The sequence below is a fragment of the Rhodanobacter sp. C01 genome (assembly GCF_002001045.1).
Lineage (GTDB): Bacteria > Pseudomonadota > Gammaproteobacteria > Xanthomonadales > Rhodanobacteraceae > Rhodanobacter.
This window is the reverse complement of the sequence record NZ_MUNR01000006.1, coordinates 1-57,671: the sequence shown is the minus strand read 5'-3', so window position 1 is coordinate 57,671 and position 57,671 is coordinate 1. Positions and strand designations below refer to the sequence as shown.

The window sequence follows — 57,671 nt, the reverse complement described above, 5'->3', positions numbered from 1 at the left end:
CCATATCGCTGGGTTGGGCGTGCCGCGAGCCTGCCACAGTCGCGGCTGGAAGCTCTGCGCATGTTGCTATGGCAGACCGCAGGACCGGAACGTGAGGCAACTGGCTTGCAGAACGCGCTGAAGGCATGTCTGGCTTGGGCCGATGAAGGTTGGCAGGCTCGCCTCGCACAACGGGTGCTTGAGGCAGCCCTATCGCGCACTCACAGTCTCGGGGCTCACTATCGCACCGATGCCGTCATGCCAGCTTGACTGCGCGATTGTGCCGCACGCCTAAAACAGACGCTGGCGTATGTTTGCACCCCCTTGACCAGCGTCATGGTGCCCGGGTGGAAAGCCTCGCAGACTGGTTAGGTCTTCCTCTGCAAACATGGCCATGAACCGACCTTCTTCGTTCGACTACGCTCAACTGCTTGCCTGTGCCCGCGGTGAATTTTTTGGTCCCGGCAACGCTCGTCTACCGTCGCCACCCATGCTGATGTTCGACCGCATCACCCGTATTGATGAACATGGTGGCGCTTCCGACAAGGGCGTCATCCTTGCAGAGCTGGATGTCCGGCCTGACCTGTGGTTTTTCGGCTGCCATTTCGACGGTGACCCTGTGATGCCAGGCTGTCTTGGCTTGGACGCGATGTGGCAACTCAGTGGGTTCTTCCTGCCATGGCTGGGTGAGCCCGGTCGCGGTCGGGCGCTTGGCGTGGGCCAAGTGAAGTTTTCCGGACAGGTATTGCCGAGTGCAAAGTTAATCCGCTATGAGATCGATATCCGCCGAGTGCTACGTGGAAAGCTGTCCATGGTGATTGCAGATGGCAAAACGTATGTCGATGACCGGCTTATATACGTAGCCACCGACATGCGAGTTGGCCTGTTCCAGTCGACGGAGGGCTTCTGATGCGCCGCGTAGTGGTAACCGGCATGGGCATCGTGTCTTGCCTTGGCAACGCCGCGGATGCTGTCTCTTGCGCACTGAGCGAAGCACGCAGCGGAATTCGCGCCGTTCCAGAATATGCCGTTCGCGGCTTACGCAGCCAAATCGCCGGCGTGCCGCAGATCGATCTCAATGCGGTGATAGACCGTAAGTTGAAACGCTTCATGGGTGATGCAGCGGCCAATGCGTACGTGGCGATGCGAGCGGCCATTGCCGATGCTGGTCTTGCCATCGAACAGATATGCCATCCGCGCAGCGGTGTGATCGCCGGCTCCGGCGGTGGCTCAGCACAGTGGCAGATTGAGACTGCTGACCTTCTGCGCGAGAAGGGTGTACGTAAGATCGGTCCATACATGGTACCCCGCACGATGTGTTCCACAGTGTCAGCAACACTCGCCACCGCTTTCGGCATTCTCGGCCTGAGCTACTCGATCGCCGCGGCATGTGCCACCTCGGGCCATTGCATTGGCGCGGCAGCAGACCTGATCCGTCATGGTGCGCAGGATGTAATGTTTGCTGGTGGCGGCGAAGAACTGAACTGGGGTATGACCGCGCAGTTCGATGCGATGGGCGCTTTGTCCAGTAACTATAACGACGAGCCGCAAACCGCATCGCGCCCCTACGATGCGGGTCGCGACGGCTTCGTCATCGCCAGCGGTGGCGGCATGCTGGTGCTGGAGGAATACGAGCATGCAAAGGCGCGGGGAGCATGCATCCATGCCGAACTGGTCGGCTATGGGGTGACCTCGGACGGAGCCGATATGGTGTCGCCATCAGGCGAAGGCGCAGTGCGTTGCATGAGGATGGCAATGCAGGGCGTGACGTTGCCAATCGACTACCTCAACACCCACGGCACCGCCACCCAGATGGGCGACATTGTGGAATTGAGGGCTGTCCGCGAGGTATTCGGAGAATCCGTACCGGCAATCTCCTCAACCAAGGCTTTGACGGGGCACTCGCTCGGCGCGGCGAGCGTGCATGAGGCAATTTACAGCCTATTGATGCTCAGGGATGGCTTTATGGCAGGGTCCGCCAACATCGTCGAGCTTGATCCGCGCGTCGAGGGATTTCCCATCCTGCGAGAGACGCGTCAGGCGACGTTGAACACCGTGATGTCCAACAGCTTCGGCTTCGGTGGCACCAACGCTAGCTTGGTATTTGCGCGGGTTTGACAGCTATCAGCTGCCTGGGCGGGGGCACCCACGTGTCACCCCTTGCAAGACTATCCCTACCATTTGCATTTGCTGAAATCTGGCGATCGCTACGGTGGCGGCAGCTCAGTCGAGCCGATGAGCTGCGCTCCAAACCCGGCTGATGACAGGGACTCTGATATCAGATCTGTCCCTTCCGTGCCGCACAAATAGATTCATTTTGAAATTCATAGCAAGGGCCAATATCACATGCCACGAACGTCAGTCAGCGCCATCACGCGGCACCAAACCCTCGGCGAGGAAATCGCCAACAGTCTCAGTCACGGATTTGGCTTGTTGCTGGCTATCGCCGCCCTACCCATCCTGGTCATTCATGCGCAGCACGTGGGTGGCATCTCGGCGATCGTGGGAGCGGCGATATTCGGCAGCAGCGCCGTCCTGCTCTATCTTGCTTCAACCCTCTACCACGCAATCTCACACCAACGGCTCAAGGCCATCTTCCGAGCGCTGGATCACGCAGCCATCTATTTGCTGATCGCTGGAACCTATACGCCAATCACCTTGGGCGTGCTTCACGGAGGCTGGGGTTGGACCATGCTCGGCGTAATCTGGAGCCTGGCTCTGGCGGGGCTGGTGTTCAAGGCCATGGTAGGTCCGCGATTTCCACGCGTGTCCACCCTTATGTACGTCGCCATGGGATGGGTGGTGATGATCGCCATCCGGCCGCTGTGGCTACACATGTCGGCAAATGGACTGCTTTGGCTCGGAGCTGGCGGTTTGGCTTATACCCTGGGCGTGGTGTTCTTCGTGCTAGACGGTAGGATTCGATACAGCCATTTCATCTGGCATCTGTTTGTCCTTGCCGGCACAACATGCCATTTCTTTGCAGTGCTGCTTTACGCGTTTTGATCGACGAGAAGATTGCGCCTGCCCACACCGCTGCCCTCAGACAGCGGTGTGGAGCATCTGCATTCCCGGCTCGCCGTGCCAGTAGCCGTTGCGTATACCGATCCGCGGCGGCGCCACTGGCGAGCGACGCGCAAGGTGAAAGTGCGCCACGACATCGGCCATGCCACTAACTTGCGGATATAAACGAAGCACGTCGACGCCAAGTTCGCGAAGTGCAGGCAACTGGGGACCGAGATCGGTGACTTCCTCGCCCTGGATCTGGATGCCGTTGATGCGTAGGAACGGTCTACCCTCGCGAGTGGCCAGCGGCATGCCATCGGGGTATTCAATACAACGAAAATCGCATTGATCTTTGCCAACATCTAGGGCACGCGCGGTGAAGCAGCGCGCTGAGTAAGCCAGTGGCAATCGACCAAACGCTATCACCTCAAGTTCCGGCATCGTGAGGTTCTCAGCGAGCATCGCCGCGCGAAGCTCACGCAACAGCACTTCGCCCTGCTCCACGCCAGGAACCCAGCGATGCAGACCATCTTCCATCAGTAATGCGAGTGCTCGATGGTTGTAGACATTGAGCGATGGACCGGCAACGAAGGGCACGCCACGCTCGCGGCACAACTGCACTGCGGAGAGATCGTTCGCCTCGATCCAGCAGTTACCGTCACTGACCAACCGTTTTAGTGCGCCGAGTTCAGATTCGGCTTCGATCAGTGCCAATGATGACAACACGACTTGCTTACCGCTCTCGCTAAGTTCCGCAGCCAGTGCGATCCAGCCCCCAGTGCTCATCTCTCGCCGTTTGCTACATACGGTCTCACCGAGATAGATGATATCAATGGGCCATTGCGCTGCCTCACGGTAAAAGGCCAAAGTGCGCTCGCGGGGCCAAAAATACTGTAATGGTCCCAAGCTTAGTTTCATCGTATTCATCGGTTCAGTGCCAATGACGGTGATAGGGGCCGAGCGTGGTCTGGTGACCCTCGGCATGTGCTGACAGCGAGCGTCGCCAGTCCGCTTGCAGCTGCCAGTCCTGCGGTGATCTGTGGTAACGATCCAGTGCATCACGCCAAGTGCGAGTGACCGAACTCACGTAGGCCACACCGCGTTGGCGGCCCTCGATCTTCAGAGCCGTCACCCCTGCCTGAGCGAGCCGAGGAAGCAACTCCAAGGTATTGAGACTGGTCGGCTCCTCAAGTGCGTGAAATACCTCACCGCCGACGTCAAAGCGTCCTTTGCACACTGTGGGGTAGCCCGCTGGCTCCGCGGGCTCAAATCGGTCAATCAGCACCTTGTTCAGGCGGACACTGCGTCGGCCGTCTTGCTCCTCCTCCCAGCGTACAAAGCTGGCCGGCGAACACACGCCGTGACGGTTCGGCGAAGCACCAGTGACATAGCTCGACAGCTGACAGCGCCCCTCAACCATGATGCATAGACTGCCGAATCCGAAGACTTCCAAAGGCACCGGCGAATTCATGCACAGTCGCTCCACCTGCTGGATAGAAAGTACCCGTGGCAATACGGCACGACTGATGCCAAAGCGCTCGTACATGTAGTGCAACGCGGGCGCAGTGGTAGCCGAACCCTGCACCGATAGATGTCGCGCCAGCCCTGGATGGGTACGTGTGGCGTAGTCGAGCACCGCCATCTCAGCCGCAATGATCGCATCGCAACCAAATTCCGCCGCCTTGTCCACAGCCGCCTGCCAGTGCGCCAGCCGTACGCTATCTGGATAGGTGTTGAGCGCCAGATAGACCTTGCGACTACGCGCATGCGCGTAGTCGATCCCTGCACTCAGCTCTTCGTCACTAAAATTGAGACCAGGGAAGGCACGCGCGTTGGTCTGATCGCGAAAGCCCGCGTAGACCGCATCCGCACCGGCATCAATTGCCGCCTGCAATGCCGGCAAATTGCCTGCGGGACAGACCAGTTGCATACGCACGCACCTTGGGAAATCGAACAGACCGCATCATGGCGCGTGCAGGTAGCAGTTGCCTTGATGTGCGTCAAATCGGGCATGGTCATCAGATAGGGTAGTTGGCTTGGTGAAACTCATGCTCGCCGACGTCGCTGCGGTTCGGCACAGTCGGTACTTTCACAGTGGGCATGGTTGGCACTCCGCCATGGCCAGTGGAAGCACCCTACCGCACAATGCAGGTCGAGCTCGCGGACCGCTACGCCCACTGCGAGCCCTTGAGCTGGAAGCCTGCGACGCCTAACCGGCCACGCGGGTGGCCTGCATTGCGGCCCACATCACGTCAATGCGCTGTGCAACGGCGGCATCCGGCACGATCGGCCTACTCCATGTACGCACCGTTTCGGACGGCCATTTGTTGGTCGCATCGAGACCGAGTTTCGAGCCGATGCCGGCGGAAGGGCTCGAAAAATCCAGATAGTCGATCGGAGTATTCTCGACCAGCATCGTGTCGCGTGCTGGATCGACACGGGTGGAAATTGCCCAGATCACGGCCGACCAGTCGCGTACGTCGATGTCGTCGTCAGTGATGATCACGAACTTGGTATACGTAAACTGGCGCAGATAGGACCACACGCCCATCATCACTCGCCGTGCGTGACCAGCGTACTGTTTGCGGATGCTGACCACCGCGATGCGATAGGAACATGCTTCCGGCGGCAGGAAGAAATCGACGATCTCCGGAAATACCTTCTGCAGAATCGGCACGAAGATATCGTTCAACGCCATCGATAGCACAGATGGCTCATCGTACGGCGCGCGTCCCATATAACTACCATGGTAGATCGCGTCCCGGCGCAAGCGCATGCGTTCGATCGTGAATACGGGAAAGTGATCTTGCGCGTTGTAGTAGCCCGTGTGGTCACCGAACGGCCCCTCCAACGCGGTGTCGCCCGGGTAGATGAAACCCTCCAACAGTATTTCGGCACCGGCCGGCGCATCAAGGCCGGTCAGCTCGCTGCGCCATACGCGGGTGCGCTGGCCACGTAGCAAACCGGCGAATTCGAATTCAGACAACGTGTCTGGCACCGGCGCCACCGCCGCCAGCATTGTCGCCGGATCAGCCCCGACCGCCACCAGCACAGGGAATGGGCGCTCCGGATGCGAGGCAACCCAGTCGGCATAGTCCAGCGCACCCCCACGATGCGGCAGCCAACGCATGATTACTCGATTCGTTCCGATCGCCTGCTGCCGGTAGATCGCCACATTCTGCCGTGCCTTGCGCGTGCCACGGGTGACCACTAGGCCGAACGTGATCAGCTTCCCTGCATCCCCGGGCCAGCAATGCTGGATTGGCAGGCGCGAGAGGTCGATGTCGCCGCCTTCTACACCTTCGTACTCGAAGGCAGCCTCATGCACGTACTGAGGTGCGACGTGGGCTAGTTGCGCCAGCTCCGGCCATGTCGCCAGGGCTTGGCGCAGACTGGATGGCCAGCGCGGCTCCTTGATCGAAGCCAGAAGCTGCCCCAATTCACGCAGGGATGCTAATGGCCTTCCGGCCAACGCTGTCTCGATCCTTGAGCGATGGCCAAACAGATTGCCAAGCAGCGCGTGCGAAGCACCCAGCGGCCGCTCCATCAACAATGCCGGGCCACCTTCGCGTAGTGCGCGCTCGCTAAGCGCGGTTGATTCCAGGTACGGATCAATCGCTTCATTCACACGGATTAGCTGTCGATCTCCCTCCAGTCGCGAGAGAAAGCTACGCAGGTTGTGAAAGCTCACGGCGATGCCTGCGGTGGCTGGGGAATGGCCAGACTCTCATCACTGGCATGATCTATGAGTTGCTGATGGATCAATTCCAGCTCGGCCAGCAAGCGCACGCGCTCCTCCTCGGCTGCGGAGGCCTCGGCAGGCCTAGCAGGCAGCGCCATACAGGAATCATAGGCACGCCCATCCTGCACATCGTAGATGAGCAGATCGCACAGGGTCCTGCCGAAGCGGCCAAAGCCTAAGTTGGCTAACGACATGTCGGCTTTCTCGAATCGGCGCGGCGGCATATGACGGCAGGCAGCATGTAGACGTATTGATTGCGTTTCATATCGCGCCATTGCCCGGGATGCGCCAGCGGCCATCTTGCAGGGTAGAGCGCAGTGCGGCGTCCCACGTCGAAATATCGATACCACGTGCGGCCAGCCACTTTCGATCGAACAGCGTCTGCGCGTAACGTTCACCACGGTCGCACAGCAGGCTGACAATGCTGCCATGTTCGCCGTGGGCCCTCATCGATGCGGCAAGCTTCAGGCAAGCAACCAAATTTGTACCGGACGAGCCTCCGTAGCGATGGCCAAACAGCTCCTCCAGAAGCCAAGCGGCGGCGATCGAGGCGGCATCGGGTACCTCGATCACCCGATCGACCAAATCAAACAAAAATCCTGGCTCTACCCGTGGCCGGCCAATGCCTTCGATCAACGTCGGCTGGCTTGCCCTGACGTTGGGATCCCGGCTGCGCCAGCCATGCACAAAGCCACTGCCCGTCGGCTCGGCTACGCACAGCTGCGTATAGAGCCGACGGTAGCGCAGGTAGCGCCCGATGGTGGCGGAGGTACCACCAGTTCCGGCACCACAGACGATCCACGCTGGCACCGGTCTGGGCTCCAAAACGAGCTGGCCGATGATCGATTCTGCGATATTGTTGTTGCCACGCCAGTCGGTAGCCCGCTCGGCCAGGCCGAACTGGTCAAGATGACAGGCGCCGCGCTTCGCGTGCGCAATCGCCCGCTCATGTACCTGCGACGGGTCATTGACGAGGTCGCACTCGCCTCCGAGCGCATGCACGTCGCGGATCTTGCCTGGCGCAGTACCCTCTGGCATCACTGCGATGAACGGTAGTCCAAGCAATCGCGCGAACCATGCTTCCGAAATTGCAGTGCTGCCAGAGGAGGCATCGACCACGGTTTGCCCTTCGCACAGTCGGCCATTGCACAGTGCGTACAGGAACAGCGAGCGTGCCAACCGGTGCTTGAGGCTACCGGAGGGGTGCGCGGCTTCGTCCTTAAAGTAGAAGTCGATTCCGTGAAAGCCGGGGAAGTTAAGCTTGAGTAGATGCGTGTCGGCCGAGCGGGCCGACTCCTGCGCCAGCTTCGCCAGCGCGTTGTGCACCCAGCATCGTTCGAACTCGCGTTGTGGATTGACCAATTTCAGGATCCTATCCAATGCCCGCCTTCCTGATCAACGTCGGGCGAGAGGCGTCAGTAACGGTCAGCGACTGCACGCGCCGGCCGAGGAATTCAAAGTAGCGATCGATATAACTGATGCCGTTCTCATGATCGATCAGGTACGGGTTCATCAGCGTATGACGCAGTATCAGCAGGCGTCTGTTTTCGCCGTCATGATTGAGAGTAGCCAGATCCAACCCCAAGGCATTGAGAATGCGTGCCGTCTCCACCAGCCCCAGCTCCTCCGGCCGCAGACTGGTTACCGAGCCGAAGAATTCCTTCAATTGCAGCGGCTGGCCTGGATCACAGCGCAAGGTGTCGTGCAGCGCACCGACGAATGCATTGGCACCAGCCAGCGATGTGTTGCCGCGCGGATTGAGCGCAAGACAGACCAAGTTACTGTCCGGCGCGAACGGCACCAGCGCGTGCACGCAGTCAGCCAGATCCAGTGCAAACCGCTGCGCACGTGCGTAGAACGCCTCGGCGGCACGTATGGTGGCGCGCGGCAAGCGGCCGAAATGGCGGTGATCCAGCGGCAGTACCTTGTGGGTCACATACGCCGCGGCCGCCGCCGCGCCAGCCTTGGAACCTTCTGGAATGAACTGGCCGAGGCTACGGTAACGAGCCAGGTAGTCGCTGGGCGTGCTGGTATGGAACACGTAGTCAGCGCGCTCGGCCAGCAACGCCATCGCGCGATGGTCACGGCAAATGAAGGCGCCCGTGCCGTAGGGTAAGTAACCAAGCTTGTGCGGATCTACTGTAGCCGAGTCAGTGTCGCCCAGTGCGGCAAATGCCGCATGCACCGCTGGCGTTGGGAACTGTACGTACTCAGTGGCTACCTCTTCTCGCCTGCGCAGGGTGCCATTCTCGTTACGGAACAACGTGGCCAAGTAGCCACCCCAAGCTGCATCCACATGTACCGAAAAGCCGAGCCCATGTGCTTGAGCTTCCGTGCGTGCAGCTAGAACCTCATCTATCGGATCAATCGTGCCGTACTCTGTGCTGCCTAACACTGCCACGCACATCAGCACCGGCTGCCGGATGCGGACGCAGCGTTCCAGGGTGCCCCGCAATGCAGAAGGATCCAACCGCATGCCTCGGGTCGGCAGAAGCTCCAATTGGTCGCGCCCGAGGCCTAGGAGCTTCAGCCCCTTGCTCCATGAGTAGTGCGCGGTTACCGGCGCCAGCACTAGTGGCACGCGCAGCTGCGGGTGCGCGGCGAAGAAGCCGACCAGACCGCGTTGTTCGACGCGCTCATCGTCCACTCGTTTCAGCCAGTGCGCCCGCTCGGTCGGCGGCTGCGCCGCCAGCCAGGTTTGCCACGCTTCCAGAACTGCGATGCCATCAGCATGAGAAAGATTGAAGGCGCTCCAATCATCTGGTGGCAATTCAAGTTGCGGCACACGCGCCGCACGAAGCGCAACCGGGAATGCCTTTAGCGCAAGTGCGAGTCGCAGCGCCTGGTAGTTCGCCAACGTACCGCCCGAGGTCAGATGCCCGAAGGCACAGGCCGGCTGCACCGGATCGTGCGGATAACCGAGCATGCGTGCCAGTTGAAGTCCAACCTGCACCTCCATATCAACCGTGACCGGCGCAGCGTCCTCGCTGACGTTATTGGGGTTGTACGGCAGCGTCAGTATCTGTGCTGCCAGCCCTGGTAACAGAAGGTCCGAAGCCATATGCCCGATGTAACGAGGGCTGTGGAACGGCACTGATTTCTTCAGTGCCGCGGACAAAAGATGGAGCTCGCGACGCATGCGCGATTCAAAAGCGAGGTAGTCGGGGTGTTGGGCTGCGCCGGTGGCAATAGCCGGTGGATCCTCCGGATGAAAATTGCGCCGCCAATACACGTGGTCGCGCAGGAACTCCACGATCAACCTTTCCAAAAGTGCGTCGTTCTCACCATAGGGACCAAGAAAGCAAGCATCCAGCGTGTGGTCGCGTGACTCCAATGCCGAGAACGGCTGTGCTGCGCTCATAGGAGCCTCTCGCATGTCCTGCCAGAAGTCAGATCGCAATATTCGACCGTGACCTTACCTTTCTGCTGAGTGAGCAAATCCGCACGCGCGCGATCCACACGAGATAGCTCGAGCGGAACCCAACCCAACGCTGTCAGCACACTATGGCCTATGACGTGAATTTTCACATTTTCACTGCTCATCGCACATCTCAGAGAATGTGCATATCCTGGTCCACACAGGGCGTAGTCCCATTGATGCAGATCAAACCACAGCAATATCTTTGGAATTTCAACCGCAGCGCAACTTGTGCGATACCGACTGACGACGGCATCTCACTTGCGTGAAGATCGTCAGATTCGCCTGACTGTCGCTAGCGAACACACCGCTTGACCAAACGTGCACTCGATGTGGTCAACGATCCCGTGTGACTTTCGCTGAATCGAGTACCTCTAGGGTCTGCTGCTGGTTGACCTTGCTCCTAAATTTTCCACCTCATAATCGTGATCAGTGGCGGCTTGTTTGGTCGGATCGGCTTGCCGGTGCTTCTCGAACTGCATCCGCGTAACGTACGGCGAAGCTTCGTTAGAATAGGTTCACCAGGGCTCGGCACGAACGCTATTCCAGCCGCCCGCGTTCGACGCATAGCCTCACCTACGGCGTGCGCTGCGATGGGCCGCTTTCGGGGCCAAGAACGATCAGCGCAATCAACACAAGAAAAATCAGTTTGCCAATATTGGCAACAAACATCAGACACCCCTAAGGCTTGCTGATGCTTCCACGATTGTCTTGTCCAACACTGCTTTCAGACAGAGCCTATGCCGCCAACTGGTCTTGCGCCCCAAGATCCCGCCCTTCCTCACCATTCATGTTTTTCTTAAGCCTCCGAATAGCTGACCCCAAATCCGGCCCATACGGCTCAACTTGCTTGCATCAAAAACCAACACAACCACGACTACAAGGATGATTCGATGCCAAATGTTCAAGATTGAAAGAATTCGCGAATAGGCCACTCGCCAATCTAATAGGCATTTGACGTCAGCGAGCCGACGGTAACCAGGCAGAATACTGCCGCCATTGCATCAGCCTAGCGTTCGCACGCAACAGAGGTACCTTCTATGTCAGTGCGATTTCCCGTCAAGCAGAGGGAGCTGCCTCTTTCGCTGCCCTGAATCAATCTCATGCGGAGCAGAGTTCGACATGCGCAGCAGATCAGGGAGTTCTTCCTGCTTAGCCCACGGCGAATCAGCAGAATGAGGTGGCCTAATACAAGCTTTGGCCAAGGCAAATTCCGGTGAGCCTTGAGTCGGGCAGCTATACCCAAGCATCGAGGTCAGCTCGGGAGTCACGTCGGGAAATCGCAATACTTCTCCGCCGTGCTTGCTAACGAATGCCTCGGCATCCTGCCTGGAGGCAAACGATGCAAACGTTGGTCCCATCAAGCCACTCAGTGGTTGCCAAGCCACGTAGTAGGCCTTACGCGCATCGACAAACGTATTGGCCTCGTTGGAGGGGTGCTGCCAATTGATTCGGGCGCTGTCTTGCACCAGCAGATGCTGCAGCCTTGTCATGTTTTCCGGTTGCAGGATATAGGCAAAGAAATCACGGGTTGAGCCGAATTTCAGGGGGAACTTGTCACCCTGAACATAGGCCTCCCCACGCGGCCCGGGGCCGGCCTCGATGTACATCCCACAGACCGCGCAGACATCGCCTTTATGGATGTCCACCGCGACCTGTGGTGCTGGCGCTTGCCTGCTCTCACAAGCAGCCAATGAAAGGACAACAAAGGCTACCAACAAGAACTCGAGGGCCCCGCCCTTCCCCTTGCAGCGCGGGCGCGACGTGTGCATTTTCATACCTCCTTTCGACGAAACAGAAACTGCGCCAGCTCAAACGGAATGACAATCCACAGCAACATGACCAGGTAGAGCACCCAAGGGCGATACACGTGGGTCGCCGTCATTCCCATGAACAGCTCGTTGCCGCTGCCCGATCCGAGCGTGGTCAGGTTGATCAGCCGAAAGACGTCGATCGGATTCAGGTAGAGCAAATGTGGGAAGAGAGATTGCTCCCACTCGTTGCCGCCGCTGAAGACCAGGATGGCCAGCAGGCAGAGGTCAAAAATGATCACCGTGCCCAACCAAGTCACCAGGGCCAAGCCTGCCGCACGCGCCTTGTCGTGGGTAATCACGCTGATCACGCTGGCCAATGCGACGAAGCTTGCCCCGAGCATTGAAGCGCTGAGCACGAAATTCCCCATGTTGAGCCAGGCCCCTGAGGTTCGCGCCTCGGGCTGCATGATCTGAATGATCACCACCGCCACGCCGAACCCCACCAGGGTAGCCGTCGCCAGCGCACAGCAGTGACCCACGAACTTGCCTGCGACCAGTTCGACTCTCGATATCGGGTAGCTGAGTACCAGTAACAGAGTGCCGTTGTCCTGTTCGCCAACCACCATGTCATAGGCGATCAACAGGCCGATCAACGGAATCACGAAGGCCGCCAGCGTGGTCAGGCTGGCCAAAGTCGCGTCGAACGAGGTAAAGCCTATCTTGCCGGCCGCGGCGCCTCCAAAGTAGGCAATGCTTAGGGCCAGCACGGCGAACAGCAACGCCACGGCAATCGTCCAGCGATTGCGGAAGTCGTCGCGAAACTCCTTCCTGGCAATGATCAGGATGCTGCTCATGGCTTTTGCTTCCCCTGCTGTTTTGTGCCTGCGCCAAGATAGTCATACAGGCGCGCCAGCGATGCCTCTTTGACCACAATGTCCTCGACAGCAGGGTCTGTTACAAGCCGTTGCAGCAGGGCCAGCTTGCCCCCTTCGGCGATCTGGATCTCGAACAGGCCGTCGAACCGCACATCGTGTGTCAGCGCGAATGTATCCAGTCCCCGAGCAAAGGCGACCGGATCGGCAGCGTCTTTCAGCTGCACCACGACGATGTCGGGCAACCCTGACTGCCGGCGAAGATCGCCAACGCTGCCCGCCGCGAGCAGCTGGCCCTGGCGCAAGATCAGAGCGCTGTCGATGTGCGGCTCAAGCTCAGCCAGCACGTGTGACGACACCAGCACGCTGTGCCCTTCGGCACGCAACTCGCCGACTATGTCATAGAGCTCGCGCGTAGCCTGCGGATCGAGTCCCCCGGTGGGTTCATCCAGCACGACGAGTTCGGGAGTTGCCAGCAGCGCCTGCGCTAGGCCCAGACGCTGTCTCATTCCCTTGGAATAGGTGGAGACCCGGCGATCCCTGGCATACGCGATGCCGACGCGCTCTAGCAGCTTACTCGCCTGTTCCCGCGATGCACGCTTCAGGCTCGCGAGGTAGTTGATCACCTCATTTCCGGTGAGGTTTCCGTAGAACGCCACGCTCTCGGGAAGATAGCCGATGCGACGACGCAGCGAGACCGCGTTGCTCCCCCATGGGGATTGACCCAACACCTCAACGTGACCGCTGGTCGGTGCGATGAGTCCCAGGATCAGCTTAATCAGGGTCGATTTCCCGGCGCCGTTGTGGCCCAGCAAACCAACCACCTTACCCATTGGCACGGTCGCCGAGACACCGGCCAAGGCAGCGACGCCCTTGTATTGCTTGCCGAGAGCGGAAATATCAATAGCGTTAATCATTTGCTCGCGCTCTCAAGTTTTCGGGAATCCTCATCAGAGGAAAGCTGTCCTGCACACTGGGCGGAGTGAACACTGGAAACGCGTGCTGCACATAACGCATCAGCAGGATCGAGGGGCTCGACATCAATACCCGTGCGCTCGGATATCTCCACAGCAGTACATCGACGCCATCGTTAGGCCGGTAAGGGACATCACCGATGCCATCACCGTTGAGATCCCAGCCCAAATAGTTGCTCCAGTAATTACCTCGGTGGTGCTGTGACCATTCCTCCGAATTGTTCTGCACATACATGACCTGGGTCTGGTTGTCGACGAAGGCATTGCCGTAGATATTGTTCTGGTCAGAACCTGCGGTGACATGGATGCCGATACGCGAACGCTCCAGCAGGTTGTCCGTGATCGTATTGCCCTGGGAGAGGTACACGAAGATTGCCTTGCCCTCGGCACCGTCGACGACCTGACCATCGGTATCGAATTGTCCCTGGATGTTGCGCACCTCGTTGCCGCGAATCTCGCTGTAATTGATGTAGTTGAGCAGGAACCCGTAAGACATGTCGTCATACGCCTGATTGCCTTTGACTCGCAGATGATCGGATGCCATCAAGGCGAAGCCTGCGGTGTTGCCGGAGCTAATGTTTCCCTCTAACAAATTCTGTTTGGAATACATGTAGTGGACGCCGTAGCGCACGTCATGGATCCGGTTGTTTTCGATCTTGTTGTCCGGGCTAACGTAGACGTAGATGCCGTCCCGGGTCTTGCTCACGTCATTCCCGGAAATCGTGCACCCGGTGTCATTCCACAGGTGAATCCCGTCACCCCGATCCGACACGCGCAATTGCGGCACGCCAACGATGGTGTTGGCGTTAACCACCACATGGTTGGCACCGTCCAGATAGACACCGAACAGCACGTTCTCGATCCTGTTGTTTGAGACGCCCACATCATCCACCGCACGGTCAATGTAGATACCGGCATTCATCGCGGTCAGGTCCGTACCGGAGTGGCGGATCGTCAGGTCATTGATACGCACATGAGATGCTGACACGCGTATCACATCGCCTGAACCATCACCATCAAGCACTGCTCCGGGGCTGCCCACGAGCGATATCGACTTGTTCAGGTGCAGGTGCACATGGTGAACACCCGCGGGTACGTTAACCACCGTCCCCGCCGTCGCCTCGGCGATTGTCTTCTCAAGGGAATACGGCGCTTGCGCCGCCAGGCAGAGACCAGATGCAGCAAGCAGGAGAAAGAGCAGAGGCCAAAGGCTGCGGAAGTTCAACGGACACCTCGAGCTGAGGATGAGGCTGACCCGCCAGAACACAGGCTCCGGCGGATCCAGCCGTTCATCACGCTTCCACCAACATCCGGCCTCTCATCTCCAAGTGCAGCGCATGGCAGAAGAACGTGCAGTAGTACCAGTAGACTCCTGGCTTGTCAGCGATGAAGGTGACGGACGAAGTCTCCTGCGGGCTGATCTCCATGTTGATGCCATAGTTGCTGAGACAGAATCCGTGGGTCAGATCCTCGATGTCGTCGATGTTTGTGTCCACCACAGTCACTTCGTCGCCTTTCTTCACCGTGAAGCTGTTCAGACCGAACGTCGGCGCAGAGCTGGTCATGTAGACAAAGACCTTCTTGCCCTCGCGGATGACCTTGCTGTCCTTCTCCAAAACGATGCCGTGCTTCGTCGCCTGGGCGACGGTTTCGGCAAAGAACGGGTCCTTGCGATCCCAAATGCGCTTGATCTTGCCCGCCATGAGTCGGCTCGGAATGATCACGGAATCATGGGGCTCCGAGAAGACCGGTGCATCCGCCACCAGCACCATCTGGTCGCCGGAAATGTCGATCAATTGATCGTTGTCCGGATGCAGTGGGCCGACCGCCAGGAAACGATCCTTCGAGAACTTGTTCAGCGATACCAGCCACTTGCCATCCGCATCGCGCGTTTCGCCCAGCGACGTGTGGTTGTGGCCAGGCTGGTAGGCGACATCGAGCTTCTGGCGCAGGTAGTTGACCTTCTTGCCCGCATAGGCGTCGATCGCGTCCTGGATGTTCCATTTTACGATCTGGCTATCGATGAACAGCGTGGTGTACGCATTGCCACGACCGTCGTAAGCCGTATGCAATGGCCCTAGGCCCAGTTGTGGCTCGGCCACCACAGCATCACGCGGATCTTTGAGCTTGCCGGCAAAGTAGTCGTCGACCTTGCTCCACGCCATCAGGGTGACCGTCGGCGACAACTTGCCGGCGGCAGCGAAATACTTGCCGTCCGGGCTGGAATTGAGGCCGTGCGGGTTCTTCGGGACCGGGATGTACATGGTCAGTTCCGAACCATGGCGTCCGTCCACCACTGGCACCTTGGACGTGCCGATGGTCTTGAATTTGCCGGCCTTGACTGCCGCCTCTATGCGCTTGATGTTGAACACGACGGCCCAGTCGCGCTCGCCCTGCATCATGCCGGCAAGATCCACGGCCCCCTCGCTGTTGTAGCAGGTCGAGGCCACGTATTTGCCGTCGTAATCGCAATCGGTATTGTCCAGGTTCCCATCGACGATGACCTGCCATGCCACTTCCATGGTGTCGCCGTTCACCGCCGTGAAAACGCACTGGTATTTCTTCGGATCGTCCAGGTCACGGCCGTCGTTGGGACTGGGAACTCTGAATTCCGAGTTGGCGAACACGTAACCGGTGCGTGGCTCACGCTGCACGCGCAGGCCGTGGACGTCCGCTACATTGGGAATGCTGGTGATCTTGTCGGTGCGCATCACATCACAGCGGATGCGTGCGATACGACAGCCCGTTTTGTCGTTCATGAACAGGTAGCGCCCGTCGTAATGACCGTTCGTCTGACTCATATGCGGATGATGAAGGTCACCACCTCGGGGAAAGTTCTCGCCTAATACCCGCTTGCTCTCGTTGGTGATGCCCCAGCCGATGGCGAAGTCGGTGTTAAACACCGGGATGCGCATCAGTTCACGCATCGACGGCAGGCCCAGAATACGCATTTCGCCGGACTGGCCGCCGCTCCAGAAACCGTAGTATTCGTCCAGTTTGCCCGGCGCAACGTGATCCTCCGGCATGCCCGTGGCTGCAGGGGCGGGGGCCTTACTCGACACGGGCTGTTCGCCCGTCGACGCGCGGCCGCATCCGGCTAGCAGCGTGCCACCGACGCCGGCAAGACCCGCCAGTGCGCCCATTTTCATGAAACCACGGCGGCCAAGGTTCCCCGGCGAACCAGGAAGCGAGGCAATCTCCTCTTCCGTCAGCGCTCTGAACTGGCCGGCTTTCAATTCCGGATTCTGTTCGTTTGTCTTGTCGCTCATTGCTATCGCTCCTCAAAAATTAGTGGCATCCCAACCAGATTGCTGGCCTACCTAGGTCTTTCTGCCTGTGCATCTGTGGTGACGACACGCGTTGGCAACGGGCGTGACGCCTTCTCTTTTCTCTTTCGATGTTCGACCAGAGGTGGGCACTTGTGGTCGTCTTCGTAGGTCACCTGGCAGTCCAGGCAGTAGTGACACTCGTTGTAGTTGATCGGACCCAGCGGACTGATCGCCCTGACCTCGCACTCGTTGGCGCAGATCTGGCAGGGATGTCCGCACTCCTTGCGCCGACGCAGCCACTCAAACAGGCGCCAGCGCCCTGAAACAGCAAGGCCGGCACCTAGCGGACAGATGTAGCGGCAGAAGAACTTGTTGATGAACGCTGCCGCGACGAGCAGGATCACCGCGTAAAGAACAAAGCCCCAGGAGCGCATGAAGTGCAGATTGACCGCAGTCTTGAACGGCTCGACCTCCGCGAAGCGCTCGGACAGACCCACCGACTGCAGCGACAGGCCAAAGAGGAACAGCAAGATGATGTACTTGATCGCCCACAACCGCTCATGCACATACGGTGGTGGTTCCAGTTGCGGCACCTTGAACTTCAACGCCACCTTGTTGATCAGCACCTGCATGGCGCCAAACGGGCACAGCCAGCCGCAATACACGCCCCGCCCCACCAATAGCAGGGACACCGCCACGAAGGTCCACAGGATGAAGATCAGGGGATCCATCAGGAAGATGGACCAGTGGAAGCCGTGGATCACCGCATTGACGAAGGTCAGGATGTTCACCACCGAAAGCTGCGCCAGGCCGTACCAGCCGATGAACACGACGGTGTAGATCAGAAAGCCGACACGGACGCGTTCCAGCAGCTTTGGACGCTTGACCACCCAGTCCTGGAAAATCAGGATCAGCGACAGGAAGAGCAGTCCGGCTACCAGCACGGCAATCTCGAAGCGCTTGCCGTACCAGACCTTCACCCACAATGGAGCGTCATCAGGAATCGGACTGCTGTTGACCTTCGGCTGGATGACGTAGTCGGCAGGGATCTGGTAGCCCCCGCTAAACGTGCTGTAGATGCTTTTCAGCGGCCCGATCTGCCGCCTGACCAGCAGCTGCAGCGTCCATGGGCCACCGGCATTGAACCCCTGTCCATGGTGCAGGATGAAAATGCCGTTCTCGTTAAAGCTCGGCATCCCGGCCAGTTCCGGGTTGTCGAGCGCCACGTAATCAGTATCCTTGAAAAGGAACAACTTGCTGTCTTGGACAATATGCAGCCGGTCATAGATGCCGCCGCGCACGTAGCCCAATCCCTTGTACGAATAGACACCGTTGGCGACGACCGCAATCGCTTCATCGCCGGGACTGAGGTTCTGCATCATCGCTTTGTAGGTGGCGTCGCCGAGCAGGTTTCTGCCTACAGTCGGCGGGGTGATGTCGGCGTAATAGAGGTCAATGAACGTGTCGTTCTCATGACCCGGTGATGGTGCGGTCGGATCGTCGACCAAGCCGCTCTCGGGCTGCCCCTTGAAGGCATCGATGACCGTCCCTCGAGTGATGTTCAACTGGCGGAAAGCCCCGTTCCCCGTCAGCTGCTGCCAATTAGCCTTCTTGAGATAGTCGGCCCGGATGGTGGCCAGCGCATTTTCGGTGGCCGGCATACCGGTCACCAGATGCCGCGACACGGCTACTTCCAGCGCTGCATTCATGATCGTCTCATTGACCACCATCGAGGTGACGGTGGCGCTGCTGATCGCATCAATTTTTGTAGTCCCGGGAACATCGCTTCCACCGACGACGATCTTGTCCTTGACGCTGTGGCCGACATAACGCTCAACGAAATCGTAAAGTCGCTGCACCGGAATGCCGACCAGTAGGATCGGCTCATGCTGCTCGAGAACCTTGGTGCCGAGGATCTTGCCAGTCTGGTCAATCGCCACGAGGATATTGATTGGATCACCGGAATACGCCGGAACCGGCGCTACCATCACCGACTCGAACACGTAGCCGATAACCTTGTCACCGTCGTAGACCGGTGCTGCCGGCGGCTTGCCGGAGATATCCGCGAATCGGGTTGCGCTGGGAAAGTAGCCACGCACTTCGGGAAATTTCTGATCGACGCCTGCGATGGCTTCCATGGAAACAAGCATCAGCAGGCAGGTCACACAAAGCAGGAGCAGCCTCCTGGCGAGTTTGGCCGTGTGCAATACCCCGGAAAGACCAGGGCTTTCGGGTGGCCGTGTGCGCACGTCAGACCACCTCCGGATTGCCCGAAACTTGCGGGAGATCCTTCGAACGCCAGCTCCTGCTACCGTCCCTGGAGAAGACCAGCCATTGATCGTTCTGCGAGGCCATCACTTCGCGCAACCGCGGCACCGGCATCGAAGCGGCGGCGACGCTCATTGCATCGGCATCCACCGAGGTCTCCGCCATGACCGTGACGCTGGAGTAATTCAGTGGGGAATAACCCGTATGTGGATTGATCACATGGAACAGCGTCTTGTCGGACGAATAGAAGATCCGGTAATTGCCGGACGTGCCAAGTGCGGCATTGCGTATTGTCACGACGGCTGCAACCTTGTTGATGTCGCCGGGATCAACGATGCCGATGTGCCACTGACGGTTGAAATCGCTACCGGAGATCGCACGCAGATCGCCACCTGCATCCACCAGGGCGTCTTCGATACCCGACTCTCTCAACGAGGCAATCCCCTGGTCGATGACGTACCCCTTCGCCAGCCCGTCCAATGTGACGGACATACCCGGATGGGTGAACCGTACGCCCTGCGCATCCAGCGCGATTCGGCGATAATTGATCAGATGATCTCGCTCCCCTATCTGTACACGATCACCCGCATCGAGTACGGCGGGCTGGCGCATCGATTCGAAGTACTCCAGGACGGGCAACACGCTGATATCGAAGTCACCGTCAGTCACCGCTGAAATCGCCAATGAGCGATGCAAAACGTCCCTGAGTTCCGGCGGCAAATTCTCCAGACGGCCATCACGGTTCAGGCGCGCCACCGGACCGGCCGGGTCGAAGCGCGTCAGCACCGCAACAGTACTGGCCATTCGCTGAAACGCGGCGTCAATGGCGACGCCCGCCTTGTCAACGTCGTCGGCCAGGCAGGTGATTGCTACCGAAGTCTGCATAAGCGTCTGCTCACGACGCACCTCGAACAGGTTCCGTCCCCGTTTGAGCACGAACCAGCCTGATCCTCCGACCAATCCTCCGGCCGCTGCCACACCGACGAAGGCCTTGAGGAGTTTTCGGCGACCGGGCGACCGAGGCTCGTCAGCTTTTTCCGGGACATGCATGACGTCAGCCTCCAGTGGCTGCAAAACGAACCAGACAGTATCTTCAGGAAAGCATTTGACGCGCTGCTTTAGGCTTTACGCGCATAGGCGACGCACCATGCGGTGGGGCTAATACTTCCTGCAACAACTTTGCAGGTTCCGTTGGACTTTGGCGTCTTGCCCGGGACGTAGTGGATGCAGTTGTCGCATTGATCCTTACCGTGCGGTGTGGACTGGTACATCATCGTGGCCTGGGGGGCCAAGGCTTGTGCATGCGCCGGTGCGGATTTCAGCAGACCGGTGGCTGCCACGGCCCCGATTGCCGCCATGGTCAGGCCGCTCTTCAGCAGGGTGCGACGGCTAGCATCGAATTCATTGCTGTTCTCTTTCATGGGTTTCTCCTGGGACTGTGTCGCTTCATTTCACACACGCATACCGCGTGCTGGCACGCATTTCACGTATTGCTGGCGACATCGGTGGTCAAGCCGGCGCTGGCCGGACTGGCCGCGGGCACGATGGGTGCGCCATCGGCACCAACCACAACGCCTAGGCGCTTGTGCATAATTGGGCTGGTCGTGGTGTACTGCAGATGCACCTTCTCACCAGGATTGAGGTGTTCCTTTACGGCGAAGGCGCACAACGCCGCCTCGTGAAAACCAGAAAGAATCAGTTTCTTCTTGCCGGGATAGGTGCTCACGTCGCCAACTGCATAGATGCCGCCTTTCGATGTTTGGAACGTGGCCGTATCGACCACGATCTGCTGGTGATCGAGTTGCAAGCCCCACTCCGCGATCGGCCCGAGTGCCGGATGCAATCCCCAGAAGACCAGCAATTGCTCAGACTCGATCCGTTGCACCACACCACTGCGTGCCCGTACACGTACCCACTTCAGCTCGCCTTCCGGCGCATCCAGTCCCACGATGTCGCCTTCGAAGAATTGCATGCGACCGGCGTCGCACAGTTCCTGCATGCGTTTGACGTGGGCGGGTGCCGCCCGAAACTTGGTCGAACGATGCACCAGCACGATGCTATTGGCACGATCGACCAGTGCCAGTGACCAATCCAGTGCTGCGTCACCGCCGCCGGCAATCACAATGTCCTTACCATCAAATTTGCTGGCGTCGATAACCTTGTAGTGGACCGCGTGACCCTCCACACCTTCGATGTCAGGCAATGCGAGCTTGCGAGGCGCAAATGCCCCGAGACCGCCAGCTATTATCAGTGCTCCGGTGTTGAACGTGGTCCCAGCACTGGTGGTTACCTTGAAGCGCCCACTTTCCAAGCGATCGACCGTGGTCAACGTCTCGCCCAAGTGGAATTGCGGGGCGAACGGTCGAATTTGTGCCTGAAGCCGCTCGATCAACTCACGTGCACTGCACACCGGTACCGCCGGGATGTCGTAAATCGGTTTGTCGGGGTACAACTCGATGCATTGACCACCAACCTGTGGCATCGAGTCGATGATGTGCGCGCTGACCCCGAGCAGGCCAAGCTCGAACACCTGGAATAACCCTACGGGGCCGGCTCCAACGATAACCGCATCTGTACAAATCGACCTTTCGCACACTGAAATACACACCTCTTGCGAATTCACCACGTGGGTAGAAGTCTGCGCGACCACGACGCGTCTGTTCTTGATATCGATCAATTTCAACCGTTCTCGGCCCGTGACCGAATGCCACACCAAAGGATTTATTTCGGGCACGACCACGCGATACGGCAGCGAAGCCATATACCGTTGACAACAAGTGGTTTCCGACCATCCAATGCGGGCGGCCAAGCTCAAGGAGCTTTCCATTTCGCCAATGACGGCGACGTGAACAAAAACTCGCCAAAATGCTCGAGGAACAGCTAGCGCCGCCGCGCCAATCAGATCGCTATTTGACCACGCGCGCGGATTTCCTCGCTGAAGATATGCAATAAGCGATCTGAGCGGCAACTCCACAGTTACCGCGGTGGAAACAGTTCGTATTTTCCATCCATGTATTCATGTGCGAGAGATGTGGCATTGGGTCGCAGTGCCGACGTTTTCGCAACTGAATATGACGTCGGTCAAGAGTCTTGGTGATGACACTCACCAGAATGCTTGCAGACCGCACAAGGAGTACCACCTGAAGCCCCCTTGCTGCTGCTCACTAGCCACTGACCTTCCCACTGGCGCTGGCCAGGTAGTAGCAATCAAGGGATCACATAATCCAATTTTCAGATTGAGAAAACGCATCCTCGCTGGATTGACAAGGAGGTTGCACGGAAATGTCAACGCTTAGCCGAGGTTTATTTGCGCTATGACCATAGATCTGCTGGAACCCGTGATCACCCCATGAAAATTGACGCCGTCCTTTGGATCAGACCGTGATGCCATTCATGCCACTAATTACCAAACCATTGGTTGTCGCCCTTGGGGTACTGATGCTAAGTGGTATACCGCTCACCGCAGAGGCATGTGCGACGTGCGGCTGCACTTTGAGCACAGACGCTGCGACCGGTTACTCATCGGAGTCGGGCTGGCGTATCAACGTCGACTACACCTATATCGATCAGGATGAGCTTCGCACCGGTAGCCACAGGGCAAACCTCGAGCAAGTGGTCAATCAACCCTCCGATCCCTCGCTTGGCGGCGGTGAAATCGAGCACGGCACGGCCAACCAGTATGTGAACCTTTCCGTGGACTATCGCTTTAATGCGGATTGGGGAGTCTCGCTGTTGATTCCCTACGTAACGCGCGACCACTCCACGTACGGCACTCAACTTCAGCCTTACACATCCGCTGAAAGTGCACCCGATCAGCTAAGCAATGCCAGCGTATCCGGCTTGGGCGACATGAAGCTACTTGGCAGCTATCAAGGATTCTTGCCAACACACAATCTCGGCATCCAGTTCGGCGTCAAGCTACCGACCGGCAACTACGGTGGTCAGACCGCCGATGGCCGCTTGGTCGGTACTCCCGTGCTGTTCAAGAATGGTCCCGGCGTCGGCCAATCCCTTGATACAAGCTTGCAGGCGGGCACTGGAAGCACCGATCTGATCGTCGGCGGTTACTACTTCCAACCGATCAGTCAGAACTTTGACGCCTTCATAGACGGTCAGTTTCAAGCAGCGATTTCCGAAGAGCTCAGCTCCGCTGGTGGCAACTATCGGCCCGGCAACCTGGCCACCATGAGCTTTGGTGTGCGCTATGAGGCGCACGCAAACTGGGTCCCTCAATTGCAGATCAACCTGCTGCACAAGAGTGCGGATCAGGGTGCGCTAGCCGACCAGCCTGACACTGCCGGCACGGTGGCTTACCTCAGCCCGGGCATCAGTGCGAGCATCACTAAAAAGTTGCAGCTCTACGCCTTCGTGCAGGTCCCGGTCTACAGCCATTTGGCGGGCTACCAGCTGTTTCCGGGCTGGACCGGCACGATGGGAATCAGCTTGGCGTTGTGACTATGCAAATCGTAACGTGCGTACCAGTTAGATTCGGAGTGCCGCCACATAGCGGTTCGCATCTTGTTTGAGGATCGCCCTGCTGTGCGAGTACCGATATTCACCACAAAGGTGTTTTGGCCTCGCATCGTGCTCGCGACTGCGTTGGCACTGGCACTTTCAACTTTCTCACCTACACAGGCAAACACACTTGTCATTGGCCAGACGGCGCCTCCGATCACACTAACCACACTCGACGGCAAGCAGATTGATACTCACGATCTGCGCGGCAAAGTGGTGATCGTGACTTTCTGGGCAACGTGGTGCCAACCGTGCAGGGAGGAGTTACCACTGCTCTCGCGTTATGCACGGGACCATGCGCAGCAAGGTTTGGTCGTACTCGGCTTCAGCCTCAACACACCGGATGAACTCGACCAGGTCCGCGCCGCGGCGGGCACCCTGAGCTTTCCAGTGGGTCTACTCGGCGACCCACATGTGCAAGGCTACGGTCGCATCTGGCGTCTGCCAGTCAGCTTCACCATCGATCGAAAGGGGCGATTAGTCGACGATGGCTGGAAAGACGACTCAGCAGCATGGACAGTCATACGTCTCGAACAAGTGATTACTCCACTGTTGAATCAAGAATATTGAGACTAAGAAACTCATTTATAGGCTCGGAAACAAATTATCGCCGGCTTGTCTGAGTAGAGCCGTAAATATAGGTTGACATGATGGCCTTGGAGTTCGCTGTGGTCGCGAATGCCACCCCTCGGCTCGGTGCTGGTGGCAGCTTTCGATCTCGCAATCAATAGGTATTCATTTACCAAGGTCCACACAGGTCGCACCAACGTGTTGTTGCGACGCCTGCCGTCACTGCTCAAGCCGCACCAGATTCCGGCCATGCACAGGTTGATGGATGTGACCTTATCCCTGTATTTGTGGCGGCCTAAGGTGGAGAAATCGGCCCTTAGTGATTCGTCCGTATCGTCTCTGCGAACAACGCGGGCGTGCTGTCTGCGAGACGGTCAAGACCATGATAACGCGTTGCGCTTCCCGCGATTTTGCGTTTACGAGATGGCAAAATCTGGTGCAGGCACCAACAGTTCGCGAGATTTGGCAGATGTATCAGGGTCGCACACGTGCCCAAAGAGCGGGCACGATCTCATGACGCAACTCTCCTGCCTTGAAACCGCTGCCCTGGTTTTGGATGATCACGTCCTGACCGAATTCTGCGGAGGGTGCTGACCCTGCATGTGGTACCACCGATGCAAAAACGACAATGGAGCAGACCTGTAATCCGATCGTGATGTCCGCGTATAGCCTGGAAGAAGTAACCGGGATCCCCATACGCACCAAAAAACCAACCCTATGCCTCGATGATGACCTTGAGCGCATGGGTCTCCGCGGCGTGGCCAAATGCTTCGTATGCATCAATGATCTTGGCGAGAGTGAATCGGTGTGTGATCAGCCGCGTCGGGTCGATCTTCCGAGATTGCACGGTTTTAAGAAGCATCGGTGTTGTCACGGTATCGACGAGCCGCGTGGTGATCGCGATGTTCCGATCCCACAAACGCTCCAGATGAAGATCTACCTTGGTGCCATGCACGCCGATGTTGGCGATGATGCCACCAGGTGCCACGATCTCTTCGCACAGCTCGAAGGTGGGTGGGACGCCAACGGCCTCGATCGCGGTATCGACGCCCCGGCCGTTCGTCAGCTGCAGCACTTTCTCGACCGCCTTGCCATCGGCGCTGTTGATAGTCGCGGTGGCACCAAATCGCCGGGACACTTCCAGGCGGTTGTCGTCCAGATCGACCATGATGATTCCCGCTGGCGAATAGAACTGGGACGTCAGCAGCGCTGCCAATCCGATGGGTCCGGCACCCACGATCGCGATGGTTGATCCCGGCTGCACCTTGCCGTTGAGCACGCCGCATTCGAAGCCAGTGGGCAGAATGTCGCTCAACATCACCAAGGCCTCTTCGTCAGCGTCGACGGGAATGTGGTAAAGGCTGGTGTCGGCGTAGGGAATGCGAACGTATTCGGCCTGCGTGCCGTCGATCGTGTTGCCGAGGATCCAGCCCCCATTGACGCAGTGCGAGTACATCCCCTTGCGGCAGTAATCACATTTCCCGCACGACGAGATACACGAGATGATCACATGGTCGCCTGGCTTGAAAGCGGTGACAGCGGAACCGACCTTTGAGACAACGCCGACGCCTTCGTGACCGAGTATCCGGCCTGGCGCGCAGGTAGGCACATCGCCTTTGAGGATGTGCAGATCCGTTCCGCAGATCGTCGTCTTGAGGATTTTGATGATGGCGTCCGTGGGTGCAGTAATCTCCGGTATCGGGCGATCTTCGAGAGCCTTCTTCCCCGGCTCCAGGTAAACAAGCGCTTTCATAATGAACCTCGTAAGTTCGTTGTGCCGGCAGTGGACGCGAAGCACTGAAAAGCCTCGGGCCCGGTGCGCGATGGCCCAGTCGACTCGAGTTGCCTGACTTCGGCATCAGTGAACAGGCTCGACCGTGTCAGCCGTATGGCTGCGAACACACAATGGCAACATCGAAACGACAACATCTTGATCGCGATCAAGAAGCAGGCATATGCCCCTATGTAAGTTCCGTTATCGATTCAGCCAGTACCACAGCCTCTTGCGCCTGCGGGATCTGGCAGGCGAAACCCAGTTTTTCGAGGCATGTCTCCATAGCCCGCATACCTCGCTCGTACTCTCCATGGACGAGCAGCACGCGTTTGCGACTTGTGTTGCCGAGCCAATCCAGCAGCGCAGATTGATCGGCATGTGCCGAAAATCCATTGATGGTCCAGATCTGCGCATTCACGTTTATTTCTTCGTGGAAGATGCGCACGCTTTTCGCGCCATCGACGATCCGTCTGGCCAAACTCCCATTCGCAGCGTAGCCGACGAAAACCACACTGCTGCGCTGGCGCCAAAGGTTGTTCTTCAGATGATGAAGCACTCGGCCGCCAGTACACATGCCTGAGCCTGCCAGGATGATGGCACCGCTTTCAATATGATTGATCGCCATCGATTCCGCAGTGTCCCGGCAAAAATGAAGATTCGGCATGGCAAAAGGATCGCTTTGCTCCAGCTCCTTGCGAAAATCATCGTCAAAGCACTCAGCATGGCGACGGAATATTTCAGTGGCCGAGATGGCCATCGGGGAGTCCATAAATACCGGCGTATGCGCGGGAACCTGGCCTCCCTGGATGCCTCGATGAAGGTAATAGAGAACTTCCTGAGCGCGCTCCAGTGCAAACGTGGGGATGATGACATTGCCTCCGCGTGCCAATGTCTGTTGTATCGCGCGATACAGTTCATCGACAGAATCGGGAAGCGCGCGATGCGGCCGATCACCATACGTGGTCTCCATCACCACGTAATTCGCTTCAGGTGCGGGAACCGGATTGCGCAAGATGGGCCGTCCTGGGTTCCCCAGGTCACCGGAGAAAAGTATGCGCAGTGGCTGCGCCCCCTGCTCGATGGTGACCAGGATGGACGCCGAACCAAGAATATGACCGGCATCCTGAAAACGTGCGCGGACACCGTCGATAACAGGCACGTCCATGTCGTAGGCCACCGGATCGGCAAAATAGTCCATGGCATGCAATGCATCGTCCAAGGTATAGAGAGGCTCGCTGTATGCTTCATCGCGCCGCCGCCCGCTACGTTGCGCACGACGCGCATCCTCTTCCTGCAGGCCCGCTGCATCCAACATTACGACGCGAGCGAGGTCACGAGTCGCCGCTGTAGCCAGGATACGTCCGTGAAATCCCTCACGAATCAGTTTGGGGATTCTCCCGCAATGGTCGAGGTGCGCGTGGGTCAGCAGCAGAACGTCGATGCTGGCGGGATCGAATCCGAAAGGCTCGAAATTGGCCCGTTCCTGCTCGCGGCCGCCTTGGAAAAGGCCGCAGTCGATCAGCACGTGCCGATCGCCACAACGCAGAAGATGACATGAGCCAGTAACCTCCCTGGCCGCCCCGTGGCAACTATAGATGATCTTTTCGGTACTCATGCTGGTGTCCTCCTCGCTGTCTCGGTCGGGTTAGCCTCACACAGGCTGACCATCGCTTCGGCGACCGGCTTGCTGATGTCGATCTGCGTCGTGTCGGTGATGACGCTGTTGCTGGTGACAACCAGCCCGGCTCCCTCAGCGAGCAGACCTTCAAGTGCACCCTCGGCGAATACGCCATGCACGGCTACGCACACAGGCGGCAAGGATGTCCTTGCATGCAGGCAGCGCAGCGTCTGAACCATGGTCTCGCCGCTGGCGATGATGTCGTCAACCAAGACCGGCGTGTGATCCCGCCACTTGTCCATCTCAGGCAGAAGGATTTCCACATCGCGATCGCCATGGCGTTCCTTGTGCGCCACCACGCTCGGTGCACACAGCAGGTTCGACACCGCCGTCACCCACTGCGCACTTTCCTGATCTGGCCCGACGATCAGCGGCATTGTTACGTGGGCATCGATCCAGACAGCCAGTTGCGATGCCACATGCACGACGTGCGCAGCGTTCGGATATACCTCGGCAAGCGTCGCGTAGCGATGCAGATGCGGGTCCACCGTGACCAACCAATCGAAGGTGTGACCCAGCCAATCAGCGAAGATCTTGGCGGAAATGGCTTCGCCAGGATGGAAGCGCGTGTCCTGGCGCATATAGGCCAGATAAGGGGCTACCAGGCCGACGCGCGCCGCACCCAGTTCGCGCGCGGTCGCTGCCGCCATCATCAAAGGGAGTGCCTTGGGATCCGGGCGATCCAGCGTGCATACGATCACGGCGTCGCCGCCCGGGGTTGGTGGTGCCATTCGAACCAGCGTTTCGCTATCCGGGAAATGGTGCAGCAACAGCTGCCGGCGTTGATAACCCGTATGCAGCGACAACAATTCGGCAAAAGCCTCATTGCCGGGCATGGCATAGAGCGAGTTCATGTGGACGCCTCGACGTAAACGATGCAGGGATGCCGGGATATGTATTCCATCGCGTAAGCCAGCTCACCGGGACTTTGCGCGTGGATCGTGAAAAGTGGTTGCCCGGCCACCACCACTTCACTGAGATGCGCGTCGAGCGTCAGCCCGGCTAGCGGTGCGGCAGGCGCACCGGCCAGCTTGGCGACGCGGGACAAGCGGCGATTGTCGATCGCACTCACACGCCCTGGCTGCGCGGCCGGAACAACTTGCTGATAAGCGGCCTTCCCCGGTGTACGCATACCGCCCTGCGCGGCGCAAATGGCTTGGAAGCGCTGCCACGCCCTGCCCGTCTCCAGGCAGGCTGTCGCCATCGCAAGCGAGGAGCCGGCGCTCGCAATGTCACCCAGCTCCAATACGGCGGCGGCGACAGTCAGGGCATGAACACGCAGATCAGCCGGGGCATGCGGTTCGTTGCGCAGCACCGCCAGGACATCGTGCGCTTCCAGCGCAGGGCCGATGCCGCGCCCTATCGGTTGGCTACCATCGCTGATCAACACGCGCAGCTGCAAGCCGAACGCGGCCGCCACTCGCTGCAGCAATGTAGCCAGCGACTCTGCTTCCGCTTGATCGCGCACCTTGGCGGTCGGCCCGACCGGGACATCGATCACCACGTGGGTGGAGCCTGCCGCTATTTTTTTCGACAGCACGGACGCAACCAGCTGTCCGGCGCTGTCGACGTCCAGTGCACGCTCGATGCGGATCAGCCTGTCGTCAGCGGGAGCCAGATTCATGGCGCCGCCCCAGGCGATGCAGCCGCCGCAGGTTTCCACGACGCGGCGTATCTGCGTTTCGTTCAGATCGACCGGCGCCAGCATTGCCATGGTATCGGCGGTACCTGCCGCCGAGGTAATCGCACGCGAAGACGTCTTGGGTATCGTAAGCCCCAGTTCTGCCGCGATTGCCACCACGATGGGTGTGGTGCGATTGCCTGCGAGCCCGCCGATGCAGTGCTTGTCGACAACCAGGGGTTGCCGCCAATGCAGCTGTGTGCCGGTCTGCACCATGGCTTTCGTCAGCGCGATGACTTCTTTGATACTCAGGCGATTGCCGCCGCCGGCGGTGATGAAGGCCGCCATTTCAATGGTGGAATAACGATTGCCGACGATGTCCTGGATGATTCCGTGCAGTGCAGACTCATCCAGTTCCTGGCCGTAGATCTTCGCCCGAACCGAAGCCAATGAGTCCACGCTCGGCGGATGAGCAATGATCACGCGCTCGTCGGCGCCAGGCTGCAAGGAAAGCCATGCCGACTCGGATAACCCGACCTCATCCGCGCCTAGCAAGCCGTCCTGAACGATGTTCAATGTCGCCAGCACTCGCTGCGTACCCACGCGGAGCTCAAGACGAGAATGCGCGCCGAATCCCTCACTGCGGCAAACGGGCGAATCCTTATTGAGGTACACGACATGCTCATGCCCGGTGTCGATGCCAAGCCGGCGTATGTGACCAGCTTCAAGGCGCGCCCCGGGAAACGTTTCGAGCCCTGTTGTTTGAGCGGACATGGATATTCAGGCAGGTAATAATCGTGTTCCGGGAATGTTTACGCCGCTTCAGGGGTGGTCGACTTGACCTTCATCAATTGAAGGCTGCCTGAAGCCCGAGGTGATGCAGCTTAAGCATGGCAATAGAGCGAAAAAAAAAGAGATCGCATCGAAGCGATCTCCTTCTCCAAACAAAGGAAGTGACTAAGCGACGACCAGATGATCGATAACATTCTGTACGCCAGGCGCACTCCAGGCAGCCCATTCGACCGCACTGCGCTCGGCCAACGAATCGACCTCACCCGTCAACGTCACCGTTCCCTCCTCCACGCCAACCGTGATGGCGGTAGCATCGAAATGAGCGCGACGATACAGCGCTGCTTCAATCTTGGTCTTGACACCACGTGGCTCGATTCGCGGGCGCATGATGATCTTGTTGACTACGCCCTTAACGCCATACAGGTTGCGAACACTGGCTTCTGCAGCGTTTCGAACGAAAGCCCATTCGACTTCGCCAGAGAGCGTGACCCAACCATTTTCGACTACAAGCTTGACCGTATCCTTTGGAATCGAAGCATTCCAATCGATGGCTTGGGCGGCCGCCCAAGCAATTTCCGTATCGCTGCGCTGATGTGGGCCTGGCAAAACCACGTCGAGTTCGACCGCAATGCTCTTGATGCCCGCGACGCGCTGCGCTGCCCGCTCAGCGGCCCATTTCTGCGAATAGCTGTCGACATGACCCGACAAGGTAGCGACCCCTCCCGATACCTCCACGCCGATGCGACTGGTTTCCACCGAGGGCTCCCAGTCGAGCTCGTTCAGGATGTCTTCTTGAAGTTGACGATCATTTTTCATGAGCTTTCCTCAAATATTTGATCAGTGAATGCATTGCAGGCACAAGCAGGTCGATGCGAAGTGGAAGGTCGCAATCGATGCGTAGTCACTTTAGAAATGGGACATGTCCGCGTGTTGATCTAGATCAACCTTGCAGCACATTCCAACGGCGCCGCGTGCGCAGCAGATTACGGGTACGAAAGGCACGCCTCCCCTTGACGCAAATCAAACCGCCCCTCGCCCATAGGGCTTAAAAGATGGCAGTGACGCGTGGTGATCACCACACAACCCATCTAACCGGGAGGTCCTATGCCAAACCCCTTGTCCGCCAAACAACTGCAGAAAATGGACGCCTATTGGCGCGCCGCCAATTACCTGTCCGTTGGCCAGATCTATCTGCGCGACAATCCGTTGCTGGAAACGCCGTTGAAGCGCGAACACATCAAGCCGCGCCTGCTCGGTCATTGGGGCACCACGCCGGGCCTGAACATGCTGTACGTGCATATAAACCGGCTGATCAAGCAAAACGATCTCAACATGATCTTCATCACCGGCCCAGGCCATGGTGGACCAGGACTGGTGGCACAGACCTATCTGGAAGGCTCGTATACCGAACGCTATCCGGCGATCGAGCGTAACCGCGATGGTATGCGACGACTGTTCCGCCAATTCTCCTGGCCGTACGGCGTGCCCAGCCATGTTTCCCCGGATACGCCCGGCTCGATCCATGAAGGTGGCGAACTGGGCTACTCGCTTGCGCACGCGTTCGGTGCGGCGTTCGACAATCCGGATCTGATCGTCGCCTGCGTGGTGGGCGACGGCGAAGCGGAAACCGGAGCGCTGGCGACCAGCTGGCATTCGAACAAGTTTCTCAATCCCGCGCGCGACGGTGCAGTGCTGCCGATTCTTCATCTGAACGGTTTCAAGATCGCGAATCCGACCATTCTCGCGCGCATCAGCCGTGAGGAATTGGTGAACCTGTTCCGCGGCTATGGCTACGAGCCCTATTTCGTCGAAGGCAGCGACCCAGCCGCCGTTCATCAGGATCTTGCCGCCACGCTCGATGAGATCCTCGCCAGGATCCAGAGCATTCAGCAGGCAGCACGCGCGAAAAGCGGAACGATCCAGCGCCCGCGCTGGCCGATGCTGATCTTCCGCACTCCAAAAGGCTGGACCGGGCCCAAGACCGTCGACGGCCTGCCGGTCGAAGGCACCTGGCGTGCGCACCAGGTGCCGATTGCGCAGTTCGACAAACCCGAGCACGTCGCTCAGCTCGAAGCCTGGATGAAGAGCTATCGCACGGAAGAACTCTTCGATGGCACCGGCCAGTTCCGCCACGAGCTGGCCGCAATCGCACCGACCGGACACCGCCGCATGGGCTCCAATCCGCACGCCAATGGCGGGGAACTGCTGGAGCCGTTGGTGATGCCGCATTTTCGCGATCATGCGGTAGCTGTCAACGCGCCGGGTTCCGTCGAAGCCGAGGCGACACGTGTGCTCGGCGGCTTTCTGCGCGAAGTCATGCGTCTCAACCTGGACAGCCGGAATTTCCGCCTGTTCGGGCCGGACGAAACCGCATCCAACCGGTTGGATGCGGTTTATGAAGTTACAGGCAAGGAATGGATGGCCGACATCGATCCGGTCGATGACCATCTCAGCGCCGATGGCCGTGTCATGGAAGTTCTGAGCGAGCATCTATGCGAGGGTTGGCTGGAAGCCTACCTGCTCAGCGGCCGCCATGGTTTCTTTTCCTGCTACGAAGCATTTATTCACATCATCGATTCGATGTTCAACCAGCATGCCAAGTGGCTGAAGGTCGCGCGCCACATTCCGTGGCGTTCACCCGTAGCGTCATTGAACTACCTACTTACTTCGCATGTATGGCGGCAGGACCATAACGGCTCCTCGCACCAGGATCCCGGCTTCATCGATATCGTTGCGAACAAGAAGTCGGAAGTGGTGCGCATCTACCTGCCGCCAGACGCCAACTGCCTGTTATCGGTGGCCGATCATTGCCTGCGCAGCCGCAACTACATCAACCTGATCGTGGCCGGAAAGCAACCGGAATGGCAGTGGCTGGATATCGACGACGCCGCGAAGCACTGCGCCGCCGGCGCCGGCGTATGGGAATGGGCGAGCAACGATGGTGGCAACCCAGATGTCGTGATGGCCTGCGCGGGAGATGTGCCGACGCTCGAATGCCTGGCCGCCGTGACCCTGCTGCGCGGCTTCATTCCGGACATCCGGATCCGCGTCGTCAACGTCGTGGATCTGATGGTGCTGCAGCCGCAATCCGAACATCCGCACGGACTGTCGGAGCGCGATTTCGACGCGTTGTTCACCACGGACAGGCCGGTGATTTTTGCCTTCCACGGCTACCCATCACTGATTCACAAGCTGACTTATCGTCGGCGCAATCATGACAATATCCATGTGCGCGGCTACAAGGACGAAGGCACCACCACCACGCCGTTCGACATGGTGGTATTGAACAATCTCGACCGTTATCAGCTAGCGTTGGATGCCATCACGCGCGTGCACCGCTTCGGTCCTTATGTCCAACAGGCTACCGAGCGGTACTGGGCAATCATGGAACGGCACAAGCTCTATATCAGCGAGCATGGCGAAGATATGCCCGAGGTGGCTGCGTGGCATTGGCCGGCACATGGCCCCGCGCGTTAATCGCTTTTCTGTAGCCAAATTGATGTGCACATCCCATGCTGATGTGCACATCACATGCGGTTCGTATCAAGCTTTCTTCTGTGTATACGAACTGCACCAGCCTTTCGCATTGACGGCCTTGCCCGGGAACAACTGGCAGGGGCCATAGCCGTCTGCTGCACCTGAGTAGAACTGGCAGTTGGCGCAAGTGCTCCCGGCCTTATACAGGGTGTTCTTGGTTGTACTTGCATCCTCGACATAACCAAGCGCCTTAGCGGTAGGGTCGGAATCGGTTACGTGCAGCAAGTCGGAAGCGCGCACAAGCCCTGTGATGCTCGTCAGGGCGGCCGTTGCGGACATGACCACCGTCATCTTCAGAAATTGACGGCGGGACTCCAGATTTCTCTCACGATATGTCATGGGTGTTCTCCATCAGTACTCGGTTGATCGGGGCTCGCGTGCACGGGGCTGGCGCACATTTGCGATGGGCTTGATGGCCACGATATTTGCGTTGCGCCCGTACTTGATTGATCTAGATCAAACGTCTCGCCTTTGGTCGCGGCAGACTTTCATGCGACTGCTTCCACACCGTGCTCGGCGCTCCGGACACACCGTATTGCACTGAAATGTAACCGCATCGGGGAAGAACATGGCCGTCGATAGCACATCCCTTCGTGATTCATTTGGCCGAACCGGCCGCATCATGCTGGCGTTTGGTCTTTGTGTGCTTGTGGTGCTGATTTTCTTTTCGACACGCGTCCGTGCCGTGCCTGCTTTTGCCAGGCAGACGCATCAGCCCTGTGTGGCCTGCCATGTGGGAGGCTTCGGACCGCAGCTGACCCCGTTTGGGCGCCAGTTCAAGTTGCTCGGCTACACCCTGAAAGTGGGCAATGACGCCAAGGTGCCCCTGTCGACGATGCTGATCGAGTCGTTCACACATACGCAAAAGGCTCAGACTGCACCCCCTGCAAGCGGCTTTGGCACGAATGACAACACCGAGCTTCAACAGGCATCGCTCTTTTTCGCAGGTCCGCTCACCGACCACCTCGGTGCGCTCGCGCAGGCAACCTATTCGCAGAACGGCGGCCTGCTCGGATGGGACAACTCCGACGTGCGTTATGCACGCACGTTGACCACGGGTAGTCACACCACAATCTGGGGCGTGTCGCTCAACAACAATCCGAGCCTTACGGATGTGTTCAACACCGCGCCTGCCTGGCAGTTTCCCTATACGGCACCGGACTTGGCGCCCGGTGCACCTGCGGCGCCGATCTTGATGGGCGGCCTTGCACAGCAAGTGGTGGGCATAAACGGGTATGCGCAGATCGATAGTGCGTTGTATGTCGAAGCGGGCGCCTATCGCTCGCTGTCACCGTCCTTCCTGCGCACCGTCAATGGCGATTTCAATGGGCGCCTGGCCGGCATTACGCCTTATGCACGTGTTGCCTACACCTGGAACCTTCCCAAAGGAAATCTCGAACTGGGTAGCTTTGCCTTGGACGCGCGGCGTGGCTTGCCTGGTACCAATGCTGTTGGTGACGCCGTAGCGATCTCCGGTCCGACAGACAAGTTTCGTGACCTTGGTATTGATGCAAGCTACCAGTTCTTGAACGGCGGCAATCACCTCTTCACGGTCAATGCGCTCTACCTGGGGGAGCACCAGCGACTGGATGCCACCTATGCGGCGGGAGGGTCGTCCAATCTGGACAACACCATGCATGCCATCAATATCAACGGCAGCTACTGGTACAAGAACACCTGGGGTGCAACGCTCGGTGCGTTCACCAACGATGGCAGTCGTGACGTCACGCTGTACGGCAACAACGGCAGCCCCAATACCAACGGTGGCGTTGTCGAGTTGAACTGGAACCCGTATGGCCAAGCCAGCTCCTGGGCCGAGCCTTTCGTCAATGTCCGCTTCGGCCTCCAGTACACCTTCTACACGCGCTTCAGCGGGCTTGTTTACAACGTGGATGGCGCAGGCCGAAGGGCGACTGACAACAACACGCTCTATCTATTTACGTGGCTGGCATTCTGAGTGATTGACCACCATGGAGCGCCGTGCAACAGGCGAACACAGGCCGGAAATGCCTCATCGTGAACCAGACGCCTTGATTCTGGCCGAGTCGGAGCGGACACGTTTTCCGATGGATCGACATCAAGCGTGAGGCGTTGCCCGCTCATCAGGCTATTTACACCCAGCGAGGAGAGCAGACATGAGAGACATTCTGGCCTATGCCAATAGTTTCGAATCATGGTCGCCGGGCCTGGAGTACGCGGCACGTCTTGCCGCCTCCTTCGACGCTGCACTGACAGGCATCTATATCTACCCCGCGCCATTGCCGATAGCGCCTACCTATGTGGCGGCCGACTTTCTGACGTACACCATCGAAAACACCCGTCGATTGGAGCAGAGCGCGTGCGCAGCGCGGACGTCGTTCATCAATTGGGCGGCAAAGCTCGGCGTGCAAAAAGCAGCCTGGCAAGTGGCCGAAGGAGATGTACCGCACGTCTTGGAAAACATCGGTAATTGGCACGACTTGCTCGTGATCGACCGCACAACTGAGTGGCCGCTGGAAAGCACCCCACTGCTTGGCCAGGTCATACTGAAAAGCAGGCTGCCCTGCCTCATTGCCCCATCGACGAAGGCCCCGTCGTTATCGCTTGACTGCATTGCTCTGGCCTGGAACGGGTCGCCCGAAGCGATCCGTTCCATTCATGCAGCGCAACCGTTCCTGGCACGCGCCAAGCGGGTGGTGGTATTACGTGGGGCATCGCGGGATGCCATAAGCGAGATTGGCTGGAAGCCGGAGTTCGAGCTGTCCGACTATCTGCAGCGTCATGGCATTCGCGCCGAGGAGAAGCCTCTGATGGCCAATGACGAAGACGCTGGTGCAGCACTGCTCGCTTCCGCGAAAGCGGTTGGAGCCAACATGCTTGTTATGGGTGCCTATGGCCGCACCCGTTTCAGCGAATGGATCTTCGGCGGTGCCACCCGCCACGTGCTCAATCACGCCGACATTCCTGTGTTCATGCGGCATTGATGGATCTAGCACATCAAGAGGCCAACTTGATGCCGATCAATAGTGTAGCCTCGATGGCCTCTCAGAATTAACTTGCTCAGGGGTTGAGGTCACCTACTGATGAACGCTTCGACTTCCCTGGTGCGGCCGCTGATCGAGAACCGCACTTTCGACGAGATTGCCATCGGCGACAGCGCCAGTCTGAAGCGCACGCTTACCCAGCGTGACATCGAATTGTTCGCGGCAATGTCGGGCGACGTGAACCCGGCCGAGATGGACCCTGCCTACGCGCGCACGGATATGTTTCACCATGTGATCGCCCACGGCATGTGGGGTGGCGCGCTGGTCTCCACCGTACTCGGCACCCAGCTTCCTGGGCCGGGCACGATCTACCTTTCGCAGGATCTGCACTTCCGTGCACCTGTCAGCCTGGGTGACACGATCACCGTCAGCGTCGTCGCCAGGGAAAAGGATCCGGCAAAGCATCGCATCACGTTCGACTGCCGCTGCAGCAACCAGCATGATCAGGACGTGATCCTCGGCACGGCCGTCGTACTCGCACCTACCGAGAAGATTTGCTTTGCATACGACACGTTGCCAGAAGTACGCGTCATCGACCATGAGCGTTTCCATGCGCTGATCGCACGTGCCGCCGGTGGCACTCCCGTGCCAACCGCCATTGCCCATCCCTGCGATGACGTATCACTCATCGCAGCGATCGAGGCGGCAAAGGCGGGGCTTATCGTGCCGATCCTGGTCGGCCCCGCGGCGAAAATCCACGCGGCCGCCGAGCGTGGCGGTCTGGAGATCGGCAGCTATCGACTGATCGATGCGCCGCACAGTCATGCCGCCGCGATGCAAGCGGTGGCCCTGGTACGCAATGGTGAGGCTGGATTGCTGATGAAAGGCGCCCTGCATACCGATGAACTGATGCACGCGGTGGTCGCCGCCGATACCGGATTGCGTACGGCGCGCCGGCTCAGTCATATCTACTTGATGGATGTCCCCGATTACGCGCGTCTGCTGCTGATCACCGACGCCGCGATCAACATCGCACCGTCGCTGGCCGACAAGCGCGACATCATCCAGAACGCCATCGACCTAGCCCAGATCTTGGGTATTGCAACGCCGCGTGTGGCCGTCCTTTCGGCGGTGGAAACCGTCAATCCCGCGATCCCCTCGACGGTCGATGCAGCCGCGCTCTGCAAGATGGCCGAGCGCGGGCAGATCGAAGGCGGTATCGTCGATGGCCCGCTGGCCTTCGACAACGCGGTCGACAGTGATGCGGCACGCCAGAAGGGCATTGTTTCGCCCGTGGCCGGTAACGCTGATATCTTGGTCGTGCCCGACCTGGAATCGGGCAACATGCTGGCCAAGCAATTGACCTTTCTGGCCGGTGCCGACGCCGCCGGTGTAGTGATGGGTGCCCGTGTGCCGATCATCCTCACCAGCCGCGCCGATACGCCGCGTGCACGCATCGCCTCCTGCGCGGTGGCGGTACTCGTCGCCCGTGCGCGTGCCGGGACGCCTGCAGCAGCCGAGCACTGAGCGATGCCCAAGGCTATCCTCACGCTCAACGCGGGGTCCTCCAGCATCAAGTTCGCGCTGTATAAGCTCGACGCCGGCGTGGCACTGCAACAGGTATCGCACGGCCAGATCGAAAGCATTGGCGTCGCGCCACATTTCATCGCCCGGGCCACGGATGGCACCGTGTTGAGCGAGTACCGCTGGACATCGAGCGCCACGCTGGAGCACGAGGCGCTGCTCACGCCGCTGCTTGCGTGGATTACCACGCATCTGGGGCAGGAGGCGCTATGCGCGGTCGGGCATCGTATTGTCCACGGCGGCAGTACCTATAACCGGCCGGTCTATCTGGATGCGCAGGTAGTCGCCGACCTGACGAAGCTGACGCCACTCGCCCCCTTGCATCAACCGCACAACCTCGCGGCGGTCCGCGCGATTGCGCAATTGCGCCCCGAGCTTCCGCAGGTGGGGTGCTTCGATACCGCGTTTCACCATGGCCTGTCGGCGGACGCCGCACGACTGGCGTTGCCGCGCAGGTACGCGGCAGAAGGCGTGCGGCGCTATGGATTCCATGGGCTCTCCTACGAATATATCGCTGGCCGTTTGCGTGAGCAGGCTCCAGGATTGGCGGCCGGTCGGGTGATCGCGGCGCATCTGGGCAATGGGGCCAGCCTGTGTGCTATGCACAACGGTCAAAGCGTCGACACTACGATGGGATTCACCACGCTCGATGGACTAGTGATGGGCACGCGCTGCGGCAACCTGGATCCCGGTGCAGTGCTCTATCTGCAACAGGCCCACGGCCTCTCGGCGACCGATGTCGAACACATGCTCTATCACGACAGCGGGCTGTTGGGCGTGTCTGGCATCAGCAGTGACATGCGCATGCTTCTGACCAGTGACGATGCCTGCGCGCGTGAAGCCATTGATCTTTTCGTCTTCCGCATCGCACGGGAAACTGGTGCGCTGATATCCACCCTCGGCGGCATCGATGCCCTGGTCTTCAGCGCCGGCATCGGCGAGCACGCGGCGCCGATACGCGCCGCAGTCTGTGCCAGGCTCGGCTGGCTGGGGATCGAGTGTGATGCAGAGGCCAACAGTCGCCATGCAGCACAGATCAGCACTTCGAACAGCCGTGTGCCGGTGTTCATCGTCCCCACCGATGAGGAAGCGATGATCGCTTCTCACACTGCGCATGTACTGCAAAACGCGCGGTCACCTGTTTGAAGTGTCATCGAGGTGGCTGCTGACCACCGACATTCGCTGGGTTGATATCCGTTTCCCCGTTTTATTTTCGCCAAACTAACGTGCCTTGGCGCATGCAGCCTTGCCCTGTTCCAAGGAACGCGATGGCGACAGCGTGACGGGACTTGTCGATCCTCCCTGTTCCTCACGCCTGGAATACACCATGTTGCCCATGCCAAACATCGCCAAAGTGAGTGTCGCCCATGCGTTGAGGCACTCCGCGTAAGGGTTGGCTGCAGGCATCACCCATTGCGTCATGAGGCTGGTGGCATTGGCGACGGGATCTGTCCAGGTAAGCACGGGCGACGCGAAGGGGCCGATCTGACTACCGATCAGGGCCAGTAGTTCGGGTGGTTGGAAGGCGAACGGTGCAAAGGGCATGGCGCTCATGACTTGCTTCCTCGTAATAGATGCATATCGTCCATGGGTTATTTCGGTTCGATGGGCTTTGCCGACATGCGGACGGCAACACAGCTTTCAGTACATGTGCTGACCGCCGTTCATCGCGACATTGCTTCCTGTCATGAACGCCGCCGAATCACTGCAGATAAAGCCCACCAATGCCGCGATTTCCTCCGGCTGCCCCAGTCGCCCCACCGGAATCAGCGGAATGATCTTCGACTCCAGCACCTCCTTGGGCACCGCCGACACCATACGCGTCGCGGTATAGCCAGGCGATACCGTGTTCACAGTGACACCGTGGCGCGCGACTTCCAGCGCCAGTGACTCGGAAAAGCCATGAATGCCAGCCTTGGTCGCTGCGTAATTGCATTGACCAAACTGCCCCCTGGTGCCATTGATCGAACCGATATTGACGATGCGCCCCCAGCCCTGCTCCACCATGCCGCCGCAGAACTGCTTGGTGACGTTGAACATGGAATCGAGATTGGTATGCATGACGGCTTCCCAATCGTCCTTGCTCATCTTCAAAAACCGCCCATCGCGGGTGATGCCGGCGTTGTTGATCAGGATGTCTACCTTGTGGCCATCCTTCGCAATTGCCTCGGCCATGCGCTGGCATGAAGCAAATTCGGCGACATCTACCGGATAGGCCTTGTACTGGTATCCCGACGAAGCCTGATGGTCCAGCCACGCACCGACACGATCATTGCAGGGTGAATGCGTCACCAGCACGGTATCACCGGCATCGTGCAAGACTTTGGCGATCGCTTCGCCAATGCCCCCCATGCCACCAGTCACCAAGGCCACATGCTTAGTGGTCATGACCTGCCTCCCCAGCGGCCGCGTTGTTGAACATCTTGAAAAATCGTCACATCGCACTCCGTCGTATTGAGTGGACGATGCCATTGGGATGCAGTGCTCTTCTTGACCAAGGTCAAGCAATGCGTCGATGTTCTAACCACGGAAGATATCGAACGGCTCGACCTTGAGCACCTTGCGGATGCTGATGTAGCTCGAGACCGCAGCAATCAGCACCACCATGCCCAACGCAAGCCCGAGGTTGGCCATGGTGACCAGCGCCGCATAGTCAGGCAGCCGAGCCTTGGCTACAGCAATCAACAACGTGCACAGTCCGATACCCAGGCCATAACCGGTAAGGCTGGTGAAGGTCACCTGGAACAGGATCATGTAGGTCAGTTCGTAGCCTTTGGCGCCGATGGCCTTCAACGCACCGAACTTGTCCAGGTTTTCCAGCACGAAGGTGTAGAAGGTCTGCGCCGAGATCGACAGGCCGACGATGAAACTGATGATCGTCATCAGCATGATATTGGTGCCGATGCCGGTCTGGTATTTGTAGAAGTCCGCAATACGCTGGTCGAACTCGTCCTTGGTCAATGCCAGATAGCCCAACTGCGCGACCTCCTTCTTGATTTCCGGAATATCGCCAGGGCTCTTCGGCTCGACCAGGATGTAGGAAATCGTGAAACGCGTACTGGGGATGTATTCGATGGCGCGGCTGTAGGTGGTGTAGAGCGTCGGTATGCCGAACAGGCCGAAGGAATTCACCTTGGCGATGCCGACCACCACGCCGCGATTGTCATTGAGCTCGAATTCCTGTCCCAGCCCCGGACTGCCCAACTTGCCGTACTCGGCATCGTCGACCACGAAAAACCCGTTGTCGGCGTAGATGTCCTCGACATTGCCCTGCTCCAGCCTGGGGCGGCCAACCAGGCTGGTGTCGTCCAGGCCCATCACCGTCACCGCCTGATAAGTGCCGTTGCGCAATTTGACAAGGGCGCCGCCGGAGTACAGCGGCACGGCATAGTGCACACCGTCGATGCTGCGCACTGCATCGAGCAGGTAATCGGGCATCGGGATGCTGCTGGCAACCGTCTGCACGGCAGGATCCATGACCCATATCGAAGCGCCCACATTGGTAACCGTGGACGCCGAACGCGAAAGGATGCCGGCGAACAGTGAGGTCATCATCACCATCAGGAACACCGCGAAGGTGATGCCCAGCAGCAAGGCCGAGAACTTGCCGCGGTCGTTGACCAGCAATTTATAGGCGAGCTTGAAGATACCCGCGTATTTCATGGCTGCACCCTGCTCGCCTGCGCGGCATGTGTCGATGCAGGCATCGCCTCGGTATGCGGCGCCTTCCACCAGCCGCCGCCGAGCGCCACATAAAGTGCGACGGCATCCTGATAGCGCTGGGCCAGCGCCTGCACATAAGCCATCTTGCTCTGCCGGTACTGTTCATCGGCGATCAGCACATCCACATAGTTCACCAGGCCAGCCGTATAGTTGGCCTGGATCAGGCTCAATGCCTGCGCAGCATCGCGGGCGGCCTCGTCATTGGCCTGCATCGCTTCCGCATCGTGCTGCAACGCCTTGAGCACGTCGGCGACCTGCTCGAACGCGGTGAGCACGGTGCCGCGATAGTCCTGCAGCGATTTCTGGTAGGCGTCGATCGCCGCCTTGCGGTTGTACCAGCGCGTGCCACCCTGGAAAACCGGCATGCTGATATCTGCCCCTGCGCTCCAGTAACGGCCCTGGCTCTTGCCGAGCGCGCCGGTAGTATTGGCGGCTGATCCGTCATCACCGCCCAGCGTGATGCTCGGAAACATCGCGGCCGTAGCAACGCCGATTTCGGCGCTGGCCTCATGCAACTGGGCTTCGGCGGCAAGAATGTCCGGTCGCTGATGCACCAGATCGGAAGGCAGGCTGACCGGTAAGCTGGCGGGCAGATGCAGCGCTTCGAAGCGAATGGCGGGAAGCTGCGACTCGCCGGCGCTTTGCCCCAATAAAGCGTGCAGCAAGTGATCAGCCTGATCGCGCTTCAGTTCCAGCGATGCCAGTTGCGCCAGGTTCGATGCACGTGCGCTGCGCAAGGTGAGCAAGTCGCTGTAAACCTCGGCACCGGACTGTATGCGTGTATCGACCAGCCCGAGTTGCTGCGTCTGCAACGATACCAACCCATGCATCACGTCGATTTCGTCGGCATAGGCCTGGCGTGCGATCGCAGTATTCACCACATTGCCGGTCAAGGTCAGATAGGTGCCTTCCATGGTGTATCGATGCATGTCTACTGCGGCGTGCAGGCCCTCTACCGTCCTGCGCTCGCTGCCGAACAGATCCAGCGCATAGCTGACGGTAGCGCTGAGGGTGAAGAGATTGAAGATACCGCCGATGCCATGCTGGCCGAGCATGGAAGGAGATGTTCGCTCACGCGTAGCATCGGCACCCACACCCAATTGGGGGAAGAAAATGCCTTGCCCTGCGCGCAGGTTGTCCTGGCTTTCGCGCAGACTGGCCTGAGCCGACTGCAGGCTCGGATTGCCGGCGATAGCCGTACTGACCCATTGATCGAGCTCGGATGAGCCAAACAGGTGCCACCAATCCGCGTCAGGTGACTGCGACAGATCGAAATGCTGGGTCTGCCCGATCGCCGTCACGTCCCCCGGTAGGTCGCCGCTCGGCAAGTAACGCGCGACAGCGGGCGCGGACGGCTTCGTGAAATCCGGCCCGACAGTGCAGGCGCCCAACAGCAGCACGGTAACCGCCGCGGCGATACTATTTTTTAGCCACGTAGACATCGACCAGTTGCCCCGGATAGATGGCCGCATCGGCGGGTTTCTTGAAGCGGAAGATGATCGGCAGCACGCGCAGGTCCACGCGCTCCAGGCGCTGGTCGGAAAGCTCGATCTTGGGTGTCACATACGGCTGCATGCGCACGAATTCGAGCGGAATTTTCAGGTTGCTACCGCGTACCGACATCTCCGCCTTTATATGCGCCAGCGACGGCAGGCGGTCGACCAAAATTTCGTCGATGAAGCAGCGCACGGACAGATAACCTTGCGGTCCGCCCATCACGATGATCGGGTCGTAACCCTGGGTATAGGCGTCGTACGCGCCTTGCGCCGATACATAGCTGCCCAGTGCCGTATTCATGGCCAGCACGATGCCGTCGGCCTGCGCGCGTATCGTGTATTTCTGCAGCAGCGCATCGGAGGCTTGGTAGGCCTGTTCCAGGGCGTTGTATTGCATCTGCTGGTTGCGGATGTCGTAGCTCCACGCGCCGGCCTTGGTCAGTTCGTATTGGCGGCGTGCAAAGCCGAGATTGGCCTTGGCAACTTCCAGTGCATCTTTATCGTTGTCGAGGGTGTCCTTGCTGACTGAGCGCGGGTCGATCGCATAGGAAAGACGCTGCTTCTCGAAGGTATCGCTGGCTGTTTTCTGACTGGCCTCGGCCTGCGCAACCTGCGCGGTGGCGACCGCCAGCGTTTCCCTGCGCGGCTGCGCTTGCAGTTCCTGCAGAGTGGCAAGCGCTGCGTCGCCCTGACGCTTCTGTTGCTCGGCCAGAGCCAGCTGCACCGAGTTGTCGATCACCAGCAAGGGCTGTCCAGCGGCGACGTGATCGCCTTCGTGCACTTGGATCTGCGTGATGCGCCCGGACACATCCGGGTAGATATTGATGTTCTCGCCGCTGCCCTGAGAGCTTTCCACGATGCCGTTGGCGTAGATGCCATTCGCGTAGGAGTTGGTGGCCGGACTGAACACGGGTGGTTGAGCCGCCTGCTCCCGGCCGTAGAAGTAGGCGCTGGCGATCGCTATCAACGCACCCAGGGCGGCCACCAGGAAAATGATCCGGTTTCTCATAAGGCTTTCTCCGTCCCAGCCGTGATGCATCCGTCTTCCATGTGCACGACACGGTCCGCGAATTCGAGAATCCGCGCGTCATGGGTGACAATCAGGACACAACGGGTGGGATTGAGTACGTGCTCACGCACGAACTGCACGATCATGCGGCCGGTATCGCCATCAAGCGACGCGGTTGGCTCATCGAGTATCAGCAATTCCGGATCACCAACCAGCGCACGAGCGATGGCGACACGCTGCTGCTCACCGCCACTCAGCTTGACCGGCGGCAATTGCCCACGATCCTTCAGGCCGACAATGGCCAGCATCCGCTCACCCTTACTCAGCGACGCATTCCAGTCTTCCCTGCGCAGCACCAGCGGAATCGCCACGTTTTCAGCCGTGGTGAGCTTGGGAAACAGATGGAAGTCCTGAAATACGAAGCCGATCGTTCGTAGCCGGAATTCAGCAAGATCGTTGGCGCTGAGCTGCCACAGGTTGGCACCCTTGACTTTCACGGTACCTGAGCTGGGGCGCAGGATGCCCGAGATCATGCTGAGCAAAGTCGTCTTACCGCTGCCTGACGGACCAACGATGAAAAGCATCTCGCCGTAATGCGCTTCAAAGGTCGCCCCGCGCACGGCCAGCGTCGCGGCAGCCCCTTCGCCGAACGACTTGGTCAGACCGGTAGCTTGAATGGCCGCGTTTTCCATGGCGTAACTTTAGGCAGCCGCGGCCCTGGCCCATTTGAGCGAAGTCAATTGAATTCGCATTCAAGTTGCCGCGTGCATCAGGCAGCTACTGCAAGCCAACCGGCGCTAGCGTATGCTCTGGTCGGAGTGTTCCGTTGAATCAGGCACCACGGGGGATCGGAGTTTCAGATGGCCATGTCGCTTAGTCCTGCGTCGTCTGCGATGGCGCCGACACATCTGCTGGTCGTTGATGACGATACCGAGATTGCCCAGATCCTCAGCCGCTACTTCGGCAGCCATGGCTTTCGTGTCAGCACGGCCGGTGACGGTGCCCAGATGCGCCGCGTTCTGGACAGCGAAGCCGTGGATATCGTCATGCTCGATCTGGGGTTGCCTGGCGAAGATGGCTTCACCCTCACCCGCCATCTGCGTGAGCATTGGCATGGCCCGGTGATTATCGTGACCGGACGCGGCGAGTCGGTGGATCGCGTCGTGGGCCTGGAACTAGGCGCGGACGACTACGTCACCAAACCGTTTGATCTGCGCGAGTTGCTGGCACGCGTGCGCAGCGTCCTACGTCGCACTGCACCGCCAGCCAAGGCATCAGACGTCAAAGCAGGCCATCCCTGGCGTCTGTCGTTCGATGGCTATGTGCTCGATCCGCGATCGCACACCTTGTCCGGACCGCAAGGCGAACCGATTCTGCTGACCAGCGGCGAATTCACGTTGCTCGGGGTTTTCGTGGAACACGCCAATCAGGTCCTTACCCGCGACCAGTTGATGACGCATATCCATGGCCGTGATGCGGGACCGTTTGATCGTTCGATCGACGTGCAGATCGGCCGCCTGCGCCGCAAGATTGAGCCCGATCCCGCCCGTCCTCAACGGATCAAGTCGATCCGTGGCACGGGCTATCTGTTTTCGTCGACGGTCCAGCGGGTATAAGGCAGCGCCATGTTCAGCAAGCAAGCTCCGGACGCGAACCTGTTCCGTTCATTATTCGAGATGGCACCGGACGCGATGATCGTGGTCGATCGGCAGGGTGTCATCGTGCTGACCAATGCGCATGCGGAGCGCCTGTTCGGCTATGGAGCAGGTACGCTTGCCGGTTTGAAGGTGGAAGCGCTGCTGCCGGCGGCGCTGCGGCAAGCGCACATCGCACATCGCACCCATTACATGTCCAACCCGCGCGAGCGTCCGATGGGCGCCGGCTACGAGCTGACCGGCGTACGCGCTGACGGCCAATCCTTTCCCGTGGAAATCGGCTTGAGCCCGGTCGCTGCATCGATGGGAACGCTGTATGCGGCATCGATCCGCGATATCTCCGAAACGCAGCGTGCACGCCAGGCCCTGGAACGCGCCCGCTTTGACGCTGCCATGGCCCAGATGGGTCGGCGTCTGCTTGAGGCCACGCATCACAAACAAGCCATCGGCGAAATGCCCGAGTTAGTGGCAACTACCCTCGATATTCCCGCAATGGCGATTCTGCTGACCGACCCGCGCCATGTCCGCTTGCAAGTCCCCGCCTCGATGGGTCTGCCTCAAGCCGTGCTGGAGAGCTTGTCGGGCGATCCCGCGCTGCATGCCATGACACGTAGCGCGACGCCGGATGTCGATGATCAACCACCCGCGCAAGGCGCCGTCATCGAAAGCCTTCGCCGCATATGCCCTTCCTTGAGCGGCGATTACCAAGACGCCGCTCTCGTGTTTTTGCCCGATAGGCATGGACCCTTGGGGCTGCTGTTGGCGCTGGCTCACCAGAAGGGCTATTTCGACCGGGATCGACTGAATTTTCTACAATCAGTCGCGAACATTCTGGCCGCATCCATTCAGCGTGAACGCAGTGAAGAACAGCTGGCACATGCGCAGCGCCTCGATGCGCTCGGTCAGCTCACTGGCGGCATTGCGCATGATTTCAACAATCTGCTGACGGTGATTTCCGGCAACCTGCAGCTGCTGGAGGCCGACATGCCGGACGATCAGGCAACGCGGGAAACCGTCGAAAGCGCTTCACGCGCCGTCGAGCGCGGTGCGGCACTCACCCGCAAACTGCTTACCTTCTCACGCCGCCAGCATCTGTTGCCGCATGCCGTCCAAACAGTGCAATTGCTGGCCGATCTGAGCGACATGCTGGGCCGTACGTTGGGCGAACGTATCGTGGTGACCGCCGAGTGCGCCAAAACTACGCCTGCGGTATACGCGGATTCGGGAGAACTGGAAGCGGCATTGATCAATCTGGCACTCAACGCGCGCGATGCGATGCCGCGCGGTGGACGCCTCGGCATCACGGCACGCTCTCATAACGTCGTCAGTGTCGAGGAAGATGCCAAGCTACAGCCTGGCTCGTATGTAGTCTTTGCGGTATCGGATAACGGTGTGGGTATGCCGCCGGAAATCCTGGCGCATGTGCTGGAGCCTTTTTTCACGACCAAAGAAGCCGGCAAAGGCAGCGGACTCGGCCTCAGCATGGTATACGGCTTCGTAAAACAGTCAGGTGGACACCTCAATATCGAGAGCCAGCTAGGTTTCGGCACGCGCGTTGAGCTTTATCTGCCTGTTGCTGTCTCAGCCCATACCGAAGAACCATTGGTCATGACGTCGCGCCAGGGCCACGAAACAGTACTGGTGGTGGAAGACGAATCGGAAGTACGGCGCGTGGCTATCGCTTTTCTGCGCACGCTGGGCCACCCGACTTTCGAGGCCAACGACGCCACCACCGCACTTGAGCGATTGGCGGAACATCCGGAAATCGATCTGCTCTTTACGGATATCGTGCTGGGCGGAGACATGACGGGTTTCGAACTTGCAGCGCTGGCACGGGAGCGGTATCCACATCTTCCCGTGCTTTTCACTTCCGGGTACGAATACGCCGCAATGGATATCGATACCTCTGCTTCCGGCGCCTTCGAACTTCTACGCAAACCCTATCGCCGCGAACAGCTTGGTGCGGCCATGCGTCGTGTGCTGGATCGGGACGTCAGTACCTGATATCGCTCAGTTCAGCGCGGTGCTTATCCCGGCCATCGAGCGCAGCCCATCGACATCCAACACCCGTACTTCGCGGCGCTGCACGTCGATGTAGCTTTGATCGTGTAGGCGCGACAGTGCCCGGCTTACGGTTTCATGCTTCAGGGCCAGGAAACTGGCCATGTCGATACGGCTCATGCGCAAGATGAAATGCTTCGCGCTATAGCCCAGGCGTGCATAGCGTGCAGCCACGTCGAGCAGAAAGGCGGCAACGCGGCGTTCGGCGGCCAGCGTGCCCAGCATCAGCATCCATGAACGGTCGCAACGAATTTCCGCCGCCAATGCTGAAGTCAGGCGTGATTGCAGCTCCGGCATGTGCAGACAGGCCCGCAACACCGCCGGATATGGCAGTTCCCAGGCTTCGCTGTCTTCCAAGGCGATCGCATCGCTGGAATAGGTGTTCAAGCCAATCGACTCCACACCGATGAGGTCGCCGCGCATGCGGAATCCGGTCACCTGTTCACGCCCATCCTCAGCCAGTTCGCAGGTCTTGTAGGAACCGGCATGTACCAGATAGATCGCCTGGAACGGCTGGCCGGCGTGATAAATGCCCTGTCCGGCGGCATGTTTGCAGCGGCGGACCGGAACGTGTTTGCGAATCGCTTCGATGTCGATCCCCAGATCGTTGCAGGTGGCTGCCAAAGCCATGGACGCGTAAGGCTTGCCTACCGGTGTGGTGCGAACGTCTGTTGCTAGCAATGTCATGACACGTACCCCCGAGCTGCAGTTCATCTCGACTACGGGGGTGACTCTAGGTGCTGCCCGTAACGGCATTAGTTCGACTCGGCAACGGTTTGTAACGGTGTGTAACAGCACTCCGACTCGATCGACGCTTGATGCGCGTCAAGCCACCCCTATCGGGCCGGCCTAGGATTGATGGCGTATTTCAGCTTGGAGACCGCCATGCGCGCCGCCGATATCGGGACTTCCCGCGTCATCCAATTGAACGAATCGTCCACCATCAACGAAGCCGCCCGCACCATGCGCCAGCACGATGTGGGTTGCGTGGTGACGATGAAGAACACCCTGGCAGGTGTACTTCCCAGCGGTATCGTGACCGACCGTGATCTGGCCATCCGTTTTCTGGCCAAAGACCTAGGCGATGAAAAAAACTTGCACGACATTCAATCGCTGCCGCTGGTGACGTGTCACGCAGACGCGACAATCGATGAGCTCGTCGGCATGATGCTGGGCAGCCACGTCCGGCGCGTGCCGATTGTGGACGACGAAGGCCAGTTGATTGGCATCGTGTGCCTGGATGATGTGATGGCTGCGCTGGCCGAACTGATGCAGCGCGCCTCGCGCGCACTCACGGACGAACGTGAACTCGACTAAGTCGTTTCTCACCACGCGTTGGAGAGTATTCGCCTGCATAACGCGCCATGCGCCATGCTCAGCACCGATGCCAAGGCACCACACGGTTCCGGCGAAGGTTGCGCGTTACGTGGATACTCCCTTGCTGCGCGCGGCTTTCGCTCGAATTGCGAACGCAATCAATGCGCCATGAGCACCGGCAATTGGGCGTGTTCGAGTATATGGCGCGTCGTGCCACCGAGAATCAGCTCAGTCATCCGCGAGTGACCCCAGGCGCCCATCACCAGCAGGTCCGCATGCATGGCATACGCCTCATTGAGCAGCGCTTCACCGGCCTTGGCCGTCGACGGAAACGGCTGAGTCGAATGCAACTTGATGCCTTGCCTCGTGAGCCAATCACGCACCGGGAGCGGCGGCGGCGCGAAACCAGGCAACTCGTCGCTCGAACCATCGATCAAGCACACCATTTCGGCCTCACGAAGGAATGGCACGGCGGCGCGCAATGCGCGCATGGATTCCTGCGTGCTGTTCCAGGCCACCACGATTCTTTCCTGACGGAAGTTTCCCTCCCACTTGGGCGGAACGAGCAACATCGGTGAGGCGGCTGAAAGCAACACACGCGTCACATAGTCCATGCCCGAGGGGTAGCCGGCCTCACGATTCGGCAAGCGGCTAACCGTGATATCCGCCATGCACGAACGCCGCGCCAGTATCGGTACGTACACACCGCGGATCACCTCCCAGCCACCTTGAACACCGTGTTCGCGGCATAGGTTCATCCACCAGGCATCGCATTGCTTGGCTTCAACCTCCTCCGCATCCAGCACAGCCATAACATCGGGCATGTACATGGAAGACGGAAAGACCTCGACGATATTGAGCCCCGTCGCATAGGCATTATGGCGGCTTGCCAGTGCCAAGCCCGTTCGCACTACGGGATTGTCGTTGCTCATCTCTTCAGTGTTGACGAGGATCTCGAACATAACGGCTCACCTTAAGCAGGATCGACATACCAACATTCATCCAGGCGCTGGTAATGCGTCTTGATCTGGGTCAACCGTTGTCGACGCGACACCGATAAGCGGGATCCATAGGTGCGATTCCTGTTTCACTTGACCGTCGTCAAGTGCTTACAAGCGCCAGCCCGCTAAAAGATAAGTGTGGCCCCTAGCAAAGGGCTTCCTACCAAGTCGCGAGGTCTTCGCCATGTCTTCCACTACAAAACAACCCCAGGCCGCTCTTGAAGGTGATCACTGGATCGAACCCCTGCGTGACGGAACGCGAGTGCTGGTGCGGCCACTACAGTCGAAGGATCGCGCCATGGAAGAAGAGTTCATTCAGCGGCTTTCACCCGAGGCACGACGCTTCCGCTTCCTGGGTGACTTCAAGGAGCCCGACAAGGCCCTGCTCGACCATTTGATGCATGTGGACTACGTCCACGACATGGCTTTCATAGCGATGGCGCACGACAACGGTCATCTGCGCGAAGTCGGCATAAGCCGTTATTCGACCACCGGCGACGGCCAGCAATGCGAATGCGCCATCACGGTGGCCGACGACTGGCGCAATCGCGGCTTGGCGGTCGTTCTGATGCGCCATCTTATCGACGTCGCGCGCAAGCAAAAGCTGACCCGGATGTTTTCGATCGACGACGTCAACAACGAACAGATGCGTGAACTCGCCAAGTATCTCGGATTCAAGCGCGAATCGCATCCGGACGACCCGCGATCGGCGGTGTACTCGCTGACCCTGTGAAAGCCCGTGCATTCCCCTGCTGGAGACATCGCCATGCTCGCCAACAAATCTCATGAAACTTCCTATGCCAAGTCGAACGCGGCAAAGCACCCCGCGTCGCAATTCCACGACATCCTCGCCCTTGTCACATCCACCGGTCCGTGGAGTGCGGCACTCCTGAGCGCCATTGATCTCGCGGCACGGTGGAATGCGAATGTCACCGGCTGCTATGTACCTCCCAGCCTGCGCGAACAGCGCGCTTATGAATCCGATCCCACAGTGATAAGCTTGTTGACCGATGGCGAGTACAACTATCCCGACGAGTCCGCCGCCTTTCATGCCTTCGCCAAGGAGCTCGGCGCGCAACATACCTCATGGGTCGTGACGCATACGGCGATTGCGCCTACGCTGCGCAAGCTCGGTGCATGGCATGACCTGGCTATCATCGAACGCGACATGGTCGGTGAGACAGGCGTGTTCGATATTCTCGGTGAAGGCATGTTGAGCAGCCGTGCACCTTGCCTCGTGTTGCCTCCACACTGGGACGATACTGTTAGCTTTGATCGCATCGTGATTGGCTGGAACGGCACCGTCGAAGGCACCCGCGCTCTGCATAGCGCGTTGCCGTTGCTTCAGCTCGCCAAACAGGTGATCCTGGTCAACGGTGAAGTGCGTACGCCTTACGCCGACCAGGTCGGCGTGACGGAACCGGATCCCATCGTCTACCTGATGCATCACGGCATTGCCGCAAAGCCACATTACATCAACGTGCCGTCCATTGAAGCCGGCAAGTGCCTTCTGCAAAAGGCGCACGAAGTGCGTGCAGACCTTCTGGTGATGGGGGCTTATGGGCATTCACGTATCCGTGAACGCGTGCTCGGCGGCGCAACCCGGTATGTCATGGCGAACGCCGACATTCCCGTCTTTATGCAACACTGATTCAAGCAGAATGGTGCCTTCGCCAAATATGCAGTCGACACGGCCGCCTACGTGGCACGCCTTCCCGGCGTAATCGACACAATGTCGATTACGCCGATTCTTTGCACTAGCGTCACGGCCTACAAAAGCATCAAGAAACCCGGTTCACACCCTCGCGAATGGATCGCCATCTCGGGCATTTATTGGCGGCCATGGCCATGCGGGAGGGAGGAAGCGTTGATGTCGGTAAGCGCTCAGTGCTGCAGCAACATCGGTATCTTCGCGTTCTCGAGCATGCACCTGAACACACCGCCCGCTACCCGTTCACGAAGACGTGAATGGCTGAATGCGCCAAGCACAAACAAATCGGCACGAAGCTGTTGCGCCTCCCATATCAAAGCGCCACCGACGATCGCCACGTCACCATCAATTCGACGCTGATGCGCCGTTACACCATGTTGCGCGAGAAACCGATAGGGATCGAACTTGGGTAGGTCAGCATTGTGATCGCCATCCTCGTCTGTCCCATCCAGGATCCAGACCTCTTTGGCATCCAGCAGAAATGGCATCGCTGCGTGAATGGCGCGGGTAGCTTGAGGGCTTCCGTTCCAGCCGATGACAATGCGTTCGAAGGACGACGAGACTGTGCATAGCTTTGGCAGGAGGACACAAGGCAATCGGCAGGCCCATAAAAGATGGGTCAGAAAGGTCAGCAACTCGTTCGCTTCCATCATGTCGCTTTCAACAACCGCCAGATCGTGCCAGGCGGCGAGCTGCGTGATGGCGCTTCCAACATCGGCTTGCACGGCAGCCCAGTTCGTCTTGGCGACGCCGTTCTGGTTAGCAAAAAGCGTGAAGTCGGCTGCAGTCGGTGTACTGAAAAGAACATCGTCGCATCCCAGTGCGTGCATCGTCGACTCGACATCCAACACACTGAAATCGCGCAACATGGGGTCGACGTAGCAGCCTGTCAGCACGGACCCATAGCGTGAAGCCAACGAAGCGCCCATCACCGCCGCTGAGCTCCAGGGAGTACTCGCCGTCAGAAAAGCCACGATATTTGGGATCGTCATCGCGCCTCGCACGTGCGATTTATCATGATCGGAAATGGGCATCTCTAGCAGTTCAGCCATAACGTCTCTCCTTTTCTGACATCAGCGACAAACAAGCAACGGAATTTCGGCGCAGCTCAGCACCTTGTTGGTTTCGCTACCGAGTACCAGATGGTCCCATCCCGTGCGACCATGCGTCCCCATCACGATCAGATCGCAATCGTACTTTCGGGCCGCACCAATGATGGCGCTATAGGGGCGTTCGTCGAATGCGTAGTTGCCTTTAAACGGCACATCGGCCTCCCTGGCCAGTACGTGGATCGCCTCAAGCTGCTGCTGCGCGCGACCGATCGCTTCCTCGTGATAGTCATCTGAAGCGTGCCGAATCAGATCGGAAAAATAGGAAACGGCCGCCAGTGGCGCCAATACGTGAAAGGCATGGACGCGCGCGGCGATCTGTTTGGCCATTGCGATGCCAAGGCGGGCAGCCCGTAGCGACTGATCCGATCCGTCGATGGGCAGGAGGATATTCTTGAACATCGCGCACCTCCGAGGCTGGGTGGACCGTTGGATTACTTGCGTGCGTCGTTGATCAGGCTGAGCACCAGTGCCACCGAACAGATGCCGCCGATCCAGTCCGTCGCTGTCCAGGTGAATTCGTTGCCTCTAACTACGCTGATCAGGGCGCTGGCTACAGCAATAAGCAAAAGACCGGTCGAGAGCATCGAAAACGCTGGCGCAGTTGATTGGCTTTTCATCGCACACCTCGCTTGGATATTGGTGCAACGGCATGCGAACTGTCACATGACACGTCATCGTTTCTTACCGGCATCCGTTTGAGCGCGTGTCCATCGCTTTTCAGACAAAAGAAATCGCTCGTACCTGCACGAAGCTGCCCACAAAAACGCTCAATCTTTACGACGGTACGTTTTGCGAGTACCCGATGCTTCAGCAAGTTCAAAGCGGTGCTCCTTTTTCAATCAACTCGCTGACAGCTTAGGCAAGCAGGCACGGCTCATCTTGATGTTGATCAACTGATCATCACCATTTCCTCTTTTTCGACGCGGCACGGGATTACTCAACGACTTGACCACGATCAATATCGCGGCAATTGCACCGGGCATCATGAAACTCGACGTGCCTGAGCGTAGGCGCGGCATCCCTAAGACTCTGGAGGCTCTACCCATGTTCGCCGCAACCGCCATGCACCGGGAATCCACCGAAGCGCAACCGAAGTCGCTATTCCGGCACTTGCTGCTTCCGATCGACGGATCGGATCTCTCGCTGCGAGCCTTCAGTATGGGCCTCGAACTGGCGAAGACATTTGACGCCAAAGTGCTAGCGCTGCACGTCGTGCCACCATTCAACTCCTTCGCCTACATGACTGAACTTCTTGCTGCTACAGAGCTGAGTTTTAGCCAGCAAGCAGTTCAAACCGCTTCACGCTACCTGGACGAGGCCAAAGCACTGGCCAAGGCTGCACAAGTGCCCTGCGAGTGCCACTACGCCTTTGGCGAGCGCCCCCATCAAGCTATTCTGGACGCCGTCAACGAGCATCATTGCGACCTCATCGTCATGGCCACCCATGGCTGGCATGGCTTGAATCGGTTGATGCTGGGTAGCGAAACGCAAAAGGTACTGCTGCAAAGCAAGATCCCAGTACTGGTTTGCCGGTAACCTAAGGGCAAGAGCATGCCTTTTCGATGGGATCCTAACACCCGCGTGGACCAAGCACCGCTCAAGCCGGTCATACGGAAAGACGTCGCATCGGAAAGCACCCCCGCTGTCGATCCTGGCGGCACGTCCTTGTACAAAACCTTGTGGCATCGCCTGAAGCAGCACCCGTTGGCACATGTTGGCCCCGGACTGATCACCGGTGTCGCCGATGACGATCCGAGTGGCATCGCTACTTATTCACAGGCCGGCGCACAGTTTGGTCTCAACATGTTGTGGACCATGCCACTAGCATTCCCGATGATGGCGGCCATTCAATCCATGTGCGCTCGGATCGGACGCGTGACTGGCAAAGGTCTGGCCGCGAACATCAAAACGACGTTTCCGCCTTATGTGCTCAAAGCTGTTGTAGTGCTGCTGCTGATCGCAAACACGCTCAATATCGCCGCGGACATTGCCGCGATGGGTGAGGCGGCAGAACTGGTCACCACGGTCGACCGGCACGTCATGACGGTCGGCTTTGTTGTCGGCATGCTCGCTCTACAGATCATCGTGCCGTACCACCGCTATGTGTTTTATCTGAAATGGTTGACGCTTTCGTTGCTTGCATACGCTGCCGTGCTCTTTACCGTCCACGTGCCATGGAAAGAAGTCATCTGGCACACGCTTTGGCCGCATTTCGTGCCGAACACGGACACCGCTACCATGGCAGTCGCCATTTTCGGCACAACCATCAGCCCCTATCTTTTCTTCTGGCAAGCGTCCGAAGAAGTCGAGGACATGCGCCTGAAAGGCGAAGCGCGACCGTTGACGCAAGATCCCGGTGCCGCGGCGTCAGAATTAACCCGCATCAAGTGGGATACCTGGAATGGCATGTTCTATTCGGACATCGCTGCCTATTTCATCATTCTTGCCACGGCGGTCACGTTGCATGTCGCAGGCATCACCGACATCACGACTGCCGCACAAGCGGCAAGCGCGCTTCGACCACTCGCCGGCGATCTTGCCTATCTTCTGTTTGCACTCGGCATCCTCGGAGTCGGCCTGATCGGCGTGCCGGTTCTCGCAGGCTCCGCCAGCTATGCTCTTTGCGAAGCGATGGGCTGGCAATGGGGCCTGGAACGCAAGGCCAAGGATGCACGTGGGTTCTACGGCGTGATCGCCGTCAGTGTACTTGCGGCCCTGGTCATTCAGTACTCGTCCATTCCGCCGATGAAGGCCCTGTTCTGGAGCGCTGTGATTAATGGCGTCGTTGCCGTACCACTGATGGTGGTGGTTATTCTGCTGGCTTCAAGGAAATCGGTCATGGGCACGTTTACCGCCCCAAGGCTCATCATCAGGATCGGCTGGATCTCTACCGTCTTTATGGGCGTTGCAGCCATATGGATGTTGATCGCCAGTTAGATCATCACTCAACAGAGGTCGGATTGGCCCAACTTCCATTCGCACACAACTCTGTTAGTCAGTGAATCGTGGGCGCTCGGTCGATCGAAAATAATTTCAGCCCTACATCACCCCATAGAGAGCAGCAGGAGCTCTCGCGTATGAGCTGACGCCGTCAGTCTTGCACCAACTCCATGGGAGAAATCGTGATGTACAACTATCCAGTACTCGAATGTCTTCTTGCATTCGCGATCGTATTTTCGATCGGCTTTTTGTTGGCTAAGAGCAACCATAACGGTGACGCCGTGGCGTTGCCGAACGGAGTGGCTCACATATGACGCCACCATGCCCCCAGTGCCACACCGCGTTCGTCGTCCCTCGACGTCGCGCGCAAACCACGGCAGCCGCCATCGGCGGCATCGCTGGTGCTATCCAAGGTGCCTCCAGCGCGATGACGGACGCAAAGGAAAACGATGATCCGCTGGGTGTCATTGCTAGCGCGATCCTCGGCGGCCTGCTCGGCGGCGCAGCGGGCTGTGTAGCAGGTTCGGCAATCGGTGCGCCGATTGACCAAGCCCTACCCGACAACTTTCGTTGCCAGGCCTGCGGCCATGTATTTGATGCCAATCGCACTGATCCGGTTTTGACGTAGCGCCCCAAAAGCCAGCCGCATCGAGCCAACCGGGCTCGGGCCCCCATTTCTTTTCATCTTTCCTGACGACTTCGCATAGAGCCCGGCCTCACGGCCGGGCTCTATGCGTTTGTGCACATCACAAGGAGCACCTTATGAAAGTTGTTCGATCATTGACCTACACTCGCTACAAGCTCACTGACGAAACGACAGAGCAGGACGTTCTCGCCGCGGCCGAAGGCATCCTGAAAGGAAGGCTTGAACGTCAAGGCAGCATCGGCAATCCAACCGATGCCAACGACTTTCTTCGCATGCGCTTGGGTGCTCTTTTTCACGAGGAGTTTCACGTCCTGTGGCTGGACAACCGCCATCGCATTCTCGACTGTCAGAAGCTCTTTACCGGCACCGTCGATGGCGCCAACATCTATCCCCGGGAAGTCGTGCGGGCCGCGTTGAGCATCAATGCCAGCGCCGCCATTTTTGCGCACAACCACCCCAGCGGCGTTGCCGAGCCCAGTGCGGCGGACCGTGCAATTACCCACGAGCTTCGGGATGCTTTGCGGCTAATTGGCGTGCGGATTCTTGACCACATTGTTGTGGGTGCCGAGTGCGTCAGCATGGCCGGCAGAGGGCTGATGTGATGCAGATGCTCACTGCTGCCCTACCCTTTGCTGGGTTCTACGGTTCCCAGCACGATGCTGAGCTGGACTACGCCATGACGGC

The 57,671-nt window shown here is 58.9% G+C and carries 52 protein-coding genes (1 of these 52 running past the window's edge); 20 read left to right on the top strand and 32 right to left on the bottom strand.

Annotated elements, in window-relative coordinates; genetic code table 11:
- The 4 genes from B0E50_RS02920 to B0E50_RS02905 all read left to right on the top strand — a co-directional run.
- On the top strand, positions 1-249 hold the 3' end of the coding sequence (locus B0E50_RS02920) for an FAD-dependent oxidoreductase (protein WP_077439602.1). Its footprint begins 1,203 nt before the window's first position; only the last 249 of its 1,452 coding nucleotides appear in the window; the start codon falls outside the window, past its left edge; it ends in the stop codon at positions 247-249.
- A 124-nt stretch (positions 250-373) separates the two neighbouring features.
- Positions 374-889, top strand: a complete 516-nt coding sequence (gene fabA, locus B0E50_RS02915; protein ID WP_077439601.1) for a 3-hydroxyacyl-[acyl-carrier-protein] dehydratase FabA — start codon at positions 374-376, stop codon at positions 887-889.
- Positions 889-2,097, top strand: coding sequence for a beta-ketoacyl-ACP synthase I (gene fabB / locus B0E50_RS02910; RefSeq protein ID WP_077439600.1), 1,209 nt, complete (start codon positions 889-891; stop codon positions 2,095-2,097). Before fabA ends, fabB begins: the two co-directional genes overlap by 1 nt.
- A gap of 228 nt (positions 2,098-2,325) precedes the next feature.
- Positions 2,326-2,985 (top strand): hemolysin III family protein, encoded by a 660-nt coding sequence (locus B0E50_RS02905; RefSeq protein ID WP_077439599.1) that lies wholly within the window; start codon positions 2,326-2,328, stop codon positions 2,983-2,985.
- Between the two features lie 36 nt (positions 2,986-3,021).
- Here B0E50_RS02905 and B0E50_RS02900 read toward each other — a convergent pair whose 3' ends face one another.
- From B0E50_RS02900 to B0E50_RS02830, 15 genes are all read right to left on the bottom strand, one after another.
- Positions 3,022-3,912: a U32 family peptidase gene (locus B0E50_RS02900; RefSeq protein ID WP_077439598.1), complete on the bottom strand. Its 891-nt coding sequence runs from the start codon at positions 3,910-3,912 to the stop codon at positions 3,022-3,024.
- Between the two features lie 4 nt (positions 3,913-3,916).
- A complete protein-coding gene (locus B0E50_RS02895; RefSeq protein WP_077439597.1) occupies positions 3,917-4,915 on the bottom strand; it encodes a peptidase U32 family protein in 999 nt (332 codons plus the stop codon).
- A 279-nt stretch (positions 4,916-5,194) separates the two neighbouring features.
- Positions 5,195-6,676 (bottom strand): UbiD family decarboxylase, encoded by a 1,482-nt coding sequence (locus B0E50_RS02890; RefSeq protein ID WP_077439596.1) that lies wholly within the window; start codon positions 6,674-6,676, stop codon positions 5,195-5,197.
- Positions 6,673-6,921, bottom strand: coding sequence for a hypothetical protein (locus B0E50_RS02885; protein WP_139350364.1), 249 nt, complete (start codon positions 6,919-6,921; stop codon positions 6,673-6,675). The genes B0E50_RS02890 and B0E50_RS02885 overlap by 4 nt, the downstream gene beginning before the upstream one ends.
- Positions 6,922-6,988: 67 nt before the next feature.
- On the bottom strand, positions 6,989-8,107 hold the full coding sequence (locus tag B0E50_RS02880) for a PLP-dependent cysteine synthase family protein (RefSeq protein ID WP_077439594.1): 1,119 nt from the start codon (positions 8,105-8,107) through the stop codon (positions 6,989-6,991).
- Entirely contained in the window at positions 8,100-10,088 is a 1,989-nt protein-coding gene (locus B0E50_RS02875; protein WP_077439593.1) for a pyridoxal-dependent decarboxylase, read from the bottom strand. The genes B0E50_RS02880 and B0E50_RS02875 overlap by 8 nt, the downstream gene beginning before the upstream one ends.
- Before the next feature lie 1,100 nt (positions 10,089-11,188).
- Positions 11,189-11,917 carry a nitrous oxide reductase accessory protein NosL gene (locus tag B0E50_RS02870; protein WP_139350355.1) on the bottom strand — a complete coding sequence of 243 codons (729 nt, stop codon included), beginning with the start codon at positions 11,915-11,917 and terminating at the stop codon, positions 11,189-11,191.
- Positions 11,918-11,919: 2 nt separating this feature from the next.
- Complete coding sequence (locus B0E50_RS02865) at positions 11,920-12,753, bottom strand: ABC transporter permease subunit (protein WP_077439591.1); 834 nt, start codon at positions 12,751-12,753, stop codon at positions 11,920-11,922.
- On the bottom strand, positions 12,750-13,688 hold the full coding sequence (locus tag B0E50_RS02860) for an ABC transporter ATP-binding protein (protein ID WP_077439590.1): 939 nt from the start codon (positions 13,686-13,688) through the stop codon (positions 12,750-12,752). The genes B0E50_RS02865 and B0E50_RS02860 overlap by 4 nt, the downstream gene beginning before the upstream one ends.
- Entirely contained in the window at positions 13,681-14,970 is a 1,290-nt protein-coding gene (locus B0E50_RS02855) for a nitrous oxide reductase family maturation protein NosD (RefSeq protein WP_077439589.1), read from the bottom strand. Before B0E50_RS02855 ends, B0E50_RS02860 begins: the two co-directional genes overlap by 8 nt.
- 67 nt (positions 14,971-15,037) lie before the next feature.
- Positions 15,038-17,014, bottom strand: coding sequence for a TAT-dependent nitrous-oxide reductase (gene nosZ / locus B0E50_RS02850; RefSeq protein WP_077439588.1), 1,977 nt, complete (start codon positions 17,012-17,014; stop codon positions 15,038-15,040).
- 47 nt (positions 17,015-17,061) lie between these two features.
- A complete protein-coding gene (locus B0E50_RS02845) occupies positions 17,062-19,152 on the bottom strand; it encodes a NosR/NirI family protein (protein WP_254427160.1) in 2,091 nt (696 codons plus the stop codon).
- A gap of 112 nt (positions 19,153-19,264) precedes the next feature.
- Positions 19,265-20,332, bottom strand: a complete 1,068-nt coding sequence (locus tag B0E50_RS02840; RefSeq protein ID WP_077439891.1) for an FAD:protein FMN transferase — start codon at positions 20,330-20,332, stop codon at positions 19,265-19,267.
- Between the two features lie 68 nt (positions 20,333-20,400).
- Positions 20,401-20,703 (bottom strand): high-potential iron-sulfur protein, encoded by a 303-nt coding sequence (locus B0E50_RS02835; RefSeq protein ID WP_077439587.1) that lies wholly within the window; start codon positions 20,701-20,703, stop codon positions 20,401-20,403.
- Between the two features lie 62 nt (positions 20,704-20,765).
- Entirely contained in the window at positions 20,766-22,097 is a 1,332-nt protein-coding gene (locus B0E50_RS02830; protein WP_254424524.1) for an NAD(P)/FAD-dependent oxidoreductase, read from the bottom strand.
- 569 nt (positions 22,098-22,666) lie between these two features.
- Between B0E50_RS02830 and B0E50_RS02825 the strand changes: the two genes are divergently transcribed.
- Complete coding sequence (locus B0E50_RS02825; RefSeq protein WP_254427171.1) at positions 22,667-23,737, top strand: transporter; 1,071 nt, start codon at positions 22,667-22,669, stop codon at positions 23,735-23,737.
- A 63-nt stretch (positions 23,738-23,800) separates the two neighbouring features.
- Complete coding sequence (locus B0E50_RS02820) at positions 23,801-24,367, top strand: TlpA disulfide reductase family protein (protein WP_254424011.1); 567 nt, start codon at positions 23,801-23,803, stop codon at positions 24,365-24,367.
- 715 nt (positions 24,368-25,082) lie between these two features.
- On the opposite strand, the gene B0E50_RS02815 is transcribed toward B0E50_RS02820, so the two are convergent.
- The 5 genes from B0E50_RS02815 to B0E50_RS02795 form a co-directional block, all read right to left on the bottom strand.
- Positions 25,083-26,120, bottom strand: coding sequence for a zinc-dependent alcohol dehydrogenase family protein (locus B0E50_RS02815; RefSeq protein WP_077439584.1), 1,038 nt, complete (start codon positions 26,118-26,120; stop codon positions 25,083-25,085).
- A 208-nt stretch (positions 26,121-26,328) separates the two neighbouring features.
- The gene (locus tag B0E50_RS02810) at positions 26,329-27,756 is read right to left on the bottom strand and encodes an MBL fold metallo-hydrolase (protein WP_077439583.1); all 1,428 of its coding nucleotides are present in this window, start codon (positions 27,754-27,756) and stop codon (positions 26,329-26,331) included.
- Positions 27,753-28,673 (bottom strand): ribose-phosphate diphosphokinase, encoded by a 921-nt coding sequence (locus B0E50_RS02805; protein ID WP_077439582.1) that lies wholly within the window; start codon positions 28,671-28,673, stop codon positions 27,753-27,755. The genes B0E50_RS02810 and B0E50_RS02805 overlap by 4 nt, the downstream gene beginning before the upstream one ends.
- Positions 28,670-30,214, bottom strand: coding sequence for a thymidine phosphorylase family protein (locus tag B0E50_RS02800; RefSeq protein WP_077439581.1), 1,545 nt, complete (start codon positions 30,212-30,214; stop codon positions 28,670-28,672). Before B0E50_RS02800 ends, B0E50_RS02805 begins: the two co-directional genes overlap by 4 nt.
- A gap of 183 nt (positions 30,215-30,397) precedes the next feature.
- Positions 30,398-31,048 (bottom strand): BON domain-containing protein, encoded by a 651-nt coding sequence (locus tag B0E50_RS02795; protein WP_077439580.1) that lies wholly within the window; start codon positions 31,046-31,048, stop codon positions 30,398-30,400.
- Between the two features lie 288 nt (positions 31,049-31,336).
- On the opposite strand from B0E50_RS02795, the gene B0E50_RS02790 reads away from it, so the two are divergent.
- A complete protein-coding gene (locus B0E50_RS02790) occupies positions 31,337-33,709 on the top strand; it encodes a phosphoketolase family protein (protein WP_077439579.1) in 2,373 nt (790 codons plus the stop codon).
- Between the two features lie 66 nt (positions 33,710-33,775).
- On the opposite strand, the gene B0E50_RS02785 is transcribed toward B0E50_RS02790, so the two are convergent.
- Positions 33,776-34,108 carry a high-potential iron-sulfur protein gene (locus B0E50_RS02785; protein ID WP_077439578.1) on the bottom strand — a complete coding sequence of 111 codons (333 nt, stop codon included), beginning with the start codon at positions 34,106-34,108 and terminating at the stop codon, positions 33,776-33,778.
- Positions 34,109-34,337: 229 nt separating this feature from the next.
- On the opposite strand from B0E50_RS02785, the gene B0E50_RS02780 reads away from it, so the two are divergent.
- The 4 genes from B0E50_RS02780 (at position 34,338) to B0E50_RS02765 (ending at position 39,462) form a co-directional block, all read left to right on the top strand.
- Positions 34,338-35,726, top strand: a complete 1,389-nt coding sequence (locus B0E50_RS02780; protein ID WP_254427159.1) for a cytochrome C — start codon at positions 34,338-34,340, stop codon at positions 35,724-35,726.
- Positions 35,727-35,904: 178 nt separating this feature from the next.
- Entirely contained in the window at positions 35,905-36,732 is an 828-nt protein-coding gene (locus B0E50_RS02775; protein WP_077439577.1) for a universal stress protein, read from the top strand.
- A gap of 99 nt (positions 36,733-36,831) precedes the next feature.
- Complete coding sequence (locus tag B0E50_RS02770; RefSeq protein ID WP_077439576.1) at positions 36,832-38,259, top strand: bifunctional enoyl-CoA hydratase/phosphate acetyltransferase; 1,428 nt, start codon at positions 36,832-36,834, stop codon at positions 38,257-38,259.
- A gap of 3 nt (positions 38,260-38,262) precedes the next feature.
- Positions 38,263-39,462 (top strand): acetate/propionate family kinase, encoded by a 1,200-nt coding sequence (locus B0E50_RS02765; RefSeq protein WP_077439575.1) that lies wholly within the window; start codon positions 38,263-38,265, stop codon positions 39,460-39,462.
- A gap of 75 nt (positions 39,463-39,537) precedes the next feature.
- On the opposite strand, the gene B0E50_RS02760 is transcribed toward B0E50_RS02765, so the two are convergent.
- The 6 genes from B0E50_RS02760 to B0E50_RS02735 all read right to left on the bottom strand — a co-directional run bounded on the left by B0E50_RS02760 (position 39,538) and on the right by B0E50_RS02735 (position 45,236).
- Positions 39,538-39,870 (bottom strand): hypothetical protein, encoded by a 333-nt coding sequence (locus B0E50_RS02760; RefSeq protein ID WP_077439574.1) that lies wholly within the window; start codon positions 39,868-39,870, stop codon positions 39,538-39,540.
- 87 nt (positions 39,871-39,957) lie between these two features.
- Positions 39,958-40,704, bottom strand: coding sequence for an acetoacetyl-CoA reductase (gene phbB, locus B0E50_RS02755; RefSeq protein WP_077439573.1), 747 nt, complete (start codon positions 40,702-40,704; stop codon positions 39,958-39,960).
- A 132-nt stretch (positions 40,705-40,836) separates the two neighbouring features.
- A complete protein-coding gene (locus B0E50_RS02750; protein ID WP_077439572.1) occupies positions 40,837-41,979 on the bottom strand; it encodes an ABC transporter permease in 1,143 nt (380 codons plus the stop codon).
- Positions 41,976-43,481 carry an efflux transporter outer membrane subunit gene (locus tag B0E50_RS02745; RefSeq protein ID WP_077439571.1) on the bottom strand — a complete coding sequence of 502 codons (1,506 nt, stop codon included), beginning with the start codon at positions 43,479-43,481 and terminating at the stop codon, positions 41,976-41,978. The genes B0E50_RS02750 and B0E50_RS02745 overlap by 4 nt, the downstream gene beginning before the upstream one ends.
- Complete coding sequence (locus B0E50_RS02740; protein WP_077439570.1) at positions 43,459-44,544, bottom strand: biotin/lipoyl-binding protein; 1,086 nt, start codon at positions 44,542-44,544, stop codon at positions 43,459-43,461. The genes B0E50_RS02745 and B0E50_RS02740 overlap by 23 nt, the downstream gene beginning before the upstream one ends.
- Complete coding sequence (locus B0E50_RS02735; RefSeq protein WP_077439569.1) at positions 44,541-45,236, bottom strand: ABC transporter ATP-binding protein; 696 nt, start codon at positions 45,234-45,236, stop codon at positions 44,541-44,543. The genes B0E50_RS02740 and B0E50_RS02735 overlap by 4 nt, the downstream gene beginning before the upstream one ends.
- A 168-nt stretch (positions 45,237-45,404) precedes the next feature.
- Between B0E50_RS02735 and B0E50_RS02730 the strand changes: the two genes are divergently transcribed.
- A complete protein-coding gene (locus B0E50_RS02730) occupies positions 45,405-46,160 on the top strand; it encodes a response regulator transcription factor (protein WP_254424009.1) in 756 nt (251 codons plus the stop codon).
- Between the two features lie 9 nt (positions 46,161-46,169).
- Positions 46,170-48,203, top strand: coding sequence for a PAS domain-containing hybrid sensor histidine kinase/response regulator (locus B0E50_RS02725; protein ID WP_077439567.1), 2,034 nt, complete (start codon positions 46,170-46,172; stop codon positions 48,201-48,203).
- 6 nt (positions 48,204-48,209) lie between these two features.
- Here the strand turns inward: B0E50_RS02725 and B0E50_RS02720 are convergent, their stop codons facing one another.
- Positions 48,210-48,890, bottom strand: a complete 681-nt coding sequence (locus B0E50_RS02720; RefSeq protein ID WP_168170795.1) for a helix-turn-helix domain-containing protein — start codon at positions 48,888-48,890, stop codon at positions 48,210-48,212.
- A 255-nt stretch (positions 48,891-49,145) separates the two neighbouring features.
- On the opposite strand from B0E50_RS02720, the gene B0E50_RS02715 reads away from it, so the two are divergent.
- Complete coding sequence (locus B0E50_RS02715) at positions 49,146-49,577, top strand: CBS domain-containing protein (protein WP_168170400.1); 432 nt, start codon at positions 49,146-49,148, stop codon at positions 49,575-49,577.
- Positions 49,578-49,735: 158 nt separating this feature from the next.
- Here the strand turns inward: B0E50_RS02715 and B0E50_RS02710 are convergent, their stop codons facing one another.
- Positions 49,736-50,539 carry a universal stress protein gene (locus B0E50_RS02710; protein WP_077439564.1) on the bottom strand — a complete coding sequence of 268 codons (804 nt, stop codon included), beginning with the start codon at positions 50,537-50,539 and terminating at the stop codon, positions 49,736-49,738.
- Positions 50,540-50,762: 223 nt separating this feature from the next.
- Here B0E50_RS02710 and B0E50_RS02705 point away from each other — a divergent pair, with 223 nt between their 5' ends.
- On the top strand, positions 50,763-51,311 hold the full coding sequence (locus B0E50_RS02705; RefSeq protein ID WP_077439563.1) for a GNAT family N-acetyltransferase: 549 nt from the start codon (positions 50,763-50,765) through the stop codon (positions 51,309-51,311).
- A gap of 33 nt (positions 51,312-51,344) precedes the next feature.
- Positions 51,345-52,229 carry a universal stress protein gene (locus B0E50_RS02700; protein WP_077439562.1) on the top strand — a complete coding sequence of 295 codons (885 nt, stop codon included), beginning with the start codon at positions 51,345-51,347 and terminating at the stop codon, positions 52,227-52,229.
- A gap of 233 nt (positions 52,230-52,462) precedes the next feature.
- Here B0E50_RS02700 and B0E50_RS02695 read toward each other — a convergent pair whose 3' ends face one another.
- From B0E50_RS02695 to B0E50_RS17830, 3 genes are read right to left on the bottom strand one after another with little or no spacing between them, the layout of a single operon-like run.
- Positions 52,463-53,341, bottom strand: a complete 879-nt coding sequence (locus B0E50_RS02695; RefSeq protein ID WP_077439561.1) for a universal stress protein — start codon at positions 53,339-53,341, stop codon at positions 52,463-52,465.
- A gap of 21 nt (positions 53,342-53,362) precedes the next feature.
- On the bottom strand, positions 53,363-53,800 hold the full coding sequence (locus B0E50_RS02690) for a universal stress protein (RefSeq protein ID WP_077439560.1): 438 nt from the start codon (positions 53,798-53,800) through the stop codon (positions 53,363-53,365).
- Positions 53,801-53,832: 32 nt separating this feature from the next.
- Positions 53,833-54,018 (bottom strand): hypothetical protein, encoded by a 186-nt coding sequence (locus B0E50_RS17830; RefSeq protein WP_139350346.1) that lies wholly within the window; start codon positions 54,016-54,018, stop codon positions 53,833-53,835.
- Positions 54,019-54,346: 328 nt separating this feature from the next.
- Here B0E50_RS17830 and B0E50_RS02685 point away from each other — a divergent pair, with 328 nt between their 5' ends.
- The 4 genes from B0E50_RS02685 (at position 54,347) to B0E50_RS02670 (ending at position 57,589) form a co-directional block, all read left to right on the top strand.
- Positions 54,347-54,937 carry a universal stress protein gene (locus tag B0E50_RS02685; protein ID WP_254424008.1) on the top strand — a complete coding sequence of 197 codons (591 nt, stop codon included), beginning with the start codon at positions 54,347-54,349 and terminating at the stop codon, positions 54,935-54,937.
- A gap of 45 nt (positions 54,938-54,982) precedes the next feature.
- Positions 54,983-56,338, top strand: coding sequence for a divalent metal cation transporter (locus B0E50_RS02680; protein WP_254424007.1), 1,356 nt, complete (start codon positions 54,983-54,985; stop codon positions 56,336-56,338).
- Positions 56,339-56,768: 430 nt separating this feature from the next.
- Positions 56,769-56,969 carry a hypothetical protein gene (locus B0E50_RS18120; RefSeq protein WP_077439558.1) on the top strand — a complete coding sequence of 67 codons (201 nt, stop codon included), beginning with the start codon at positions 56,769-56,771 and terminating at the stop codon, positions 56,967-56,969.
- Positions 56,970-57,103: 134 nt separating this feature from the next.
- A complete protein-coding gene (locus B0E50_RS02670) occupies positions 57,104-57,589 on the top strand; it encodes a JAB domain-containing protein (RefSeq protein ID WP_077439557.1) in 486 nt (161 codons plus the stop codon).
- Positions 57,590-57,671 lie beyond the last annotated feature (82 nt).

What these genes read in the sequence shown, in the direction of transcription:
- B0E50_RS02905 (WP_077439599.1), top strand. Translation starts at nt 2,326, where the DNA reads ATGCCACGAACGTCAGTCAGCGCCATCACGCGGCACCAAACCCTCGGC.
- B0E50_RS02765 (WP_077439575.1), top strand. Translation starts at nt 38,263, where the DNA reads ATGCCCAAGGCTATCCTCACGCTCAACGCGGGGTCCTCCAGCATCAAG.
- B0E50_RS02815 (WP_077439584.1), bottom strand. Translation starts at nt 26,120, where the DNA reads ATGAAAGCGCTTGTTTACCTGGAGCCGGGGAAGAAGGCTCTCGAAGAT.
- B0E50_RS02670 (WP_077439557.1), top strand. Translation starts at nt 57,104, where the DNA reads ATGAAAGTTGTTCGATCATTGACCTACACTCGCTACAAGCTCACTGAC.
- B0E50_RS02740 (WP_077439570.1), bottom strand. Translation starts at nt 44,544, where the DNA reads ATGAGAAACCGGATCATTTTCCTGGTGGCCGCCCTGGGTGCGTTGATA.
- B0E50_RS02895 (WP_077439597.1), bottom strand. Translation starts at nt 4,915, where the DNA reads ATGCAACTGGTCTGTCCCGCAGGCAATTTGCCGGCATTGCAGGCGGCA.
- B0E50_RS02720 (WP_168170795.1), bottom strand. Translation starts at nt 48,890, where the DNA reads ATGGCTTTGGCAGCCACCTGCAACGATCTGGGGATCGACATCGAAGCG.
- B0E50_RS02805 (WP_077439582.1), bottom strand. Translation starts at nt 28,673, where the DNA reads ATGAACTCGCTCTATGCCATGCCCGGCAATGAGGCTTTTGCCGAATTG.
- B0E50_RS02870 (WP_139350355.1), bottom strand. Translation starts at nt 11,917, where the DNA reads ATGCACACGTCGCGCCCGCGCTGCAAGGGGAAGGGCGGGGCCCTCGAG.
- B0E50_RS02760 (WP_077439574.1), bottom strand. Translation starts at nt 39,870, where the DNA reads ATGAGCGCCATGCCCTTTGCACCGTTCGCCTTCCAACCACCCGAACTA.
- B0E50_RS02730 (WP_254424009.1), top strand. Translation starts at nt 45,405, where the DNA reads ATGGCCATGTCGCTTAGTCCTGCGTCGTCTGCGATGGCGCCGACACAT.
- B0E50_RS18120 (WP_077439558.1), top strand. Translation starts at nt 56,769, where the DNA reads ATGACGGACGCAAAGGAAAACGATGATCCGCTGGGTGTCATTGCTAGC.
- B0E50_RS02750 (WP_077439572.1), bottom strand. Translation starts at nt 41,979, where the DNA reads ATGAAATACGCGGGTATCTTCAAGCTCGCCTATAAATTGCTGGTCAAC.
- B0E50_RS02860 (WP_077439590.1), bottom strand. Translation starts at nt 13,688, where the DNA reads ATGATTAACGCTATTGATATTTCCGCTCTCGGCAAGCAATACAAGGGC.
- B0E50_RS02865 (WP_077439591.1), bottom strand. Translation starts at nt 12,753, where the DNA reads ATGAGCAGCATCCTGATCATTGCCAGGAAGGAGTTTCGCGACGACTTC.
- B0E50_RS02775 (WP_077439577.1), top strand. Translation starts at nt 35,905, where the DNA reads ATGAGAGACATTCTGGCCTATGCCAATAGTTTCGAATCATGGTCGCCG.
- phbB (WP_077439573.1), bottom strand. Translation starts at nt 40,704, where the DNA reads ATGACCACTAAGCATGTGGCCTTGGTGACTGGTGGCATGGGGGGCATT.
- B0E50_RS02785 (WP_077439578.1), bottom strand. Translation starts at nt 34,108, where the DNA reads ATGACATATCGTGAGAGAAATCTGGAGTCCCGCCGTCAATTTCTGAAG.
- B0E50_RS02835 (WP_077439587.1), bottom strand. Translation starts at nt 20,703, where the DNA reads ATGAAAGAGAACAGCAATGAATTCGATGCTAGCCGTCGCACCCTGCTG.
- B0E50_RS02875 (WP_077439593.1), bottom strand. Translation starts at nt 10,088, where the DNA reads ATGAGCGCAGCACAGCCGTTCTCGGCATTGGAGTCACGCGACCACACG.
- B0E50_RS02770 (WP_077439576.1), top strand. Translation starts at nt 36,832, where the DNA reads ATGAACGCTTCGACTTCCCTGGTGCGGCCGCTGATCGAGAACCGCACT.
- B0E50_RS02790 (WP_077439579.1), top strand. Translation starts at nt 31,337, where the DNA reads ATGCCAAACCCCTTGTCCGCCAAACAACTGCAGAAAATGGACGCCTAT.
- B0E50_RS02810 (WP_077439583.1), bottom strand. Translation starts at nt 27,756, where the DNA reads ATGAGTACCGAAAAGATCATCTATAGTTGCCACGGGGCGGCCAGGGAG.
- B0E50_RS02715 (WP_168170400.1), top strand. Translation starts at nt 49,146, where the DNA reads ATGCGCGCCGCCGATATCGGGACTTCCCGCGTCATCCAATTGAACGAA.
- B0E50_RS02735 (WP_077439569.1), bottom strand. Translation starts at nt 45,236, where the DNA reads ATGGAAAACGCGGCCATTCAAGCTACCGGTCTGACCAAGTCGTTCGGC.
- B0E50_RS02900 (WP_077439598.1), bottom strand. Translation starts at nt 3,912, where the DNA reads ATGAATACGATGAAACTAAGCTTGGGACCATTACAGTATTTTTGGCCC.
- B0E50_RS02840 (WP_077439891.1), bottom strand. Translation starts at nt 20,332, where the DNA reads ATGCATGTCCCGGAAAAAGCTGACGAGCCTCGGTCGCCCGGTCGCCGA.
- B0E50_RS02745 (WP_077439571.1), bottom strand. Translation starts at nt 43,481, where the DNA reads ATGTCTACGTGGCTAAAAAATAGTATCGCCGCGGCGGTTACCGTGCTG.
- B0E50_RS02795 (WP_077439580.1), bottom strand. Translation starts at nt 31,048, where the DNA reads ATGAAAAATGATCGTCAACTTCAAGAAGACATCCTGAACGAGCTCGAC.
- B0E50_RS02825 (WP_254427171.1), top strand. Translation starts at nt 22,667, where the DNA reads ATGCCATTCATGCCACTAATTACCAAACCATTGGTTGTCGCCCTTGGG.
- B0E50_RS17830 (WP_139350346.1), bottom strand. Translation starts at nt 54,018, where the DNA reads ATGAAAAGCCAATCAACTGCGCCAGCGTTTTCGATGCTCTCGACCGGT.
- B0E50_RS02845 (WP_254427160.1), bottom strand. Translation starts at nt 19,152, where the DNA reads ATGGAAGCCATCGCAGGCGTCGATCAGAAATTTCCCGAAGTGCGTGGC.
- B0E50_RS02690 (WP_077439560.1), bottom strand. Translation starts at nt 53,800, where the DNA reads ATGTTCAAGAATATCCTCCTGCCCATCGACGGATCGGATCAGTCGCTA.
- B0E50_RS02885 (WP_139350364.1), bottom strand. Translation starts at nt 6,921, where the DNA reads ATGTCGTTAGCCAACTTAGGCTTTGGCCGCTTCGGCAGGACCCTGTGC.
- B0E50_RS02725 (WP_077439567.1), top strand. Translation starts at nt 46,170, where the DNA reads ATGTTCAGCAAGCAAGCTCCGGACGCGAACCTGTTCCGTTCATTATTC.
- fabB (WP_077439600.1), top strand. Translation starts at nt 889, where the DNA reads ATGCGCCGCGTAGTGGTAACCGGCATGGGCATCGTGTCTTGCCTTGGC.
- nosZ (WP_077439588.1), bottom strand. Translation starts at nt 17,014, where the DNA reads ATGAGCGACAAGACAAACGAACAGAATCCGGAATTGAAAGCCGGCCAG.
- fabA (WP_077439601.1), top strand. Translation starts at nt 374, where the DNA reads ATGAACCGACCTTCTTCGTTCGACTACGCTCAACTGCTTGCCTGTGCC.
- B0E50_RS02705 (WP_077439563.1), top strand. Translation starts at nt 50,763, where the DNA reads ATGTCTTCCACTACAAAACAACCCCAGGCCGCTCTTGAAGGTGATCAC.
- B0E50_RS02780 (WP_254427159.1), top strand. Translation starts at nt 34,338, where the DNA reads ATGGCCGTCGATAGCACATCCCTTCGTGATTCATTTGGCCGAACCGGC.
- B0E50_RS02800 (WP_077439581.1), bottom strand. Translation starts at nt 30,214, where the DNA reads ATGTCCGCTCAAACAACAGGGCTCGAAACGTTTCCCGGGGCGCGCCTT.
- B0E50_RS02700 (WP_077439562.1), top strand. Translation starts at nt 51,345, where the DNA reads ATGCTCGCCAACAAATCTCATGAAACTTCCTATGCCAAGTCGAACGCG.
- B0E50_RS02710 (WP_077439564.1), bottom strand. Translation starts at nt 50,539, where the DNA reads ATGTTCGAGATCCTCGTCAACACTGAAGAGATGAGCAACGACAATCCC.
- B0E50_RS02695 (WP_077439561.1), bottom strand. Translation starts at nt 53,341, where the DNA reads ATGGCTGAACTGCTAGAGATGCCCATTTCCGATCATGATAAATCGCAC.